This window comes from Pseudomonas sp. PVC-5-1 (assembly GCF_057444345.1).
On record NZ_CM172024.1, the window covers coordinates 1,460,136 to 1,516,318 of the forward strand.

General features: G+C 59.1%; 53 protein-coding genes and 1 pseudogene (2 of these 54 cut by a window edge). 16 read left to right on the plus strand and 38 right to left on the minus strand.

All coding sequences use genetic code 11. The features are described 5' to 3' along the window. On the plus strand, positions 1–25 hold the final stretch of the coding sequence (locus AC2T3R_RS06665; RefSeq protein WP_486744810.1) for a type I polyketide synthase. It extends 7,475 nt beyond the left edge of the window; 25 of the gene's 7,500 nt are visible here — the last part of the coding sequence; its start codon lies beyond the left edge, outside the window; the stop codon is at positions 23–25. Between the two features lie 9 nt (positions 26–34). Then, positions 35–1,387 (plus strand): aminotransferase class I/II-fold pyridoxal phosphate-dependent enzyme, encoded by a 1,353-nt coding sequence (locus tag AC2T3R_RS06670; RefSeq protein ID WP_280044699.1) that lies wholly within the window; start codon positions 35–37, stop codon positions 1,385–1,387. A 10-nt stretch (positions 1,388–1,397) separates the two neighbouring features. Here AC2T3R_RS06670 and AC2T3R_RS06675 read toward each other — a convergent pair whose 3' ends face one another. The 10 genes from AC2T3R_RS06675 to AC2T3R_RS06720 form a co-directional block, all read right to left on the minus strand. Next, a complete protein-coding gene (locus AC2T3R_RS06675) occupies positions 1,398–1,853 on the minus strand; it encodes an REP-associated tyrosine transposase (protein WP_486744811.1) in 456 nt (151 codons plus the stop codon). Positions 1,854–2,310: 457 nt separating this feature from the next. Next, entirely contained in the window at positions 2,311–3,369 is a 1,059-nt protein-coding gene (locus AC2T3R_RS06680; protein ID WP_085665802.1) for an IS110 family RNA-guided transposase, read from the minus strand. Between the two features lie 149 nt (positions 3,370–3,518). After that, entirely contained in the window at positions 3,519–4,562 is a 1,044-nt protein-coding gene (locus tag AC2T3R_RS06685; RefSeq protein WP_486744812.1) for a phytanoyl-CoA dioxygenase family protein, read from the minus strand. A 3-nt stretch (positions 4,563–4,565) separates the two neighbouring features. Then, positions 4,566–6,704: a capsular polysaccharide biosynthesis protein gene (locus AC2T3R_RS06690; RefSeq protein ID WP_486744813.1), complete on the minus strand. Its 2,139-nt coding sequence runs from the start codon at positions 6,702–6,704 to the stop codon at positions 4,566–4,568. Continuing rightward, positions 6,694–7,272: a GNAT family N-acetyltransferase gene (locus AC2T3R_RS06695; RefSeq protein WP_352230951.1), complete on the minus strand. Its 579-nt coding sequence runs from the start codon at positions 7,270–7,272 to the stop codon at positions 6,694–6,696. The genes AC2T3R_RS06690 and AC2T3R_RS06695 overlap by 11 nt, the downstream gene beginning before the upstream one ends. Positions 7,273–7,276: 4 nt before the next feature. Then, positions 7,277–8,830: an LTA synthase family protein gene (locus AC2T3R_RS06700; RefSeq protein WP_341802419.1), complete on the minus strand. Its 1,554-nt coding sequence runs from the start codon at positions 8,828–8,830 to the stop codon at positions 7,277–7,279. 7 nt (positions 8,831–8,837) lie between these two features. After that, a complete protein-coding gene (locus AC2T3R_RS06705; RefSeq protein WP_486744814.1) occupies positions 8,838–9,614 on the minus strand; it encodes an SDR family NAD(P)-dependent oxidoreductase in 777 nt (258 codons plus the stop codon). Then, positions 9,611–10,930: a capsule biosynthesis protein gene (locus tag AC2T3R_RS06710; RefSeq protein ID WP_367245753.1), complete on the minus strand. Its 1,320-nt coding sequence runs from the start codon at positions 10,928–10,930 to the stop codon at positions 9,611–9,613. Before AC2T3R_RS06710 ends, AC2T3R_RS06705 begins: the two co-directional genes overlap by 4 nt. Continuing rightward, on the minus strand, positions 10,870–12,891 hold the full coding sequence (locus AC2T3R_RS06715; protein WP_486744815.1) for a capsular polysaccharide biosynthesis protein: 2,022 nt from the start codon (positions 12,889–12,891) through the stop codon (positions 10,870–10,872). Before AC2T3R_RS06715 ends, AC2T3R_RS06710 begins: the two co-directional genes overlap by 61 nt. Before the next feature lie 265 nt (positions 12,892–13,156). Continuing rightward, on the minus strand, positions 13,157–14,233 hold the full coding sequence (locus AC2T3R_RS06720; protein WP_486744816.1) for a phosphotransferase family protein: 1,077 nt from the start codon (positions 14,231–14,233) through the stop codon (positions 13,157–13,159). 782 nt (positions 14,234–15,015) lie between these two features. Between AC2T3R_RS06720 and AC2T3R_RS06725 the strand changes: the two genes are divergently transcribed. Beyond that, positions 15,016–15,948, plus strand: coding sequence for a KpsF/GutQ family sugar-phosphate isomerase (locus AC2T3R_RS06725; protein ID WP_285691234.1), 933 nt, complete (start codon positions 15,016–15,018; stop codon positions 15,946–15,948). Between the two features lie 199 nt (positions 15,949–16,147). Here the strand turns inward: AC2T3R_RS06725 and AC2T3R_RS06730 are convergent, their stop codons facing one another. The 14 genes from AC2T3R_RS06730 to AC2T3R_RS06795 all read right to left on the minus strand — a co-directional run bounded on the left by AC2T3R_RS06730 (position 16,148) and on the right by AC2T3R_RS06795 (position 33,041). Further along, the gene (locus tag AC2T3R_RS06730) at positions 16,148–18,100 is read right to left on the minus strand and encodes a hypothetical protein (RefSeq protein ID WP_486744817.1); all 1,953 of its coding nucleotides are present in this window, start codon (positions 18,098–18,100) and stop codon (positions 16,148–16,150) included. A 107-nt stretch (positions 18,101–18,207) separates the two neighbouring features. Next, positions 18,208–19,494 (minus strand): 3-deoxy-manno-octulosonate cytidylyltransferase, encoded by a 1,287-nt coding sequence (kdsB, locus tag AC2T3R_RS06735; protein WP_486744818.1) that lies wholly within the window; start codon positions 19,492–19,494, stop codon positions 18,208–18,210. A 28-nt stretch (positions 19,495–19,522) separates the two neighbouring features. After that, positions 19,523–20,365 carry a 3-deoxy-8-phosphooctulonate synthase gene (gene kdsA, locus AC2T3R_RS06740; protein ID WP_486744819.1) on the minus strand — a complete coding sequence of 281 codons (843 nt, stop codon included), beginning with the start codon at positions 20,363–20,365 and terminating at the stop codon, positions 19,523–19,525. A 4-nt stretch (positions 20,366–20,369) separates the two neighbouring features. Next, the gene (locus AC2T3R_RS06745) at positions 20,370–21,995 is read right to left on the minus strand and encodes a hypothetical protein (RefSeq protein ID WP_486744820.1); all 1,626 of its coding nucleotides are present in this window, start codon (positions 21,993–21,995) and stop codon (positions 20,370–20,372) included. After that, a complete protein-coding gene (locus AC2T3R_RS06750) occupies positions 21,989–22,831 on the minus strand; it encodes an FkbM family methyltransferase (RefSeq protein WP_285690104.1) in 843 nt (280 codons plus the stop codon). The genes AC2T3R_RS06745 and AC2T3R_RS06750 overlap by 7 nt, the downstream gene beginning before the upstream one ends. 53 nt (positions 22,832–22,884) lie before the next feature. After that, a complete protein-coding gene (locus tag AC2T3R_RS06755; protein ID WP_486744821.1) occupies positions 22,885–24,270 on the minus strand; it encodes a glycosyltransferase in 1,386 nt (461 codons plus the stop codon). Further along, entirely contained in the window at positions 24,261–25,283 is a 1,023-nt protein-coding gene (locus tag AC2T3R_RS06760; protein WP_285690108.1) for a hypothetical protein, read from the minus strand. The genes AC2T3R_RS06755 and AC2T3R_RS06760 overlap by 10 nt, the downstream gene beginning before the upstream one ends. A gap of 44 nt (positions 25,284–25,327) precedes the next feature. Beyond that, entirely contained in the window at positions 25,328–26,740 is a 1,413-nt protein-coding gene (locus AC2T3R_RS06765; RefSeq protein ID WP_285690110.1) for a mannose-1-phosphate guanylyltransferase/mannose-6-phosphate isomerase, read from the minus strand. A gap of 28 nt (positions 26,741–26,768) precedes the next feature. After that, complete coding sequence (locus AC2T3R_RS06770) at positions 26,769–27,860, minus strand: polysaccharide biosynthesis/export family protein (RefSeq protein ID WP_285690112.1); 1,092 nt, start codon at positions 27,858–27,860, stop codon at positions 26,769–26,771. Continuing rightward, positions 27,853–28,959 (minus strand): KpsE/RkpR family capsule polysaccharide export protein, encoded by a 1,107-nt coding sequence (locus AC2T3R_RS06775; protein ID WP_285690114.1) that lies wholly within the window; start codon positions 28,957–28,959, stop codon positions 27,853–27,855. The genes AC2T3R_RS06770 and AC2T3R_RS06775 overlap by 8 nt, the downstream gene beginning before the upstream one ends. A 55-nt stretch (positions 28,960–29,014) precedes the next feature. Next, complete coding sequence (locus AC2T3R_RS06780; protein ID WP_280044990.1) at positions 29,015–29,668, minus strand: ABC transporter ATP-binding protein; 654 nt, start codon at positions 29,666–29,668, stop codon at positions 29,015–29,017. A 13-nt stretch (positions 29,669–29,681) separates the two neighbouring features. Beyond that, positions 29,682–30,473, minus strand: coding sequence for an ABC transporter permease (locus tag AC2T3R_RS06785; protein WP_280044989.1), 792 nt, complete (start codon positions 30,471–30,473; stop codon positions 29,682–29,684). 512 nt (positions 30,474–30,985) lie between these two features. Further along, positions 30,986–32,347, minus strand: a complete 1,362-nt coding sequence (locus tag AC2T3R_RS06790) for a phosphohexomutase domain-containing protein (RefSeq protein WP_280044988.1) — start codon at positions 32,345–32,347, stop codon at positions 30,986–30,988. A 304-nt stretch (positions 32,348–32,651) separates the two neighbouring features. Beyond that, on the minus strand, positions 32,652–33,041 hold the full coding sequence (locus tag AC2T3R_RS06795) for a hypothetical protein (protein WP_280044987.1): 390 nt from the start codon (positions 33,039–33,041) through the stop codon (positions 32,652–32,654). Positions 33,042–33,477: 436 nt separating this feature from the next. On the opposite strand from AC2T3R_RS06795, the gene AC2T3R_RS06800 reads away from it, so the two are divergent. Next, a complete protein-coding gene (locus tag AC2T3R_RS06800) occupies positions 33,478–34,212 on the plus strand; it encodes a hypothetical protein (protein ID WP_405047292.1) in 735 nt (244 codons plus the stop codon). Between the two features lie 119 nt (positions 34,213–34,331). Here AC2T3R_RS06800 and AC2T3R_RS06805 read toward each other — a convergent pair whose 3' ends face one another. After that, a complete protein-coding gene (locus tag AC2T3R_RS06805; RefSeq protein WP_280044985.1) occupies positions 34,332–34,607 on the minus strand; it encodes a DUF3077 domain-containing protein in 276 nt (91 codons plus the stop codon). A 394-nt stretch (positions 34,608–35,001) separates the two neighbouring features. Next, positions 35,002–36,138, minus strand: coding sequence for a non-hydrolyzing UDP-N-acetylglucosamine 2-epimerase (wecB, locus tag AC2T3R_RS06810; protein ID WP_103443885.1), 1,137 nt, complete (start codon positions 36,136–36,138; stop codon positions 35,002–35,004). Positions 36,139–36,567: 429 nt separating this feature from the next. On the opposite strand from wecB, the gene AC2T3R_RS06815 reads away from it, so the two are divergent. Beyond that, the gene (locus AC2T3R_RS06815) at positions 36,568–36,903 is read left to right on the plus strand and encodes a ComEA family DNA-binding protein (RefSeq protein ID WP_285690124.1); all 336 of its coding nucleotides are present in this window, start codon (positions 36,568–36,570) and stop codon (positions 36,901–36,903) included. Between the two features lie 83 nt (positions 36,904–36,986). Here the strand turns inward: AC2T3R_RS06815 and AC2T3R_RS06820 are convergent, their stop codons facing one another. Continuing rightward, complete coding sequence (locus AC2T3R_RS06820) at positions 36,987–37,154, minus strand: DUF2897 family protein (RefSeq protein WP_280044982.1); 168 nt, start codon at positions 37,152–37,154, stop codon at positions 36,987–36,989. 309 nt (positions 37,155–37,463) lie between these two features. Here AC2T3R_RS06820 and pyrF point away from each other — a divergent pair, with 309 nt between their 5' ends. Beyond that, a complete protein-coding gene (gene pyrF, locus AC2T3R_RS06825) occupies positions 37,464–38,165 on the plus strand; it encodes an orotidine-5'-phosphate decarboxylase (RefSeq protein WP_397462445.1) in 702 nt (233 codons plus the stop codon). A 55-nt stretch (positions 38,166–38,220) separates the two neighbouring features. Here pyrF and AC2T3R_RS06830 read toward each other — a convergent pair whose 3' ends face one another. Next, complete coding sequence (locus AC2T3R_RS06830; protein ID WP_367245366.1) at positions 38,221–39,222, minus strand: NADP-dependent oxidoreductase; 1,002 nt, start codon at positions 39,220–39,222, stop codon at positions 38,221–38,223. Positions 39,223–39,397: 175 nt separating this feature from the next. Here AC2T3R_RS06830 and AC2T3R_RS06835 point away from each other — a divergent pair, with 175 nt between their 5' ends. Next, positions 39,398–40,159, plus strand: a complete 762-nt coding sequence (locus AC2T3R_RS06835; protein WP_103444820.1) for an SDR family oxidoreductase — start codon at positions 39,398–39,400, stop codon at positions 40,157–40,159. Positions 40,160–40,289: 130 nt separating this feature from the next. Here the strand turns inward: AC2T3R_RS06835 and AC2T3R_RS06840 are convergent, their stop codons facing one another. After that, positions 40,290–41,033, minus strand: coding sequence for a hypothetical protein (locus tag AC2T3R_RS06840; protein WP_486744822.1), 744 nt, complete (start codon positions 41,031–41,033; stop codon positions 40,290–40,292). Positions 41,034–41,991: 958 nt separating this feature from the next. Here AC2T3R_RS06840 and AC2T3R_RS06845 point away from each other — a divergent pair. Beyond that, positions 41,992–42,519, plus strand: a pseudogene (locus AC2T3R_RS06845) (HAMP domain-containing protein); the annotation flags it as partial. Next, positions 42,517–43,380, plus strand: a complete 864-nt coding sequence (locus tag AC2T3R_RS06850) for a methyl-accepting chemotaxis protein (protein WP_371858040.1) — start codon at positions 42,517–42,519, stop codon at positions 43,378–43,380. The pseudogene AC2T3R_RS06845 and the gene AC2T3R_RS06850, both read left to right, overlap by 3 nt. A 144-nt stretch (positions 43,381–43,524) precedes the next feature. Here the strand turns inward: AC2T3R_RS06850 and AC2T3R_RS06855 are convergent, their stop codons facing one another. Next, positions 43,525–44,715: a benzoate/H(+) symporter BenE family transporter gene (locus AC2T3R_RS06855; RefSeq protein ID WP_044046915.1), complete on the minus strand. Its 1,191-nt coding sequence runs from the start codon at positions 44,713–44,715 to the stop codon at positions 43,525–43,527. 146 nt (positions 44,716–44,861) lie between these two features. Between AC2T3R_RS06855 and AC2T3R_RS06860 the strand changes: the two genes are divergently transcribed. Then, entirely contained in the window at positions 44,862–45,464 is a 603-nt protein-coding gene (locus AC2T3R_RS06860; RefSeq protein ID WP_013971500.1) for a glutathione S-transferase family protein, read from the plus strand. A 130-nt stretch (positions 45,465–45,594) separates the two neighbouring features. Here AC2T3R_RS06860 and AC2T3R_RS06865 read toward each other — a convergent pair whose 3' ends face one another. The 5 genes from AC2T3R_RS06865 to AC2T3R_RS06885 form a co-directional block, all read right to left on the minus strand. Then, on the minus strand, positions 45,595–45,966 hold the full coding sequence (locus tag AC2T3R_RS06865) for a glutaredoxin family protein (RefSeq protein WP_013971501.1): 372 nt from the start codon (positions 45,964–45,966) through the stop codon (positions 45,595–45,597). A gap of 59 nt (positions 45,967–46,025) precedes the next feature. Then, positions 46,026–46,571, minus strand: a complete 546-nt coding sequence (gene folE / locus AC2T3R_RS06870) for a GTP cyclohydrolase I FolE (protein WP_013971502.1) — start codon at positions 46,569–46,571, stop codon at positions 46,026–46,028. 70 nt (positions 46,572–46,641) lie between these two features. Beyond that, positions 46,642–47,202, minus strand: coding sequence for a Smr/MutS family protein (locus AC2T3R_RS06875; RefSeq protein WP_013971503.1), 561 nt, complete (start codon positions 47,200–47,202; stop codon positions 46,642–46,644). A 174-nt stretch (positions 47,203–47,376) separates the two neighbouring features. After that, on the minus strand, positions 47,377–47,697 hold the full coding sequence (locus AC2T3R_RS06880; RefSeq protein ID WP_024086500.1) for a hypothetical protein: 321 nt from the start codon (positions 47,695–47,697) through the stop codon (positions 47,377–47,379). An 86-nt stretch (positions 47,698–47,783) separates the two neighbouring features. Continuing rightward, positions 47,784–48,374, minus strand: coding sequence for a cysteine hydrolase family protein (locus AC2T3R_RS06885; RefSeq protein ID WP_486744823.1), 591 nt, complete (start codon positions 48,372–48,374; stop codon positions 47,784–47,786). A gap of 180 nt (positions 48,375–48,554) precedes the next feature. On the opposite strand from AC2T3R_RS06885, the gene prmB reads away from it, so the two are divergent. Further along, positions 48,555–49,463, plus strand: a complete 909-nt coding sequence (gene prmB, locus AC2T3R_RS06890; protein ID WP_397462446.1) for a 50S ribosomal protein L3 N(5)-glutamine methyltransferase — start codon at positions 48,555–48,557, stop codon at positions 49,461–49,463. A 109-nt stretch (positions 49,464–49,572) separates the two neighbouring features. Here prmB and AC2T3R_RS06895 read toward each other — a convergent pair whose 3' ends face one another. Further along, on the minus strand, positions 49,573–50,355 hold the full coding sequence (locus AC2T3R_RS06895; protein WP_486744824.1) for a hypothetical protein: 783 nt from the start codon (positions 50,353–50,355) through the stop codon (positions 49,573–49,575). A gap of 200 nt (positions 50,356–50,555) precedes the next feature. Beyond that, on the minus strand, positions 50,556–51,518 hold the full coding sequence (locus AC2T3R_RS06900; protein WP_486744825.1) for an alpha/beta hydrolase: 963 nt from the start codon (positions 51,516–51,518) through the stop codon (positions 50,556–50,558). 236 nt (positions 51,519–51,754) lie between these two features. On the opposite strand from AC2T3R_RS06900, the gene aroC reads away from it, so the two are divergent. The 3 genes from aroC (at position 51,755) to AC2T3R_RS06915 (ending at position 54,669) form a co-directional block, all read left to right on the plus strand. Beyond that, positions 51,755–52,846 (plus strand): chorismate synthase, encoded by a 1,092-nt coding sequence (gene aroC, locus AC2T3R_RS06905; protein WP_486744826.1) that lies wholly within the window; start codon positions 51,755–51,757, stop codon positions 52,844–52,846. A 132-nt stretch (positions 52,847–52,978) separates the two neighbouring features. Beyond that, positions 52,979–54,133, plus strand: coding sequence for an MFS transporter (locus AC2T3R_RS06910; RefSeq protein ID WP_015269353.1), 1,155 nt, complete (start codon positions 52,979–52,981; stop codon positions 54,131–54,133). Continuing rightward, positions 54,133–54,669: an oxidase gene (locus tag AC2T3R_RS06915; protein ID WP_486744827.1), complete on the plus strand. Its 537-nt coding sequence runs from the start codon at positions 54,133–54,135 to the stop codon at positions 54,667–54,669. Before AC2T3R_RS06910 ends, AC2T3R_RS06915 begins: the two co-directional genes overlap by 1 nt. 123 nt (positions 54,670–54,792) lie before the next feature. Here AC2T3R_RS06915 and AC2T3R_RS06920 read toward each other — a convergent pair whose 3' ends face one another. Next, positions 54,793–55,065, minus strand: coding sequence for a DUF3509 domain-containing protein (locus tag AC2T3R_RS06920; protein ID WP_410951960.1), 273 nt, complete (start codon positions 55,063–55,065; stop codon positions 54,793–54,795). A gap of 265 nt (positions 55,066–55,330) precedes the next feature. Between AC2T3R_RS06920 and AC2T3R_RS06925 the strand changes: the two genes are divergently transcribed. Next, complete coding sequence (locus AC2T3R_RS06925; RefSeq protein ID WP_039614927.1) at positions 55,331–55,855, plus strand: ankyrin repeat domain-containing protein; 525 nt, start codon at positions 55,331–55,333, stop codon at positions 55,853–55,855. Between the two features lie 60 nt (positions 55,856–55,915). Continuing rightward, positions 55,916–56,183, plus strand: partial view of a hypothetical protein gene (locus AC2T3R_RS06930; protein ID WP_015269356.1) — the 5' portion only. Its footprint extends 263 nt past the window's final position; 268 of the gene's 531 nt are visible here — the first part of the coding sequence; the start codon lies at positions 55,916–55,918; the stop codon falls past the right edge of the window.

Consider the following 56,183-nt stretch of genomic DNA (forward strand, 5'->3'; position numbering starts at 1 on the left):
GGCACCTAACCGATTGATTGATTAAGAGCGCCAGATGACAGCTAGAACCCCGACCGGCCTTGGTGGCGATGCCAAGCAACGCCTGATCCAGCAAGCCCTCGCCCGGCGCCGCAATGTGGCTGCCGAAGGCGAGCAGGGCGCTACTCTGGAGCAGGTGCAGCAGGCTGCCCTGAAAGTGCCCGAGGCGCACTATCGTTTTGACCTGCACCCGGGGTATCAGCAACTGCGGGTGATCCAGCAGAGCGGCATGCGCCTGGGGTTGAGCAATCCGTTTTTCCGCCTGCACCAGGGCACGGCTGGCGCACAGACGCAGATTGGCGAGCAGCAGTACCTCAATTTTTCCAGTTACAACTACCTGGGCTACTCCGGCCACCCGAGCGTTGCCGAAGCGGCCAAGGCTGCGATCGACCGCTACGGCACCTCGGTATCGGCCAGCCGCCCGGTTTCCGGTGACCGCCCGCTGCACCGCGAGCTCGAGCGTGAGCTGGCCAGGTTATACGACGTGGACGACGCGGTGGTGATGGTCAGCGGCCACGCCACCAACGTCACCACCATCGGCTACCTGTTCGGCCCGCGCGACCTGGTGGTGCATGACGAGCTGATTCACAACAGCGTGCTGCAGGGCATTCAGCTGTCGGGCGCGCGCCGCCTGAGTTTTGCCCACAACGACTGGCAGGCGCTGGACCGTTTGCTGGGCGAGCAGCGCCAACATTTCGAGCGCGTGCTGGTGGTGGTGGAAGGCATCTACAGCATGGATGGCGACTACCCCGAACTGCCCCGGTTCGTTGAGCTCAAGCACAAGCACAAAGTCTTCCTGATGGTGGATGAAGCGCATTCGCTGGGGGTGATGGGGGCGACCGGCAAGGGCATTCGCGAGCATTTTGGCCTGGCGGGTAATGACGTTGATATCTGGATGGGGACGTTGAGCAAGACCCTGGCCAGTTGCGGCGGTTACATTGCGGGCAGTATCGCCTTGATCGAGCACCTGAAGTTCCTGGCGCCGGGTTTTCTGTACAGCGTGGGCATGCCACCGGCGGTTACCGCTGCTGCGTTGGCGGCGTTGAAATTGCTGGCCGATGACTGCGAGCGTGTAGCGCAGGTGCAGGCGCGTGGTGAGCTGTTCCTGCGCCTGGCGCGGGAAGCGGGGCTGGACACCGCGACCAGTACCGGTTTGGCGGTGATCCCGGTGATTACTGGCAGCTCGTTCAAGGCCGGGCGCTTGTCCAGCGCCCTGTTCGAGCGCGGCATCAATGCCCAGCCGATCCTTTACCCGGCGGTGCCGGAGCATTCGGCGCGGGTGCGGTTCTTTGTGTCTTGCGAGCATACGGAAGAGCAGATTCGGCATACCGTGGCGGTGGTGGCGGAGGAGATGGCGCGGTTGGGGTGAGCCGGCGCTGCTACAGCCAGATTGCATCCCAATGCGGGTAGTCGCCCACATTGGGTGCCAGGCCAGCCCTGACCGGGTTGGCGATGATGTACCGCGCCACGGCGAGCAGATCATCGTCCTTGCGCAGGGCGCGATCACAATAGCCTGCTTGCCAGATGGGGGCAGGCGTTACCCCTGCCTTGCGCAACGCATGGCTAGACCTTGATTTGAAGCGGCGCATCAAGGTGGCCAAGGTGACTTCCCTCAGTTCTATCAACCAATGGACATGATCAGGCATGACGACCCATGCCAGTGTCAGGCAGCTGTTTTCCCTGTCGGCTTGGCGCAGGTGTGTGACCACCAGCCTGGCAAAGTTGAAGTTGTGGAACAGAGGACGACGCTGTTGCGTGACTGTTGTCAGCATATAGAGCCTGCCGGGGTGCGAAGCCCGATGGCGGCGTAGGTGGTGGGCATGGGCGTAGTGCATGTGGTTTTCCTTGAGTGCACGTTTACCGAAGCAGCGTAGCCGCCACTACCGCGCCGACCATGATTCAACCATTGCAAATTGTGGCCCCCCCACCGCCCGTTGTAGGAGCGGGCTTGCCCGCGAATGCGGTGGTGCCTGCAACGGTGAACGCCCAGGCGATATTGGCCAACAGGCCCGGACTATTCGCGGGTAAACCCGCTCCTATGTATGGACTCGCCCACACTGTCTAGCTGCTTTTGAACATAGGAACCCGGTTGCATCTATGTATCAGGCCTGTTCGAGGAAGCTTTTTGCTTCTGGCCGACATCGTGGTGAGCTCGCAGCGTGCCGTTTACATTGAGGCCACTGCATCGGGCCTGTAGGAGCGGAGGCATCAGTCTGCGACGGTCTTACCAGGGGTCAATGTTCACTAGCAGGGGTTGGAGCGCTTAGCGCCCCGGTGGCATTACTCGGTTGGTCAGAGGCTCATGGCAGCCTCCGGGTTGCTGTTCGGTTTGTGTTGATAAACCTGGTCGTTCTGTAACAGGGCCCAGATAATGCGCAGATTTCGATTAGCCAGTCTGATCGCCGCTTCCTTGCGCCCAAGGCGGGATAGCCAGCGCAAGAGGCGGCGATCGTCTGGCTGATCGGAATCAGGCCTTAGCTGACTCAAGACAGCATGTGCGCCCTGGATCATCAGGCTACGTATGTAGCCGTCACCTCGCTTGCTCATCCTGCCCAATCTGACTTTGTTTCCACTGCTGTGCTGATCGGGCACGATACCGAAGAAGGCGGAATACATTCGGCCACTGGCGAAGCGGCTGGGCTCGGTCTGTTTCGCCACGATCGCCGTGGCGATGATAGGGCCTACGCCACGAATGGTGACCAGTCGCTGTGCGACTTTATCCTCCCGGGCTGTCGCTTCGAGCCGTCTACTGAGCCCCGCAATGCGTTCACCCAGAGACAGCCAGTCCGTCAACAGCTCATCGAGCAACTCACGCAATAGGTCGGGCAAAGGTAAAGAGGCATCCTCAAGAGACCGCGGCACATGCTTACCAATCGCAGCGTCGCCCTGTGGCATGGATACGCCATGCTCAAGCAGCAAACCACGTATCTGGTTACCCAGCGCGGTATGCCGCTTGATGTTGCCGCGGCGGATACGGTGCAGTGCTTGAATAGCCAGTGCTGTGGTGCTCTTGATCGATATCGAGGCAATACTGGTATCGCGACCGGCGCGCAAAATGGCATGGGTGTCGTTACGGTCGTTCTTCGCGCCGCTGCGGTGTTCGGCGACTCGTTGCGCAGGCAGGATGCGAACCGCATTACCTTTGGCCTGCAGCAGCCTTGCCCAGGCTTGTGCACCTGGGCCGCACTCCATCAAGACGGTCACTGTCGCTGGCAACCTGAGCAGGAAATCATGAAAGGCCTGACGGGATTTGATGCGATCTTCGTAGATCACCCGACCGGTAGCATCCTCGCCTGCTAACTGAAAGACCTGCTTGGCCAGGTCTACACAGATGGTTGTGCAAAGCTCCACATCAGTGGACGACAGGGAACCTTGCTTGGAACTATGCTTTTTCATGGTCTCGCCCTCGCTGCCGTTGGCTTCTTAGAACGCCACCGTGGCACTGTGATGCCTCGGCGGGGGCGAGTCCATCGATTACAATAACGGTTTGCGCCGGCTGTTCAGATATGCGGCGCCTCATACGCATTCAACTGCTCGACAAACTTCCAATGGCTCTTCTTCCCAAACCCCATCAACCGCTTCAGCCGTATATCCCAGCGCATGTGATGATTGGCGATCCACGGCAGCGCAAACAGGTGCGCCCCGCGCCACGGAATGAACGGGTTACGCCGCAGGCTGGCGTAAATTTCCACGCGGTGGCTGGCCTGGTGGCTGGCGCACCGTGCATGGAAACCCGAAGTGTCTGCCACCACCAAGGTGTTGGCCGGTACCGCAAAGCGGCGGGGCGGCGGCAGGCCGAGGGCGGCCAACTCGGGCTCGTCGATGCGGAACGAACCCTCACGGTGCATCTGCTCGCCAGAACGCGACGCCCCCAGGCTTTGGCGATACTCCCACGCCAGCCGTTCCGGAGTCAGGCGATGCGAACCCGGCACGTAACTGAATGGCCCTTGGTCATCCTCCACATCATCCAGGAACAACCAGGCCTTGGCCGTGGGGTGGAAGGTGTCGGCATGCAAACGCGTTTGCGGGTCCTGGTCGGCATTGGCCGCATCGATCACGATCGACTGCAACTGGTAGGTAATGCCACCGGTATTGGACGACGCGTACGCAATCAGGTCGCGCACCCCCGGGTCCGCCACGAACGCCGCACTGGCCGGGTTGCGCGCCAGCACATCCTGGTCAAGGCTGACCCGGCGGGTGACCGCGCGCCCCTGGCGCATTTCCCAACCGGTACTGCGCAACCCACCCAACTCGGCGCGCAAAGCCGAGAACTGCTCGGCAGGCAGGGCGTTTTCACGGATGAAAAACCCATTCTGCTCAAAATGCTCACGCTCAGCGGCATCCAGCCGCGACGCCAGCGCCTGGCGACGGTAACCGGCCATGGCCATGGCCAACTGGCGGCGCTGTACATGCAGACCCAGGGCGTTGAGCCGGGCGCTGCCAAGCACCGGGTTGTTCTCGAACGACTTCGCATGGGTGGCCAGCTGCAAGCAATGCCAGGGAAGTGCCGCGTAACGGCGGATGTCCTTGATCGAAACAGGCATGTTCTAGTCCTTTGATGGGGCCAGTGGCCGGCCGCAGCCGAGCATGGTCCGGGTGTAGTTGAGCAACGGCGCCACCCGCCGGTGCGCCAGCCAGTGCACCGGACGGGGCGCACTGAGGCAGGCGAGGGCGTGCCAGGCATCGCAGGGCAAGTCGTGCTGGGCGTCGGCATAGCTCGCATAGCGCAGCAAGGCGCCGGCTACCAACTGGTCCAGAGTCAGGCGCCGGGTACGGCGCGGTAATGGCTGATGGTCCTGGGTCAGGCCCCAACCGGCATAGAACGGCGTGCCGTAGGTGACCACTGGCATACCGCGCAGCAACGCCTCGAAACCGGCAGTTGAACTGAGCGTGTGCAGGGCGTCGACCTGGCCATACAGCCCGGCAATATCCACCCCCGCCAACACTTGGTCGGCCAGCCCGGCCAGCTGCGCAGGGGCAATGGCGCCGCGCCGTTTGCCGGCTTCTACATCCGGGTGTGGTTTGTACAACACCCAGGCATCCGGCAGCTGCGCCCGTACCTGCTGCAACAGGCGCAGGTTGCACCCCGCACCGCCACCGCTGCACAGCGCCGAGGCGTCGTCCTCGACCTGCCCCACCACCAGCACGCGCGGCTGGCCCGGGCGGCCTAGCAGGGTTGGCCTTGCACCGCTGCGCAAGTTGAACTTGCTGGCGCCGCTGGCCACGATCTGCTGCCGCAGCCGTGCGGCTTCGGTGAGGGTGCCGGCATCGAAAACACCGTGTTGCAGCAACTGCTCCAGGTCACTGGGCGACTGAGCGTCGTAATGAATACCCCCACGGTCCAGCACCAGCGACAGCGCCGGGCTGTTGGTGGCGCCCAGCCCTGTTGAACGCAAGAAGCCGTCCTCGACCCGCCACAGTGGCACACCCGCCTGGCGCGCACGTTCCGCCAGGCCGGCCGGCTCGCGCGCCGCCCATACCAGCAAGCGGCCCTGCTCGGCGGCTACCTTGCTGACCAACTGCGGGTCGTCGACGCTGAAGCGCAACTGCCCCCAGCGGCTGGCAAAAAAGCGCCGGATGTTGTGCTGTTTGTGCCGCTTCACGCCCAGTACCGTCGTCGGCCCGGCAAACGCCGCGTCGCGGGCTTTCTTGCTGGCCAACTGGCGGGCCACGGTCAGGGCATCGGTCAGCTGGCCGGTCAACGGGTCGACATAGCGGCAATAACGCACATAAGCTGCCGCCACCAGTTGCACCAGGTCTGGCCGGGCCTGCCGGCGAGGGATGGCCATGCGGTCATCGGTGAGCCCCCAGCCGGCATAGAACGGTAGCCCGAAGCAGGTGACCGGCACGCCCTGGATCAACGCCTCCAACCCGGCCTGGCTGGTGCCCACGTACACCCGCCGGGCACGCCGGGCCAGTGACGCCCAAGCCACCGGCCGCGCCTCCAGCGTTACCCCACGGGCCCGCGCCGCATCCAGCAGGCAGCTGGGTTTCTGCCCGCCCAGGCAGTCAGGGTGAATGCGCACACGTACGTCGGCGCCCGGGTTTTCTGCCAGGGCCTCATCCAGCATGCGCACATAGTCGGCTTCGCACAGCCCACCACCCGGGATCGAATAATCCCCGGCCGTCTGGTCCACCACCAGCACCAGCGGCCGCTCGCGGCCTAACGGGTCATCGGCGGGTAGGTCCTGGGCATTGTTGTACTTGCCGATGCCACTGCTGCGCATCAAGGCAATCAGCTCGCGGGCACAGCCCAGCTCATAGGCGCTGAGCGTTTCAGGCTGCTGCAGGATGTTTTCCAGCAGCGAAGGCCGGTCGGCCAGGTAGTGGATACCCACCGGGTCGACCACCATGGACATCGGCGTATCACCCTCGATACCCAACGAGGACGAGCGCAAAAAGCCGTCTTCCAGCGCAATGTACGGCAGCCCCCAGCGCTGGCAGAGCACCCGGGCATGGGCCGACGACTGCTTGTAGCCGATACCGGCAATGGCCTTAAGCCCCTTGGGCGCCTTGCGGCCACGGCGCCACAGCCAGAAGGGCGGGCCTTCCGGGCCGAGGAATTGCGGCAGATGCAGCACCTTCCAGGCCACCCACTGCGACATGATGCCGACCCAGCCGGGGCCGTCCACCAGCGCTTGTGGCGGTGTGAAATGGCCGGTGTTGGCTGGCGACTCAGCGCTCATGGCACACCGCCCGCCACATGTTGCGCACCGGCGGGAATGGCACCCAGCGTTTGCGGCGCAGGGCGAAACCATTGTGCAGGTACAGGCGTTGCGCGCGCGGGTTGTTCAGCGGTACTTCCAGCTCGACCTGGGCAAAGCCCAACGCAGCGGCATGCGCGCAGCACGCCTGCACCAGCGCGGCGCCCACGCCCTGCTGGCGCGCGGCCTTGCTGACCCGCAGCCCGTACAGCAGGAATGGGTAGCGCCACTCGCGCAGCTCGCTCAGGCAAAAGCCGACAAACCGCACCCAGCCACTGAGCAGGCCAAACTCCCGAATGAACGGCCGCCAACGCATGGCAAACGGCCCGCGCCGGCCATGCTTGACCGCCGCAAAGCCCAGCGCCTGATCGCCATCGAATGCCAGCAGCACACGGTCCCAATGGATAGCCGCCCCCAGCAGGCGATAGCGGCAGGCAGTATTGCCGATCAGAAACGCCAACGACCCACGCCCCTCGGCCAGCAAGCGGGCCAAGGCGGGGTCTGCGGCGCGCTCCGGCGCCAGGTCCGATCCCAGCACGATACGCACCACGTTGTCAGGCTACCCCGGCGGTGGCCACGGGCGCCTGGCGGCCCGCCACAGTCGCCTGGGCGTGGGCCAGCAAGGTGCTGGACAACTGCTGCACCGCCAGTGCACTGGCGCGGCAGCCCGGCTGGTGGCGGTTGGACCAGACCAGGTAGTCGGTGTCGCCCGCCGGGGCACCGATTGCCTGGTACACCTCAGGCAAGATCGGCACATGGTCACCATAGAAGCACAGCAGCGCCGGCTTCGGCAGGGCCAGCAGCGTTTCACGCAGCATGCCCAGCATGCGGTCGGCGTTGCAGATATGGCGCAGGTAAGGGGCCAGGTCCTGCATGCCCGGTTGCAGCGGGCGGTCGAACCAGGCAGGCAGCTCGTGTGCCGCCACGCTCTCCAGATGCAGCGGGCCGTGGTTCTCCATGGTTACCGCATGGATAAACAGCGGCTGGGTACGGCCAGGTGCCTGCAGCAGCTCGCGGATTTTGTCTGCCACGGCGCAATCACCAATGAACGGCCCGGCTTTTTGCGAAGCATTGAACGCCTTTACATCGATGAACTCATCGAAGCCCAGCGCCGGCAGCACCTTGTTGCGCCCATAGAAGCCACCGTCGTAAGGGTGGATGCAGATGGTGCGATAACCCTGTGCCTTGAGCCTGGAGGCAATGCTGGGCAGGCCCCGGCGGGCGAGCACGCGGTAGGGGTTGAAGCGGTGCACCCCAAGCCGCCCGGTGGGGATGCCGGTAAGGTAGGCGAACTCGGTACGCACCGTATTGGCGCCCCAGGCTGCGACCTGCAGCTTGCCCCGGGCTAGCGCCTGGCTGGCCAGCAGATCGTACTGGCCGAGCACTTGCTGGCGCACGCCAGGCCACAGGTCACGCACATCGAAGAACGACTCGCTCTGCACCGAGACCAGGTCTGGCAACGAGCTTGCCGGGGGCTGGGTGTGCTGAGCCGACGCATTCGCAGGGCAAGCGGCCTCCACCGGCTGCCCCCCAAACGGCGAACCCAGCGCCTCCCGATCCACCGGCGCCCGCGCTGCCCAGAAGTACCGCCACAAACTGGCCGCCAAGCCCCAGCCTCGCACGTCCCGTTCGGCATCAAAGCTCGGTTGCACCGGCCGATGGCCCAGACGCAACAAGCCCAACCCGACCACCAGCGGCAACAGCGCCGCAAGCCGCGCGCCCGGTACCTCAAAGCTCAGGCCCGCCCAAAGGTAGACCAGAAAGCCCACCGCCAGCATTGCCGCCTTGGTAAGCCCGAAAAACGGCAGATACAAGCGCGGAAACTTCACTGCATCGCTGAAATATTCAAAGTCTGCACACACAAACGGCTCGCGCAGCGAGTGATACTTCGCATTGCTTACCAGCACGATCAGCAGCCACAGCAACAGCAGGTTGACGCCGCTGAACAACGGCCGCGCCGTCAGCGCATACAGCAGCCCAAAGCCGACGCACCACAGCCCGGCATGCAGCATCCAGCAATCGGCCGGGCGGCGCAGGGCAGGGCGCGGGTGCAGCAGGCGCTCGACCGCCACGGTCAAGCCAAGGCCGATCACTGCAACCGGCAACAAAGAAACTTCAATCACTGTACTTCAGCCCACGCAGGATCATCGAAGAAAGCCACTGCGGGATAAGCCCCAGCAGCCAGGTGCCCAGGTTGAGCGGGAACGGAAAACTGATACGTGCCTGGTTCGCCGCCAGCCCGCGCTTGATGCGCCGGGCCGCTTTTTCGGCGGTCCACAAAAACGGTTTTGGCCCGGGCATTTCGAAGCACATCTTCGACTCCACATACCCCGGCACAATCACATTCACTTTCACCCCTTCCGGTGCCAGCCAGTCGCGGATGGCCTCGCCATACACGCGGATGGCAGCCTTGCTGGCGCTGTAGGTAGGCGTTACCGGCAAGCCGCGCCAACCCGCCAGCGAGCTGAACAGGGCGATCTGCCCATTGCCACGGCTGCGCATGGCCGGCAAGGCAGCCTCGACGGTGGCCAGGGCGGCCAGCACGTTCACTTCCATCAGGGCGCGGCTATCGTCCCAGACTTCTGCTTCGCCATTGGCGCCCACTGCCGTGTTCAGCCCGGCACCGACCAGTACCAGGTCCGGCTGATGCTGCTCGCTGACCCGCCGCACCATCGCCCGCAGGGCGTCCAGGTCGCGCACATCGATGGCTTCGAGCAGCACCTGGGCACCCAGGGCGCGGCACTGCTCGGCCATTTCGGCCAGGCGCTCGTGGCGCCGGCCTTGCAGGATCAGGGTTACGCCCGGGGCCGCATAGGCCGGCGCCAACGCGCCGCCGATACCGCCCGTGGCGCCGGTGATGAGGATGCAGCGGGGAGAGGCATGCGAACTCATAGGTACTTTTCGATTCTTGAGGTTTTCGCCATCAGCACTTCCAGGCAGTTGGCCACGGCCATGTCCATGCCACAGGCGGTGTAGAAGCCGCCGTTGACCTGGGTGGTGTGGATGACGGTGTTGCGGAAGCGCTGGAACAAGGTGTTGTCGGGCGCCTCGGGCTGCTGCCAGAAGTCGTCCAGCCCGCCCTGATGGGTAAGCCCCGGCATGGCATAGATCGGCTCGGCCAGCGTGCAGGTCGGGCGGTGGTGCAGGATAGCCGAGGCCCCTGCAGTACTGTTGACGGTGATCATACCGGTAATGTGCGAAAGCAGCGTGGGCATGTGCCCGCTTTCCATGAAGTCGACACGCTCGGCCACGTCATACTTGCGCGCCAATTGCTCGGTCACCTTGCGATAGTTGATCAGCCCCGGCGTCAGCGGATGGTTTTTCACCAGCAGGCGAGCATCGAACGGCGCGTTGAGCGAGAACGAGTCGATCACATGCTCGATTACCTGGGTCATGTTTTGAAACGGCGAGTGATCGCGAATTTGCGCATCGCTGTCCAACTGCAAAGGCAGCAGGAACGTGGGGTGCCGCTCCCGGGCCACTTCTGCCACCAGCGCGTCATCGTGCACACGGGCCCGCAGCAAGCGCACGCCCTGGCGAATGAAGCCGGCGTACTCCATGGCAGCGTTGAACGGCGCATGGGTGCGGTAGCGCGGGAAGCACAGCCGGTTTAGCGCACCGCCTGCGTGGTACAGCACATCGTGCGTGGCCCGGGCGGTGAACGACAGCTTGAACGGGTTGCCATTCTGGTAGCGCGGAATGTGCTTGCCCACCTCGCGGTACCATTGTGGGTCACGTGGCAGGCGCGAGTTGTTGTTAACCCCGTCGCGCTCCAGCGTCACCCAGTAGGGCCGGAAATAGCCTTCCTCGAACACATGTACGCGAATCCCCGACAACCGCGCCAGGGCCACGGCCGGGCGGTGCACCGGGCGGCAGTCACCAAACAGCACCAGGTCGGTGATGTCGAGCTGGCGGAATACCTGGGCATACCAGGCCTCCATGTCTTCGGGGCGATGCGGACAGGTCAGTTGCGCGCCACGCGGGCCGTACAGGGCATCACCGACATTGAAGCGCACGCTGTGCACCCGCTGGCCGATATCACGCAGCCCTTTGGCAAGGCGGCTGAAGAAGGGCGAACTGACACCCTGTAGAAACAAAAAGTTGTGAGACGGGATACGCAGCAGCGGACCACGCGTCGCCCTTGCATTCAGTTGGTCAGGCGCTTCATGCCCAACAAACTGCTCAAGCGTCGTTTCAAGTCCTGCCATCGGGAGGGAGCTCCAGGCTGCGGTAAGGCGTGCCAGTTTTGTAGTTCGTATAAGGTTTGTTCGGCGGTGGTGAAGCGGTTGGTCACCAGGCTTACATAAGTGGGGTACAGCAGCAGCGTGCCCGCCACCAACTGGTCCAGCGTCAGTTTCCGGCTGCGCCGCGCCTGTACCGCTGCTTGCAGGTCGAGGTCGCGGGTCAGCCCCCAGCCGGCGTAGAACGGTTGGCCATAGGTGGTCACCGGTACTCCGCGCAGCAGGGCCTCGAAGCCCGACTGCGAGGTCAGCACATGCAATTCGTCGACCACTTCCAGCAACTGCTGCAGGGGTGTATCGCCGATCACTTCATCGCACCAATGCACGGTTTGCGCTTCGTCGTCACCACGGGCGCGGGTACCGGCCAGTACTTCAGGGTGGGGCTTGTACAACAGCCACGCATCAGGGTTTTGTTCACGCACTGCGCGCAACAGTTGCAGGTTGCTGCGGATACGGTTGCCACCAAAGCGGATGGACGCATCGCCCTCCACCTGGCCAGGCACCAGGATTACCCGCTGCGCATGCTGCGGGCGCTGCCAGCGGCTGCCAGGCAAGTTGTACTTGGTCAGCCCTGCAGCGCAGATGGCCAGGCGCAATGCCTGTGCACGGGCCAGCAACTGCGGGTCGAATGGCTCGTCGGCCAGAATGCGCTCCAGGCGCGAAGGCCGGGTGGCGTCGTAGTAGATGCCCAGGTCATCGACCACCCAAGACAAAGGCCGCGCCTTGCCGGCACCAAGGCCGACCGAGCGCAGAAAGCCGTCTTCTACCCGATTGACTGGCAGTGGGTGGGCAGAAAGATCAGTGTCGTGCTTGCAGCCCCAGGACACTACCGGCACATCTTGCGCCAGCGGTTGCTCGGGCTTGACGAAGCGAATGGCCGCGCCATTGAAAAACAGGTTTGCCAGCGGTTCTTTCCAGCGGCTGAACCCCAGCATTTGTACGGCGCTCGGCAACACGCTGCGGTGCCGCCGTTGCAGCCCCAGCCAGTTGATCAGCACCTCTGGCGTGCAGGGCTGACCGCGCTCCGGGCACACATAGCGCGGGTAAGCCACCAGGCTGGCGTGAATCAGCTGTGCCAGGGGCACTGGTTTACGCCGCGCGGGCGCTGGCAAACGGTCATCGGTAAGGCCCCAGCCGGCATAGAAGGGCATACCCCAGGTATGCACCGGCACGCCCCACAACAGGGCGTCGAAGCCCAACTGCGAGGTCATCACGAATACCGCACGCATGCGCGGCAGCAAATCGGCTGGGTGAATATTGTGCGCCAGTACCTGCACGCGCGGGTTGTTGGCCAGTGCCGCCAGGTCGAAGTGCCCGGCCTTGCGACCGGCCACCACGTCAGGGTGCACCTTGAGCACGATGGTGCTGTGCGGGTAGCGTGCCAACGCCGCATCCAGCATGGCCCGGAAGTCGTCGACGCTGGCGCCCTGCAGCGAAGCATCGCCACAGGTCTGGTCTGCCACCAGCACACAGTCTGCTGGCAGCGCGGGCAGCTCGATGCGTGCGTCGTTGTATTTGGACACCCGTTGCTGCTGCCACAAGCTACGCAACGCCAAGGCGCGCTGGGTTTGTTCGGCATCTAGGGGCGTGGCGATCAGTTGTTCGAGGCGCGATGGCTGGCTAGCGTCGTAGTAGACACCTACGTCGTCGACGATCAGGGATAGAGGCGGTTCATCTGGCCCCAAGCCTAATGATCGTACGAACCCATCCTCAAGTGTAACTACTCGCTTACCTGCCTTGCCTGCTTTAACAATTGCTTTGATCGCGCTCGGCTTACGTCCCCAGGCCATCACGCAATCTGCTTGAGCTACATACCGCACACCACCATATTGCAGCGCGTAATCGGGCAGCAGGGCGGGGAGGGTACTTATGCGCTGGGCGCCTTTTGACAGGACCAGTAGGCGAGGGCGAGGCGAAACTTCATCCATAAATGTGGAACGGTATCCATTCAACAAGGGGCGGCAGGGGCCAGTAGCCCTGCGGGTCCGGTGGAAACGAGAAGGGAGGAATCTTAATACAAATTCAGTTTTGTAGGCGTGCCGCTGGTAAAAAAACGCAAAAAGAAATTAGACAATCCGCGCAAATGCTGAGGTATGGCATCAAAATGCTATCCATACTTCGCAAACTCCCTAAAAGCGGCTGCAGCGTGCCCACGTCATAGGTGCGGACTTGCTAGCGAACCTGCCAAGTCTTCTACCCATAATCTCCAATCTGCGTGCCTTCCATCAGCCCTAACAAATACGTGTATTTCTCCTGCAGCAATGCCATACGGTCTCGCTCTCGGTACTCCGCGACCGTCTCTGGACGCAGGCAATGAAACAGTGCTGTGAGCAGAAACATGTAACGCAAGTTCTCCAACGCTTGCTCTGCATCGAAACGCTCTGGCAAGGCTGCACGGTACGCCTCGATAAACTCAGCCTGGGCTGCCAGGAACACCTTCATGTCTTTGCGTCGGAACAGGCTGCCAAGGTAGGCTCCGCCGTCGAATCCTACCCGCCCAACCTTCACCTCGCTCCAGTCGATCAGGTGCAACTGGCCCTTGTCGACGAACAAGTTCTTGCGCAGATAATCCATGTGGCTGATGCAGCGCGAACTGCGTCGGGCTCTGGCTGCCAACTTGCGAGTCAACGGGACAAAGGCTTTGAAGCGCTCAGCTAGGCCGGCGAACCGATCATCTTCGAGCCCGAGTCTTTCCAGTGATGGGAGGCAGCGGGCGAAGTTAAAGCGCGGTCGTAGCAGAAACCAAGGCCTGTAGAAGTCCATGCTCCAGAGCAAAAGCGCCTTGGTCCACGGTTGTGAGTGAAGATAGCTATGGCTCAGACTTTCCAGTTCGGCAATGCCCAGTGCCAACTGCTTGGCAATTGCGTGCATGTGAGGTGGTTTGCCGCGTACGAATTCAGTGAAGACCAAGCTCTCCCATGGTGTCTCGATCACACCCAGGCAAGAGGGGTAAAGGAAGTGCGTGCTGCCCGCTAGCATGCCTTCGGAGCGATGAAAGCGAGCTTCCTGACTCCCTATGAATGCTACCTTGCGAATGGACTTTTCCACAATCTCCACGGGCAGCCCGGTGCAAGGATCCAGGAAACGATGGTGGCGCACATAGTTTACGAACGACGCGTTTGCCCCCAGCGCTTCACTACTGATCTCCAGTGCCTTCCCGTACCATTGGGGCTTGAGCGCCCGCAGGTGATCTTCGAGAGAGGCGGGTTGCCAGCGGTAGAGTGTTTTGCTGGTTATGTGCTGGCTCGTGGGGGGGGTCGTTACATCCATGTTGGCAGTGCCATACGTCCAATTTGAAGCTGCGAAAGGGGGATATGCTGCTGTATGAGAGGCCTGCGCACAACGAAAAGTTACAACAAGGCATTGATTTGGAAGGGGCGAGGGGTGAATCTCCTGTTGCGAGGGCTATCCCGGGTGTGAATTTTTCTGCGAGTTCTGGCGAGCCTCTGGGCGTTTTCTCACCCCATCACGGTGCCTTGAGCCTTGAAGCAAGGCATAAATCAAGGCATCAAAAACGGAAGCGAGTAGTAGCAGTGTTGAATCGCCAGATAGCTGTAGATGCGGCGCGCTTCTGCTTGGGGAGCTGCCAATCGGTTGGTGTGGTAGGGCGCTAGTTGTGCGTAGGATGGAAATCTAGATTGCAAGTAGTCCTGGGGCTTTAGGGCTCTATCGTGCCAGCTGCCATGGCGGCATTCACTTATACATTTCCGGATCTGTGCATCGGACTCGTGCCGAGTCGAGCCCAAGCCTAGGTGGCGGGCTATCAGGTAGGGACGCCCAGACGTGTATTGTTCGAGGAGCGGGGTCTTGCTATGGCTAAAATCAACTAGCTGTTGGATGCCGAAATACTCACGTGCAATGAATGCAGGCGGTAGGAGTGAAGTTGATATCACAATGCCATGAGCGGTGGTGAGGCTGCCTATGCCGTGCTGCTAAGTAAGAACCGCCGTCAGTCAGATTGTTCACAGATGGCCACCCCGCACTTTGCTTCCCGTTACAAAAACCTTAACATCCGCGGTTTCGCACATATTCAGCTGTCGTCAGGGACGAAAATGAATCACCTCAGCATCGCTAAAGAAGCCCTCATTGCCCAGGCTCAAGCCGTTACTCAGCTGGCCGATCGCATTGACGGCGAGTTCCAAAGTGCCGTTGAACTGATCCTCGGCTGCCAAGGCCGCACCGTGGTGTGTGGCATGGGCAAGTCTGGTCTGATCGGCAAGAAGATGGTCGCCACCTTTGCTTCCACAGGCACACCCAGCTTCTTCCTGCACCCAGCCGAAGCCTTCCATGGCGACTTGGGCATGCTCAAGCCGATCGATGTACTGATTCTCATCAGCTACAGTGGCGAAACTGAAGAACTGATCAAGCTGATTCCTAGCTTGAAGTCGTTCGGTAACAAAATTATTGCGATGACCGGCAATGGTAAGTCCACTCTTGCCAAGCACGCAGACATCTGGCTTGACATCTCGGTTGAGCGTGAGGTTTGCCCGAACAACCTGGCTCCGACCACTTCGACTCTGGCGACCATGGCCATGGGCGATGCGTTGGCTGTAGCGCTGATCGAAGCAATCCAGTTCAAACCGATGGACTTTGCTCGTTACCACCCCGGTGGCAGCTTGGGCCGCAAGCTGCTGACTCGTGTGTGCGATGTCATGCATTCGCCCGCTCCTGTTGTTGCTCCGTCTACTAGCTTCCATGATTGCCTGTTGGTCATGACCCGCAGCCGCTTGGGTATGACGGTAGTAATGGATAACGACAAGTTGGTAGGCATTGTTACTGACGGGGACTTGCGTCGGGCGTTGTTGGAAGATGAGAGCATTATTCAGGCCTCGGTTGATCAGTTCATGACTGCTAGCCCACACACTATTTGCGAAGATTCACAGCTTTCAGAGGCTGAGGCCTATATGCTGGACAACAAGATTCGGGCGTTGGCTGTGACTGACGCTGAGGGGGCTGTTGTAGGTGTAGTAGAAATTTTCGATTAAGTCGCTGTAGAAAAGCCGGGTCCTGCCCCCGGCTTTTCTAATGCGCTTAGACTCTAAATCTATTTATGCGTATTTTGGGGGTAAAAGTTGGGCTCACTGGGTGCCAGTGAGCTGGATTTTTGAGGTCTAGAATTATAGATTTACTACCTCTGAGCCTGGCTGTGCTTTGTTGGCTAACCCAATATAGGAGTTGGAGAACTTAATTTAGGTGGGCGGTTATAAGTAGTTCACCCTGTTCTTCGCTTAGAATTGCGCCGGTTAGCGAGATGGTGTTTGTCGAGATTTTTTTAACGCCAACATTGAAGACGGGATAGCCTGCACCTTTCCAGTACGATGAGATTTGAATGTCCTTTATTGTCGGGATGCGCCAAAGCTTATGCTCCAGTGTTGTTTCATCTAATTGTCCGGATTTAGAAACTTTGATGCTCGCTGACGCTCTAGCCTTGTTGTAAAACCTTTTCCTTTCGGACAGAATTTCTATTGCCCATGAGCCGATGTTGTCCAGTGCGATAAAATTCTTATTTGAAATTACTGAGTCCGTTGCGCTGCCTTTTGCTACGCCCTCTAGCGCTATTTGACTTTTTCGTAATTCGATCAAGCCGCTCAAGACGGTGCCGCGCATATTTTTCCCCAGATTGAGAATTCCGCGGTCGCAATTATTCAGATAGACTCTGTCGATTTGCCAGTCTCTTGAGCCGGCTTCAATGGTGATGGCTGTACCGGTGGTACTGTCGTCGCTTCTTACGTTTCTTAGATCAATGCTTTGGTAGTGGCCGCCAATATTATTTTTGCCGATCCTTAATCCGTTGCCGGCAATAAATCTATTGTCTACGCAATCGATTCGGCCAATAAATATTCCCGTATCATCATAAATAAAGTCTCCCCTGCCTTTGGGTGTGTTGCTAGTCCTTCTAGTGGAGACATGAAGTATGGATATTCTTGATTTGCTGCGTCCGGCTTGGGCGTCGAAACGAATTTCAAGATAAGGTAGGGTTTGGTTGTTATGTGAGAAACTGTTTTGCTGAAGAAGCAGGCTGGAAATTGAGCCGTATGCAGAGCCCTCTATTAATGCCCCTCCCCAAGAAGATGATGTGATGATGCAATCAGCATGAAACCTAGTGTTTTTTGCAACGTACAGTGACCTTCCGTAAATAGCTCCATTCAGATTTGCATAAGATATTTTGCATGGAGATTGAATGCGGACAGAATGTATTTCCTCCCCTGGGAACAATAGGGATTTACGATTTGGTGGGGGAGGGGCTGCGCGCGAGGTCCAGCCGCAGTAATTAGTGCTCAGGTTCCAGATGGGGATGTCAGCAGGGCCCTCAAACACAAATGATTCATATAGAGTGTCAGAAATATTTATGTTTTTTATGTCGTAGGGTGCGGCTAGCGATAAAGGACTGCCTTGAAGGGGGGCGCTTGAATCCTGTGTATTTCTGAATGAGTTAACTAGGCTTTTATTGAACGCTAATCTGATGCCAACTCCATTGATATTATGGACTTGTAGCCAGCCAATTTGAAATCTATGTGAGTGGATTTTTAGGCCGTACGTCAGGTCTTTTTCTGACGAGGGAAATATTTTCTGGTTTTGGGCGTTTCCGTCAATGATGATGCCATCAATACCTCCATCTAATGTGTAGTTATTGTCCGCCCCACCTTTCCATTCTTTCCAATTGTCAAAAGAGTCGCTTTCAATAACGCTACAGTTTGCATTGTCCATCAGTGTGATTTTGCACTGGCCCTGCGCGCCCTTTAAGTAGGCCCCTCCTTTCCATACAAGTGGCTCAGATAGAACTATTTGAAGGTCCTGCAGATCTATCACTGTAGGCTGGTTTTTTGCTTTGTCTAATTCGCTTTGCAAAATGGCCCAGTCGATAGACTGCTGCAATGAGTTAATGAAGGGGAAAGCGTTCTGCGCATCTTGCAAGCTTGAGTATTTTTCTGAGAGGGCATGGTATCTACCGTCGCCGATTAAGCCTATCTGACTTCCAGTTTTTATTTGAGCGATGGCAGATGAAGAGAGTTTGCTATCCAGTTTCTTTTCTGTTTCGGGTGCCAAGGTTGACGCTGTTACTAGCCCGCTACTGGTAGCTGCGACGCCAAGAATTGTGGTGCCGAGGAATTTTCTACGTTCGAGAAGTAAAGGCATGCTCACGTATCTCTGATGGGACTAAGTGAGTAGTTTGGATGTGGAAAGTTAGAAATAGTTCAGATTTTATGAGGGTGTGTGGCAGCTTGTGCGCTGCCACGCTCGGTTTATTGCGCCATTTTGTTCATGACGCTTGCATATCCTTCTGCGGTTGTGACTGTTGCCATCTTATCTTGCGCAAACAAAATGGCATCAGCCACTTCGCGGAAAGCTCCAGTGCCACCCGAGCTATTTAATACGCGCGTTGCAGCAGATTTCACGTACAGAGGTGCATCCGCTACAGCAAATGAAATGCTACAAGCTGCAAATGCTGGTAGATCGATGCAGTCATCACCAATACAGGCAGCTTGCTCAGCTGTAACACCTGCCTCGGCGATCAATTGTTTACAGGCTGCTAACTTATCTTTCACGCCGAACTGGCAGAGCGTAACACCTAGATCAGAAACCCGTTTCCGCAAAGTCGCAGAGTCTCGACCAGACAAGACTGCTACTCGTACGCCATTTTCTTCGAGAAGGCGCATTCCCATGCCATCGCGAACATGAAAACGCTTGAGACATTCTCCGGTGGCGTCGTAGTAAATGCCGCCATCTGTCAAAACGCCATCCACATCGGTGATAACCAGTCGGATGTCTGCCAATGAGGGTTTTGCTGAAGGAGATCTACCTTCAATCAGTGCTCGCACCTGCTCCAGGCACTCCGGTGTGTCGACGCCCGGACCAGTCGGTTCGACTACATAAGCACGAATACAGTACCCGGCAGACATCAAACGCAGTTGCTCCAGCTTCTCTGCATGTTCCATCATAGGCTGCTGTAAAGCTGTGTACTCAGCTAGTACTTCCCGACGATATGCGTAAACGCCAACATGCTTCAGATAGGTGGCTGCGCTGCTGTCGCGGGGATACGGGATGGGCGAGCGGCTGAAATACAGTGCGTTGCCATTATTGGCAAGCACAACCTTGACGGTGTTGGGATTCATCGCTTCGGTCGCGTCAATAGTGTGGCACAGTGTACCAACGCTGACGCTGCTATCGAGTAGCATCCCAGCAGCCAGGGCTTCAATATCCGCTGGTCGTACCAGTGGTTCATCTCCCTGTAGATTGATGTAGATATCTGCATCAATCTGGGTCATGACTTCTGCAAGACGATCAGTACCAGATGGGTGATCTGCTGAAGTCATTACGCATTCACCACCAAAACCGCGAACGGCATCGGCGACACGTTGATCATCAGTAGCAATGACTACGACATGCGCATTAGAAACTTGGAGCGCACGTTCGTAGACGTACTGAACCATCGGCTTTCCAGCAATATCGGCTAACGGTTTACCTGGTAACCGTGTAGAGCCGTACCGGGCCGGAATAATAATCGCAACCCGTTGGGAAAAATTTGCCATGTTCACAATCCTTGCTTTCAGCGCTTCCTTACGAAATTTTCAGAGCAGGGAAGGATTTAATTAAATCGTCTAGTGTTTTGATTTGAGCCAAGAATGGCTCAAGCTTCTCTAGTGGAAGTGCGCTTGGTCCATCGCATTTAGCCTCATTCGGATTAGGATGTGCTTCCAGGAAAAGACCAGCGAGACCAACAGCCATACCTGCACGCGCGAGGTCGACAACTTGCTCGCGGCGGCCACCCGAGGCGGCGCCAGACGGGTCACGATTCTGCAATGCGTGAGTTACATCGAAGATAATTGGCAGATCTTCGCAGGTGCGCTTCATAACGCCGAAGCCAAGCATATCCACAACTAAGTTGTCATATCCCATGCATGAGCCGCGATCGCACAGAATAAGTTTGTCGTTTCCAGCTTCCTTGAACTTATGCACGATATTTTGCATTTGTGAAGGGCTAAGAAATTGTGGCTTCTTAATGTTCACTGGCTTATTAGTTTTGGCCAGTGCAACTACCAAGTCAGTCTGCCGAGCCAAGAAGGCTGGAAGTTGTACTACATCAACGACTTCAGCAACTGGTGCGGCTTGATAGATTTCATGAACATCAGTGATGATAGGGACGCCAAATTCAGCTTTCACTTTCTCGAAAATACGCAGGCCTTCTTCCATGCCTGGCCCGCGATAGGAGTGAATGGAGGAGCGGTTAGCTTTGTCAAAGCTGGCTTTAAATACATATGGAATGCCCAGCTTCTCAGTGACACGTACATACTCGGCGCATGCAGTAAGAGCTAAATCTTCGCACTCAAGTACATTGATGCCGCCAAACAAAACAAACGGAGCGTCGTTAGATACAGAGATGGCGTCGGTAATTTTAATCATGTCTTTATTCACTTGTGACAAAAATTTTTTTTGTGTACGAGAGGTGATTTTGGAACGCAGTTGCACTGGGGGAGAGGTCAGCTGCTAATTGTGCATGCTTGATCGCTCTGTTGGCGTCTTTAAGGTCAATCCAGATGCGGCTGGCCTGAACATGCGTCCAAGGTGAGTCTGGGTCTATGTTGAAAGTTTCTTCGAGGTTGGCAATCGCCTCGTCATAGTCCTGAGTATTTCGCAAAATGTTAGTGTAGTTGTTTCTGAAGCTGATATTAGTCGGATCACCAATTACTGAGATCTTGGCATGATCAAGTGCAGCGCCGAAGTTTTTTAGTACGCTATAGGTGGCGCTTATTTGGAAATTCAAGTTTGGGTTGTCGGGCTGAACTTCATGAGCCAGAAGCAAGGTTTCAAGAGCGGCTTCAGTCTTTCCAATCTTGCGTTGGATATCACCCAAATTGATCAAGTAGATTATGTTAGACGGGTTCAAAGAGACTGCTTTACGAGCGAGATCCAGTGCATCGTCCAGCTTGCCTGCACGCGCCAGCTGTTTGCTTGTTATGAAGTTGTCTTTTGCTCTGCCAGGCTCTGGGGTGGCGGCTTCTTTTCTCTCTTTCAATAAATCCTGAAGATGAAAGCTAGTGTGCCAGAGGGTGTTGACTACCTTATAAAGTTCTGATGTTTTATCGGAAATGGCAAAGTTGTTTGTGTTGAAGAAGCTTAGAGCTAAATCAAGTATGAAGTACAGTACGGATTTGTTGTCGGTGCTGTTATGCCCACCAGGCGTAGAGTAAAGCCAAGTGAGGATATTATTGCTTGATGATAAACCATACTGCGCGTTATGGCCGACTTGGCTGCAGAACGGCAGGAAGTGATCAGAGCAATCGTCGTGGGACAAGGCGTTTTGAATCACAAAGTACTTAGATGACTTATTCTTGGCAACGGCTTCGCCGGCAAAATTTCGCAGGCGTTGATCGTGAACTTCCAAGTCAATGTTGGTGTGCTCAGTAAAGCTATTTGCAGACCCCCACTTAAAAAGCTGGGTTTGGGGGTTAATTGAAATAGCGAAACTATCAGGGAGGCGGGCAGCCAACTGGAGAGCGGCATAACCACCGCCCGAGCTACCATAGAATATGATTTTTGCAGCATTGATCTTTTTTTGTACAGCTTTGACGATGTTTAGCGTCGATTCAAGGTAGTCTACGTCGCTAGTGCCGTAATACCAACCAAGGTTTAGTGTCTCATATTTGTAGAGCATCGGATCTTCAATGAAAAGCGTGCTTCCATTGAATAGTTGATGCCAAGACCATCTGCCGAATCGAGGGATTGGCGCGAAGCTGTTCAGATCCTCGCCGCGGGAACCATTGAGGAAAACATACAAATATTCGGTATCGGGCTTTTCGTGGAATAGGCAATCAAATCTAGCCTCGCCTTGCCAGATTCTGAAACGACCGTTGCCGAGCGTCGATTTCTCAAATTCGTTGAGTGTATCGTAAATTAGCTCTTCAGATTTAATGATTTTTTTGTCTGCAAGCTTGAATATTTCATTCTTTTCAAGTTGAGTGAAGATATTTTCAAGTTCGTTCGCGTCACATTTGCCGATTTCTGTGAAGCGCAGCTTGTTATCTTTCAGCATTGATAAGTCTCGCTTTTCATAAGCAGGGATACAGACGCAAGATCATTAGTAAACAAATAAGTTGGGCTGGTTTTTATTGCGTTAGGGCTAATAGGTTCGTCAGGAGATTGTAATTTAAGATCGTATGATTTAGAGTCCAAGTAGACCCTGTAGCGCAACGGAAAGCGATCGCCCAAAACTTTGTTTATTTCTTCAGTGCCAGTGTACGATTCGAGCACAATTGTACGCAGACTTCGACGACTCAGAAGCTTTTTTGCACCAATTAATACCTCTGTCTCAAGGCCCTCGACATCGATCTTTATGAAATTAATATCGCGGTCAGAAAAAAAATAATCAAGTGGTAGTACTTTGCTTCTCTGTTTGCTTGGCTGGTCGCCAAATACTTGAGGGAAAAGCTCGATCATTTCATTTGAATATGTCGACCCTTGATTATGGCTTGAAGAAATAATAATTTCTGCTTGGGCGCGGGTAGACGATAGTCCGAAGTTGTGAGCTACGATTTTATCGGTTTGTATTTGGGAGAGTCTATTAAATAGCTCTTTTACAGGTTCAAAACAGTATACTTTCTTTGCGCCAGCGGCAATCATCTGAAGTGCGGAGAAGCCAATATTTGCTCCGGCATCAATAATGAGGTCGCCAGGCTTTATGAAATTCTGAAAGAGAAATTTGTCAATATCTGCTTGCGGGTATTTAATACCTGCAGCACAGTTTGCAGCATACTGTCGCTCGTGCTTGTTGGTAAGATGAAGGCTTAGTTTTACTTCGCCGATTGTTATTGTAAATTCACCCTCGGTTTTGATCAGAGGTAGTAGTTGTTCTGTTTGATCATTTGGCATCTATCTAGGCCTTGTTTAATTGACATCCTCCTTCGCTAGGAAGGAGGGGTCTATCAAGAAACTTGACCGTTTATATGCTGAGCGAGGCGGTCGAAGTGAGATTTCCACTGCCACGGAGCGTAACGCGTCACATCACTGAGCGCAACCTCATATTGTTGCTTGATGTAGTACGCATCCAAGTGGGAGTGGAATTCATCCACGTTGTTAAACTCAAAGAATCGGGCTGTATTTCGCGTTACTTCCCTATGTGCAGCCACGTCAGTAGCAATCACTGGCGTGCCGTAGCTAAGGCTTTCGGCGAGCGGCATTCCCCAGCCTTCTACCTCCGCTGCGGTTACATAAGCTTTTGCCTGGGACAAAGTAGTTTGAATTAGTTCGTCGCTAGCACCGCTTATGATTTCGATATTGCTTTTTTTAGCTAGCTTTTGGAGTTCGCTTAGTTCTTTGTCCTTCAGCCAGCCAACTTTACCAAAGATGATCAGCTTGTCTTCTTTGACCTTGTTTGGATTCTTTTGGCAGTAAGAATCCCAGGCGCGAACTAGCCAAAGATAATTTTTTCGCGGCTCAATTGTCCCAATTGAAACGAAGTTCTTTCTTTGGTTGGCCGCAATTACCGATTTTTTGGTTAGCTCTTGAGATCCGATTTCGAGCACGCCTGCAACTGAAGAGCTACCATAGAGTTCTTCGAATTTTTCTTTGGTGTAGAACGAATTCGCAAAAATTAAATCTGAAAACGCTGCCATGTTGTCCATTCGGACTTTATGGGTTTTGTCTGTGCCTTCGACAAATAAGTGAGGATGCGTCATCGGCAACAAATCGTGAAGGTAAAGGGCGACTTGAACGCCATTCGCCTTCACATGCTCAAATAGTGCCTTTTTCTCGAGTCCAGTATGGCCCACATTCAGGTAGCATGCTCTCTCGAATACTTTGTTCCAATGAATGCCTGTTGGAGCATTAACGGTATTCGCTGCCTCAAATTTTTTGAGGATTTTATCGTGAAATAAAGCTACGAAGAGCGTGGCAATACTGCTAGGGACCTGCGGAGCTTTCTTTTTGATGTAGTCGGCTTCAGATCTGACTGCTGACAGTCTTTCCTTGAATGTTTTTCCTTTAAGCTCCCTCAGGAACTTAACGGTGCCGGTCGGCTTTGGCATTGGTTTTAGACGCAGCGATTTAGCCCACTCTTTAATTGAATGCTCAACTCTGGGGTCTTCCTCGCGACCTTTTTCCCAGCGCTCGGCCAAATATGCTACTACCATTTCTACAAGGTAGCGGGGGGCGCTGAAAAGTTCATTCCTTTTTTGATAGGCAAAAAAGTGACCCTTCTCGAGCGAGTTTTTTGCGTACTCGAACTCAACACGGTCAATGCCTGTCGGCGAGGATGCATTAACCCTGTTGAAAATTCGGGTGATATCTAAGTAAATCATGGTCAGCCCCATGACAGTCCTGATGCTGTGCGATACGGAGTATTAGGGAGCGGGTAAACCGGTGCAGGACATTCGGCACCCTTCAATACGTATTCCCAGAAGCGCTTATCAATAATGTTGCTCGGTAGAATATTGTACTGGCCAAGTGCAATTTCTTCTCCAAGGATCGGGAACAACTCTGGATTCGGTAGGAACTTTGTTGGCTTGCAACCAAAGTAGGCGGCTTCGTGGCAAATACCGGAAGAAAGTGCGCAGAGGCGCAGGCCAGAGATGCTCAGCAAGTCATAGGTTTCTGTAGGGATGACCTTACCTTTCATTTTTTCCAGGGCGGAAGTAAGTGCGCTGGACATTTTTTCGTGTGGGTGATGTTTCAAGTAAAGGTTCTTAGGCTTCATTTCGTCGAGTGTTCTTTCGAGCGATTGAATGATGTAGGAGTCATCAATAATTTCGCCGTTCTTGATTCGCGACGAGTCGACTGCAATTTGTGCGAAGAATACAAGGCCTTGTTCTGGGTTCATGCGGCGATGGTAGCGACGCGCGGCACGTGCTTTCATCAGGCCAACGTTCTGCTCAATGTAGTCGCGTGTTGGTGCGACCGACTTCAGTCGGCTGTGAATTTGCGGATCGTTTGTCGCAGCTGCGAGGAAGTAGTCAGGAGCGAACCGAAGCGGGTGCGTGCAGAGGTTGATGTAGCGTTTTCCCGCTTTATCAATAGCTTGCAGCTGAGCTCTTGACAGTTCGTAGCCAATTACCAGCTCCGAGGAGCACGACTCTAAGAAGAAGTCGTGAGCGATCGAAATTCGCTCAAGATTATCGTACAGGTAGGCCCAGCTATGTTGGTTCATAGCCATACCAGATGCTTTGTAAACTGACTCCACACGGCGGATGTTATCGGAGGGTTCTACAGACGAGTTGTCTACCAGGCCAGTGGAATACAGGAAGTTTTGCAACCAGCCAGCATTGCGAAGAAGAACGCCGTTGTCGCCATCTTTGTTACGGAACCAGTCGAGCACTAATTTGTTCAAGATCTTTCCCTGCTACGGATCTAAGGCTTAAAGTGTGAGTTGTGTTAAGCGGTGATACGGCCGTACCGATCTTCAAATCGCACGATATCATCTTCGCCGAGATACGTGCCTGATTGAACTTCGATCATCTCAAGTGGGATTTTGCCCGGGTTTTCAAGGGCATGGACCACTCCCACTGGGATATATGTGGATTGGTTTTCTGTCAGAAGAACATCTTCGCCGCCGATGGTGACTTTTGCTGTGCCAGTCACTACGATCCAATGCTCTGCGCGATGATGGTGCATCTGTACAGATAACTTTTGCCCTGGTGCGACAGTGATGCGCTTCACTTGATAGCGTGTGCCATTATCAATCGAGTCGTATGCACCCCACGGCCGGTAAACCTTCCTATGGTTGGTTGCTTCTGAGCGTTTGCTTTTCTTGATCCGGTCAACTAGCAGTTTTACGTCTTGCGCTTTTTCTTTTGAAGTTACCATCACAGCGTCAGCGGTTTCGACAACTACAACGTCATCCAAACCAAGCACGCTTACCATACGATGCTCAGCATGCACGTAGGCGTTGCGAGTTGCTTCCAAGATTACATCGCCTTGGGAGGCGTTGCCCTCTGCATCTTTGTTCGTGATTTCCCAGACGGCTGACCAAGAGCCCACGTCGTTCCAGCCAGCATCTAGAGGCAGCACCGCAACCTTGTCAGAGCGTTCCATGACGGCGTAATCGATGGAAATATTCTCTGCACACCCGAATGCTTCTGCATTGAGTCGAGTGAAATCCAGGTCACTTGTTGCGGTTTCAAGAGCGGCCTCGACAGATTGAAGAACCTGTGGAGCGTGAGCGCGCAACTGCTCCAGCATGACTGACGCTTTGAAAAGGAACATACCGCTGTTCCAGTAGTAGCGTCCGTCTTCCAGATAGCCTTGCGCCGTCTCGAAGTCAGGTTTCTCGACAAATGCTTCTACTGGTTGTGCAGATTCACGCTTTTCTGCGACTCGAATGTAACCATATCCCGTTTCAGGTTTGTTGGGTACGATTCCAAAGGTCACGATATTACCGTCGTTAGCGGCTATGGCACCTGCTTCAAAAGCAAACTGCAGTGCTTCGATATTATCGATGGCATGGTCAGCCGGCAGGACCAAAAGTAGATCGTCTTTGCCTGTGCTGAGCGCCTTGACTACAGCTGCCGCAATAGCCGGAGCAGTATTTCTACCACAGGGCTCAAGCAGAATAGCACTTGGCGCCACGCCCAGAGCCCGACACTGTTCTGCGACAAGAAAACGATGGTCCTCGTTGCTCACGATGATAGGAGTCAGCGAGATGCTATCGATCTTAGCCAAACGCATCAGCGTAGATTGGAATAGTGAGTGCTCACCACCAATGCTGAGGAATTGCTTTGGATGCATGGCACGTGAGAGTGGCCAGAGGCGAGAACCAGAGCCGCCAGAAAGTACGACGGGGATCATCTTAATTTCCCTATTGCCGATGAAAAAATTATTTATAAGCGCCGGTGGCGCGGCCGAGCAGCATAGTCTGTACGATTGGAGAAATTACTTTCTGCCACTCGTATACAGCTGCGTTTGTTACGTAAATAGTGTCATCAGGCTTGATGGCAATCTGTCGTGCATAAAACACTGCAGCCGGATCGCGCATGTTCAGACGAAGCACGGTTGGCTTCGCATTAGTACCGCTCGCCATGCGGAACACGAATACGCCTTCCGGGTTGGCATTCGCTTCACGCAAGCCGCCTACGCTGCCCAGTGCATCCAGCAAGCTGGTGTTTTGGCTTGGAAGGTCTTTCAGGCCTGGCTCTGCTACCGCTCCCATCGCTACAAAGCGCTGACGTGCACGATCAAGTACTACTTCCGAGTTCGGGCGCAGCACCATGTTGTTGCCCGAAAGCACATCTTCATAATTGAACTGTTGTATCTGGGTACCAGTACGCACAGTCACGTTGACCAGGTGTGGCTCCATTACAGGGCCACCTGCCTGGTTGACAGCATCCAGCAGGGTTAGTGGGCCTTGCAGGGTGCTGAAGCGCCCAGGGGTCTTGACTGCGCCGGCAACCAGCACCGAGCCCGACAGGTCGCCGACAAGCTCAACGTGTGTCTGCACGTCAGTTGTGATGCCCTTTAGCTGGCGGCGAATCATGGCCTCGACCTCGTTGAGGGTCATGCCTGCAACGAACTGACGGCCCACATAAGGGAGCGACAGCATGCCCTGAGCGTCAATACGCGACTTCAACTGGGTGCCGCCGGTTGCCAGAGGGGCAAACAGGGCGGACTCTGCCGGAGCGGTGTCGGCAATCAGCACATTCAAGGTGTCGCCTGCCGCCAGGCGCACTTCAGGTGGCTGCGGCTTGGTCACTGTAGCCAGCGAGGCGCGTGGTGCGCCTGCCAGATACGGGCCAATGGTGCTGGCGTTGATATCCACGAGGTTGTAGGCCTCGTTCTTGTCTTCAATCGTGCCCTTGTATGGCCCGGCACCGGACATGGTGCCGCCACAACCCGCCAGGCCCAAGGTCGCCAGCGCCAAAGCAGCCAGTTTCATATTGAATGTCTTGGAGACAGCCAGGGATTTAATCACGATGATCCTCGATCGAAGCCAGAATGAAGCGCGTGATGCCATAAAGCATCAATAGGCCGAGCAAAATGGTTGCTAGGTTGTACCAGCGCTCCGGGTAGAGAGCGAGCTGGGGGGTATTGGGGCTGACTACGGTCACCAGAGTGCGAATCTTCTTGCTCGCTTCAACGCGGGCATTGTCCAGCGCGGCAACAGCGGTTTTGTAGGTTTCCTCGGCGATGCCGGCGTCCAGGGTCAGTTGCTGGAAGCGCGAAGCGATCACGTTTGCCTGCGAGCCTTGCGGGGACGAAACCAGCAAGCGTTTTTCTTTGGCCAACTGATGGGTGATGGCTTCCACCTTCTGCTTCTGCTGACGGACTTGGGGGGCGTCAGCGCGCAGCTTGAACGACATCTCGGTCAGTACGGCCTGTTCCTTGGTGTACTGGCTTTCAAGGTCGGCAATGATGGTTGCACGGCTCTGTGCGGAGTTGCCGCCATCCAGCACCTTATTTTCGTTCTGGAAGTTCAGCAGCTGGGTCTTGCGCTTGGAGTAGTTGGCGCGTGCGGTCTCCAGTTCGCCTTGGGCAAATTTCATCTGCTCACGGGCAATGTTGTGGCTGACTTCGTTGACGAAGTGCTCGCTGGCCTGAAGGATGACGCGCAGCATTTTCTCGGACAGCTCAGGGGTGAATGCCTGAACCTCGACGCGCAGCAGGCCGGTGGTTTCGTCGTAGTGGGCCGAAACCATGCGCTGGTAGTACTTGAGCAGGTCTTCGCGTGGGGCGTCCTTGTCAAGCCAGAAGAACACGTCGCTGCGCTGGGCGGCAAATTGTTCAATCCACTGCACCTTGTCTTCAAGCAGCAGCATCATGTCCATCGAGGTGATGTACTCGCGCAAGTAAAGGGTCTCTTCCCGCGAGGCCGGGTTGGTGCCGGTCAGCAAGGTAGCAAGGCCGGGCATCTGCGCGCCTTGATTGTTGCCATCCTGGCGTACCACCACCTGGGCGGAGCTGACAAAGCGGTCAACGGCGAAGATGCCGTAGTAAACACCTGCCAGGATCATCGGCAAAACCACCATGGCGATCGCCAGGCGCCAGCCCTTCTTTTTACCCGTACTGCTCATAGTTGGATGCATCCTTGAAGTCGAACGGTGCTGCTTAAAATTGGGAATGGATTGATTAGCTGCTGTAAGCCTTGATGCCTTCGGATACGTCGTCGTATACCTGGATTTCGCCATTGCGCACCAACAGGACCACGTCGCAGAGTTTTTCGACTTCGGACATGGTGTGGGTAACCAGCACGACGTTGGACTTCTGCAGTTTTTCCTGGAAAACCTCGTTGCACTTGCGTTTGAACTGCGCATCACCCACCGACATAACTTCGTCGATCAGGTAGTAGTCGAAGTCGAATGCCATGCTCAGGCCGAACGCCACGCGTGAGCGCATGCCCGAAGAGTAGGTTTTGATCGGCTCGTCGATCCAGTCACCGATTTCGGCGAATTCCTGGACGTAGCGAATCTTCTCGCGCATCGCTTCGCCGGTTGCACCATAAATGCGGCAGACAAACTTGATGTTGTCGCGCCCGCTCATGCTGCCCTGGAAGCCGCCCGTCAAACCGACCGGCCAGGAAATGCTGCGGTCAGTAATGATGGTGCCCGAGTCGGGCACGTCTGCGCCGCCAAGCAGGCGCATGAGCGTGGACTTGCCGGCACCGTTGCGGCCGATTAGCCCGATGTTCTTGCCTGGCGGGATCGCCAGCGACAGGTTGCGGAAGACATACCGACGGCCATGGGGCGTGAGGTACGACTTGGTTACGTTTCTGAGCTCGAACACGTTTGGCCTGTACTTAACCGTTCTTGGTGGAAATCAGGTGCATCCTGCGAGCGCGGTAGGCGCCCAAAGATAGGAACAGCAATACCAGGGTGAAGCTGATCACATAGGTTTCGGACACGCCGTCGACCGGGGTGTAATGCGGCAGTACCTCGGCACGAATCAGTTCGAGGATGTGCAGGAACGGGTTGAGCAGCAGCACCGGCATCATGGCCTGGGGCAGGTAGGATGCAGGTATCAGCACCCCGGAAATGAAGTACAGCGGGAAGAAGGCCATGCGGATGACAATCTTCACGCTGGGAAGGGCGTGGGTGACCAGGGCCAGCAGCATGCCGAGGCCAAAGGCGAACAGCAGGCCCAGCAGCAGGGTGGCAACCCATTGCAGCGGGCTGTGGATCGACATGTCGAAGCCGGCCCAGGCAAAGCCGAATACGAGGATGGCGTACACCGTTACTGCAATGCAGGTTTCTACAATGACGCGCGCAATGTAAGTATCCAGTGGTTTGATCTGCTTGTAGCCGAACAGCGAACGGTTTTCGCGAAGGCTGTCCATCAAGCGCAGAGCGGTATTGCGGTAAAGCAGGAAGGGTGCCATGCCGACTAGGATGAACACCGGGTATTCAACGCCGGATACTGTGCGGCCACGGAGCATTGCAAACAGCAGCGAGAAGAGTAGGAGGTGAACCAGCGGCTCCAGCAGCATCCACAAGGCGCCCAGGCGGGTGTCGCCAACACGTGCGCGCGCTTCGCGCAGGACTAAAGCGAAGATGACCGATTTCTGGATCTGTAGAGACGAACGAGCTTTCAAGATGGCGACCGCAAAGCAATGCAGCGCGCCTAGGCACGCCGGAATTCATCTTCAGGAAAGCTCGCCGTAAGGCGATTTCAGACAGTTATTCCGGAAACTTCCCTGTTCTAAGGGGCAGAAGGGTAAGCGTCAGAGGGCATAAGCGTCAAGCGAAGCGCTGTATATGTGTTCGAAAGTACTAATCCATTAGCAGTCTTCGAGACAAATTGCATTGATAAAATGATGGCACAATGATTTCACGCTGGGAAGTAGTGTGCCGTCCGATTTTCTACGGTTTGCAGCTTACGCTGGGCGCGCAAATGCGTAGGTGAACGGGTTCACATTGCGTGGCAAAAAGCGTTGGTACTTGCTGGTCATCCGCTGACTAGACGGTCTCCTGCCGGAAATGCAATTGAGCGTACGGCATGCGGTGACGGGGTAGTCCGTGGGCTGCGTGGCAGCCCCGGAATGTCGAGGTGTGCGTTGAGCGCGTTTGCATACGCCCAGACGCACCAACAATTTGCTGACTCGGGTTATTCCTGAATCAGGCAGGCGATTTCAGCGACGCGTTCAGTGACCAGCGCCTCATTGGCCCGGCTTTCGACGTTCAGGCGCAGCAGTGGCTCGGTATTGGACCCGCGCAGGCTGAAGCGCCAGTCAGCGAATTCGACGCTGATCCCGTCTGTACGGTCGACGCTAGGCCCGTGCGGCAAGTAGAACGCCAGAATCTTCTCGATGGTGCCCTTCACATCAGCTACTTCGTAGTTGATTTCACCACTGCACGGGAACGCCGCGATACGCTCATCCACCAGTTGTGCCAGGCTTTTGCCGGTGTGGCTCATCAATGCAGCGACCAGCAGCCATGGGATGTTGCCACTGTCGCAGTACGCAAAATCGCGGAAGTAGTGGTGCGCGCTCATTTCGCCACCGTACACAGCATCTTCAGCGCGCATGCGCTCTTTGATGAAGGCATGGCCAGTCTTGCTCTGAATGGCCTGACCACCTGCGGCACTGACCTGCTCGATGGTGTTCCAGGTCAAGCGTGGATCGTGGATGATCTTGCTGCCTGGGTGCTTGGCCAGCAGCATTTCGGCCAGCAGGCCGACCACGTAGTAGCCCTCGATGAAGCGGCCCTGGTTGTCGAAGAAGAAGCAGCGGTCGAAATCGCCGTCAAAGGCAATACCCATGTCCGCGCCGGTTTCCAGAACGGCCTGACGGGTGAGGTCGCGGTTTTCCGGCAGCAGTGGGTTGGGGATGCCGTTGGGGAAGTTGCCGTCCGGCTCGCCATTGATGATGGTGATATCCAGCGGCAGGCGTGCCTTGAGCAGCTCCAGTACGGGGCCTACAGCGCCGTTGCCTGGGTCTGCCAGTACTTTCAGCGGCTTGAGTGCGCCCAGGTCGATGTAGGTCAGCAAGTGGTCGATGTAGGCAGACTTGTCGAATGCCTGGCGCACATTGCCTGGCGTAGCCGCCTGAACACCGAGGTCGCCTGCTTCAACGCGCTGGCGAATGTCGTTCAGGCCGGTATCACCGCTGATCGGGCGCGACTGCTCGCGCACCAGTTTCATGCCGTTGTAGCCCTTTGGGTTGTGGCTGGCAGTGACCATGATGCCGCCATCTGCCTGGTAATGGCTGGTGGCAAAGTAGACTTCCTCTGTGCCACACAGGCCGATGTCGATCACGTCGGCGCCGGCTTCGGTCAAGCCCTGCATCAAGGCACGGGACAGGCCCGGGCTTTCAAGACGCATGTCACGGCCGACCACGTAGGTGCGTCCGCCCAGCTGTGCCACCAGGGCGCGGCCAATTCGGTAGGCAATGTCGTCGTTGAGGTCGGTCGGCACTTGGCCACGGATGTCATAGGCTTTGAAGCAACGGGTTTGGATAGGTGCGTACATACATCTCTCATATGCGATGCCGACTGCAGGCGCCGTCTAGAAGGGGATGGTGGGTAAAATGATTAGCCGCGTTAGTTTTGCTGCGCTGCTCGCCGAGACAGACGGAGCCGGCTTGGTTATTGCCACGAATGTTCTGGCCCGTGAAGGGGACAACGGGGTTATCCACGGTGAAAGGGCCGCCGCTCTGCACTTCGATCAGGACCGGGGCATCATAGCTGGACTTTTCAGAGGATGCTCGGGGCGTCATGAAGTAAGAAGCGCTTGTGCTTCTGCAGGTGAGTGGGGCGGCAGCGAACATCACGTTCTAGTGTGCGATGTCCATGGGGCCTGAAGAGGTGGGCCGGATGATCGCGATGTCCACATGGTAATTGGCATACTCGGTGGAGCGAGCGTCCGTACGCAGGGTCGCGCTCAATACCACCTCTTGTTGGCGGTTGATATCTGCCAAGTAATTTTGGAACTGATGCTCTTTTACCATTATCAGTGCCACGCAGTTGGCGCCTTGTGAAAGATGGTCTTTCATCTCTGCCGTGCTGAACGCAATTGCCACGTTACGTTGGTAGCTCTCTACCAAGTCGCGAGTTGAAGTGGTGTCCATGGACAGCGACCCAGTGAAGCCGCGGCGATTTGCCATCCTGGCTTGGGTCAGCACATGACTACACATTTGTAAAAAAAGCGACTCGTACCACTCCACAGCCTTCTCCCTGGGTCGAAAGGGCGACATTGATACAGCAGATTGCATCAGGTTGCCAGCTTGAGGGGATAGTTGGTTTAGACGAGTCTGCGAGCAGCGGTGAGGTTTGGTTAAGCTTGCATTGCAGAGTACGGCCCAGAGGTTTCTTTTTTTGATGCGCAGCTAGTTGTCGATTTGCGCGATGCTGGTTCGAATCGCTTGGCATAGCGCTAATCGCTTGGATGAACAGGGCGGTGCACTTCGCCGGCGTTGCGGTTCGTCATTGACAATGGCGCTCTTGCTCTGAGGATTTTTCTCTTCGACATTGGTCGCGGACTCCGCCACTTTTCAGCAAAATCCTCAAAATTATGGCACTCTGCCAGACCTCGCTAGCCTTCTGGCTTGACTTGTACCCGTGCGGGCCATCTGCCTGGCACATCTGCCTGACCGTGAAACGATGAACATCCCTAACTTCAAGAAGTTGTTTATGCCTGATATTTCAGCAGACACAGCCAGCCTTATCCACGCCATAGCCTCTGCCACCGCCGTCATCGCCGCGCTGATCGCCGCCAGTGCAATGATCTTTGCCCACATGACCTCGGATGTAAAAAACCAGCACTCCGAAGTGAGCCTTTCGCGGGCCACTCAGGAGGTCACCGTGGTCAACGAGTCGGACATGCAGGCGCAGCTGGAAATTCAGCAGTTGCTGGAAGAGAACGACGCGCTGAAGGCCGAACTTGAACGTGAGCGGGCCAAACTGGAGCAGGAGCGGGCCGAGCGGCTCAAGCTGGAGGCCAGCCTTAAGCCCCGCACGCTGACGCCGCAGGCGCACGATGCATTCAAGGCGTTGGCGGGCGAGCTGAAGGCTAAAACCCTGGCACCAGTGGTGCTGCTGAATATCCACAAGGATGACAAAGAGGCGGTTCGCTTTGCCAAGGAAATTGCCGTAGCGCTGACCAAGTCGGGTGTTCAGGTGCAGATCAAGCAGCTGCCCCTGCAGAAGCACAACACCGGTACCCAGGTGGTTGTGTATACCGGGGTGGGCAGCGACGAGTTGGAGCAAGCGTTCAAGGCTGCGGAGTTTGCAACCGATATCAAACGCTCGGGGCAAAGCCCGCGGGTGAAGGTTGATGATGGGGATGCGATTTCCATTTCGGCGTTTATCAGTGTTTACCCTCGCACGGTGATTTGAGGGCCGGCTGATTGAAGCCGGAAATTTTAGTGGGGATGGAGTGGATGGCACCGGCTGCGCCGGTGTTCGCGGGGCAAGCCCGCTCCCACAACGCCCCCCCCGGGTCTTGCGAGAGCGCTTCAGTGGCGCTTGTTCTTCGCTATCTCGATGTCGTTCATCAACGCTTTGGCCATTGCCAGCAGGTAATCGGCTGCGCCCAGCATCTTGTGGTCGTCTTCCATGTCGCCTTCGCGCACCAGGTGCTTGCAGTAGCCCAGCAGGACCGAGACGTGCTCATACGCATCATCGACGGGGACGCCGGGTTGGACGCGAAGCAGGTCCAGGGTGGGGTTGCCGGCTTCAAGGAAGGTTTCGATGCCTGCGGTGAGGATGGGGGATTGGTTGTTGTTTTTCATTGTGTGATTCCAGTGCGTTGACAGAACCCACCATCTCGATCTTTCTCACGGACAGAGGTGGCAGCCATTGCGCGGGGTGAGAAACCGATGCACTGAAAACCGGCCAAGCCGAAGCCTGCCCGCGAATGGCTGCCGTTGAACAGTCGAGCAGCAGTGCTTGTCAGGTTCTCACACCCGGTCACCAACTTGGCGACCCGGTGAAGTTATCCCTGGGGCATTTCCCCGACAATTCAGCTGCTTCTGACTGGTGTGTAGGATAGTTCGCCCGGTTATCTGAGCTGAAGGGGTGGGGCGAGGTTTCAGGAAAGTCTGACGCGCTGTGTGTGCCGTGGGGGCAAAGGGGATTGCTCCGCATGCCCTGGCAAATGTCTTCGCTGCGATAGCTTCGGCGGGGCTATGCCGTTCGCCCCAGATGTGTCGCGAGTGCTTCGCGTATGCGTGCACAAGCGTGTCCGTCACCATAGGGGTTATGTGCAACGCTCATCTCGCGGTACACCGCCTCATTGGTCAGCAATGTATTCAGCTCCCTCACAATCGAGTCCACTTGTGTTCCCACCAGCCGCACCGTACCCGCCGCCACAGCCTCAGGCCGCTCGGTGGTGTCGCGCATCACCAGCACCGGTTTACCCAGCGCCGGTGCTTCCTCCTGGATGCCCCCAGAGTCGGTCAGGATCACGTACGCGCGGGTCATCAGGTACACGAACGGCAGGTAATCCAGTGGCTCGATCAGGTGGATGTTGCGCACATCGCCCAGTAGCCGGTTGACCGGCTCGCGCACGTTGGGGTTGAGGTGCACCGGGTACACCACGTCCAGCTCGGGGAATTGCCGCGCAGTGTGCACCAGCGCCTGGCAAATGCGCTCGAAGCCGCCACCGAAGTTCTCGCGGCGGTGGCCAGTCACCAGCAACAGGCGGCGGTCGGCGGCCAGGTAGCTGAAGTGCCGGGCAAAGCGAGCATTCAGCTCAGGACTTTGCAGCTTCTTTTCCACTTCCAGCAAGGCGTCGATCACGGTGTTGCCCGTGGTGAAAATGTGCATCGGGTCGGTGCCTTCACGCAGCAGGTTCTCGCGCGAGGTGGTGGTTGGGGCAAAGTGCAGCGCGGCCAGGGCGCCGGTGAGACGCCGGTTGCCTTCCTCGGGCCAGGGTGAATACAAGTTGTTGGTGCGCAGCCCGGCTTCTACATGGGCAATGGGGATTTGCTGGTAATAAGCCGCCAGGCTGGTGGCGAAGGTGGTGGCGGTGTCGCCGTGCACCAGCACCACGTCGGGCTTGAAGCCGGCCAGCACGGGCTTGATGCCTTGCAGGATGGCGGTGGTCACGCCAGTCAGGTCCTGGCCGGCCTTCATGATGTTCAGGTCGTAGTCGGGGGTAATGCCGAACAGCTCCAGCACCTGGTCGAGCATTTGCCGATGCTGGCCGGTGACGCACACGCGGGCTTCGAAGCGGCTGTCCTGGGCTAGCTGAAGGGCCAGGGGGGCCATCTTGATGGCTTCTGGGCGGGTACCGAAAACGGTCAGGGTCTTGAGGGGCACGGCGGTGATCCTCTTGCTCGGGTCCTTGAAGCAAAGCGGTTTTCCATTGCTGAAGAAATCTAGCAGGCGGGGGGTGGGACGCCAGTTTGCACCGCAGATGCGTGTCGGCCGGTGGCGGGACGGTTTGCGCGTCAGGTGTTGTTCGGCGGGCACTGTAGGAAAGCGGGAGGGGCGGGTAGGCAGTGGTTATCGGACCAATGGGCATTTGCTTACAGGCGCGGGGCCAAGGCCTTGAGCTGCCGGGGGTGGGCCGCTGGCGATGAAATGGCCGTAGTTTGTGGGTGGGCGAAGCTGGCGGTTTTGCTGACTGATTCGGTAACCATTCGCCGGGGGCGGCGGGTGTTTTGCTGTCGGGTTAATCGCTAGGGTTGTTCGCGCAGCCGAAGGAAAACGGCTGCTGATAAATCGCCAACCTAAGGAGTGTTGACCATGCGCAATAACGTTCTGTCGTACCTGCTGCTGCCGCTGTTCGCCAGTTTGTCCTTCTCGCTCAGTGCAGCCCCGGCCAGTGCCACGGCAGTAGCCGAGCCGGTACCGGTGGTGGCCCAGGCGCAGGCCCAGCAGGCGCCGCAGCTGGACCTGAACACGGCGGATGCACTGACCTTGCAGAAGGAGCTGAACGGGATCGGCAAGGCCAAGGCCGAGGCGATCGTCGCCTACCGTGAAGCCAATGGGCCGTTTGCTTCGGTGGATGAGTTGCTGGAGATCAAGGGGATCGGCAATGCGTTGCTGGAGCGTAACCGGGACAAGGTGATGGTGAAGTAAGGGGGAGGGGCCGGGGTTGATGCCCTGGCCCGGCCTTCAAAAAACAGAGAGGCTCGAGGGAACCAGCCCACCGTGCTGGCCTTCTAGCGGTCTTGCGCGTCCTTGGCATCGGCCTCGGCATTGCGCTCACGCACCTTGCGCAGTTGTTCTTCGGTCAGCGGCACTTTTTTGGCTGTGTCGCGCAGCAGCATCAACCCGCCGACGATGGAGCCGAGGGCTATGATGAGTATCAGCCAGGCATACCAGGGCATTGTCGTTCTCCTTAAATCGGGCGATGGGCAACGCGTGTATGAAATTTGAGCAGTTACCCGTTCCGTTGGTTCAATTATAGAGGCACAGGCTGTGCCGTAATGCCAGTCAGTCAGGATAAGGCGAGGTGTTTGTGGTGCCTTTGGCATCGCCTATGCGATCGACATCTCAAGGCAAGCACCTGCCAGCTTTACTGCTTGATTGACAGGCATTAGCCCGTGCCGGGCCAATTCCGTGACCCGCGGCCCCCAAAGCATGCGCCACTTCGTTTACAATGCGCGCCGTTTTCAACTTGCCAAGAGCTCCTGCCCATGCCCGCCTGCCAGACGCCCCTGATCGTCGCCCTGGATTTCCCTACCCGTGAGGCCGCCCTGAAGCTGGCTGACCAGCTTGACCCTGCGCTTTGCCGGGTAAAGGTGGGTAAAGAGCTGTTCACCAGCAGCGCTTCAGGCATTGTCGAAACCCTGTGCGACAAGGGCTTCGAAGTGTTCCTGGACCTCAAGTTCCACGACATCCCCAACACCACGGCCATGGCGGTAAAGGCCGCTGCCGAGATGGGGGTATGGATGGTCAACGTCCATTGCTCCGGTGGCCTGCGCATGATGGTGGCCTGCCGTGAAGAACTGGCCAAGCGTAGCGGCCCGCAGCCGTTGCTGATTGGCGTGACCGTGCTGACCAGCATGGAGCGTGAAGACCTGGCCGGCATCGGCCTGGATATCGACCCGCAAGAGCAGGTGCTGCGCCTGGCGGCGTTGGCGCAGAAGGCTGGCATGGACGGCCTGGTGTGCTCGGCGCTGGAGGCCCCGGCGCTGAAGGCCGCGCACCCGTCTCTGCAGCTGGTGACCCCGGGTATTCGCCCGGCGGGCAGCGCGCAGGATGACCAACGCCGTATCCTCACCCCGCGCCAGGCGCTGGATGCTGGTTCGGATTACCTGGTGATTGGCCGGCCGATCAGCCAGGCTGCCGACCCGGCGCAGGCGCTGGCGGCGGTGGTGGCGGAGATTCGTGGGTAATCAGCTGCGGTAATGGAAAAAGGGCCGGCACGAGAGTGCCGGCCCTTTTTTCGTTTTAAACCTTCAACACCAACTTGCCAAAGTTCTCCCCGCTGAACAGCTTCAACAAGGTCTCGGGGAAGGTCTCCAGCCCCTCCACCACATCCTCCTTGCTCTTCACTTGCCCGCTGGCCAGCCAGCCGGCAATCTCCAGCGCGGCCTTGCCGTAGTCCTTGCTGTGGTCCATCACCACAAAACCTTCCATGCGCGCACGGTTCACCAGCAGCGACAGGTAGTTGGCCGGACCTTTCACCGCTTCCTTGTTGTTGTACTGGCTGATCGCGCCGCAAATCACGATGCGCGCCTTGAAGTTGATGCGTGTCAGCACCGCATCGAGGATGTCGCCGCCGACGTTGTCGAAATACACGTCCACGCCTTTGGGGCATTCACGCTTCAGGCCGGCCAGCACATCTTCGGCCTTGTAGTCGATAACCCCGTCGAAGCCCAGTTCGTCCTTCAGGTACTGGCACTTCTTGGCGCCGCCGGCAATGCCGATCACGCGGCAGCCTTTGATCTTGGCAATTTGCCCGACAATGCTGCCCACCGCGCCGGCTGCGCCGGAAATGACCACGGTTTCACCAGCCTTGGGCTGGCCGACCTCCAGCAGGGCGAAATAGGCGGTCATGCCGGTCATGCCCAGCGCCGACAGGTAGCGCGGCAGCGGCGCCAGGTTGGGGTCGATCTTGTGCAGGCCCTGGGGTTCGCCAGTGAAATAGTCCTGCACACCCAGCGCACCGCTAACGTGGTCGCCTGGTTTGAACCCTGGGTGGTTGGAGGCCACCACTTCACCCACGCCCAGTGCGCGCATCACCTGGCCCAGTGCCACGGGCGGGATGTACGACTTGCCTTCGTTCATCCAGCCACGCATGGCCGGGTCCAGCGACAGGTACAGGTTGCGCACCAGCACCTGGCCTTCACCGGGTTGTTCGGCGGGTACGGCCTCGAAACTGAAGTCGTCTCGGCGCACGGTGCCGACCGGGCGTTTGGCAAGCAGGAAGCGGCGGTTGGTGTAGGTCATGGCAGGTCCTTGTGGGCAGTGGAAGGGGGAGGCGTCAAATCTACCCTGTTGATGTAGGCAGGTCGTTAACATCACTGACAAGCATGGTAGCCCAACCGGTGGAGTGATGATGCTGCCAGGCCGGGTAGTGGCTGACTATGCTCTGAACCCCACCAAGCACGCTTTGGAGCACGCGATGAGCATGACCTTTTCCGGCCAGGTAGCCCTGGTTACCGGCGCCGCCGCCGGCATCGGCCGGGCAACCGCCCTGGCTTTTGCCCGGGAGGGCCTGAAGGTGGTGGTGGCCGACCTTGACCCGGCCGGTGGCGAGGCCACTGTGGCGCTGATCCACGCTGCGGGCGGGGAGGCGCTGTTCATTGCCTGCGACGTTACTCGTGAGGCCGAGGTGCGCCAACTGCACGAACGCCTGATCGCCGCCTATGGGCGGCTGGACTATGCCTACAACAACGCTGGTATCGAGATAGAGCAGGGCCGCCTGGCCGAGGGCAGCGAGGCGGAGTTCGATGCCATCATGGGCGTCAACGTTAAGGGTGTGTGGCTGTGCATGAAGTACCAGCTGCCGTTGCTGTTGGCCCAGGGCGGTGGGGCCATCGTCAATACCGCTTCGGTGGCGGGCTTGGGCGCGGCGCCGAAGATGAGCATCTACAGCGCTTCCAAGCACGCGGTGATAGGCCTGACCAAGTCGGCGGCCATCGAATACGCCAAGAAGGGCATCCGGGTGAATGCGGTGTGCCCGGCGGTGATCGACACCGACATGTTCCGCCGTGCCTATGAGGCCGACCCGCGCAAGGCCGAGTTTGCCGCTGCCATGCATCCGGTGGGGCGCATTGGCAAGGTCGAGGAAATTGCCAGCGCCGTGCTGTACCTGTGCAGTGATGGCGCAGCGTTTACCACAGGGCATTGCCTGACGGTGGATGGTGGGGCTACGGCGATCTGAACCGGAACCGCGTGGCCTGCGACGCGGGTAACGCCTTTGCTACGGGGGCGTAGGCGCGTGTGGCTATGTCGCATATGGGCAGGATGCGCGCGCCCAAGCCCTTATTGTGCCGGCCTGGGCGTGCGCCCGCCTAGAAGCTGACGCCTACTTTCAGGCCATATTCGTCGCGGGTCTGGTCGTCCGAATCGGTCATCATGAACCGCCCGTCCAGTTCATAATTGTAGCGGCTCATATAAAGCGCGACGAGTATTGGCACATTGCCTTGCTGATTGAACAGTACGCTAAGTTCGGCAAAGGGGTTGCTGGTATCTTTCAAATCTACATCTTCACTGCTGAGGCCATGTATTTCCAATTGCGCATCGCCATTGATCAACTGGCGCACCCCGGCTTCGAAGCGCAAGGTGGCATTATTGAAACGGTAGTTGTAACCCGCGGCAATCTTGGCGAACGGTGTACGGTTGGTCAGGTCGACGTCATACCGGCGGGTATTGGGTGACAGCCGGTTCCATTTGTAACCGGTACCCAGCAACAGGTCGACGGAGTGGCGTTCGGCCAGGGCCAGGCGCCAGCCCAGGTCGAGGTCGGCCTGGCCGTCCTTGAGCTTCTGGTCCTGCTTTTTCGAGTACATGCCGCTGGCTTCGGCCTGGTAGATAAGCCCGTCCTTTGCCGTCATCTTGTTGCCGTAGTTAATAAATAGCCCGCCTTCTGGCATATCTTCCGTTTCATTGCCACGCCCGTTCAACTCCAATTGGGTATAACTTCCTTGCAAACCAATGGTTAATAGCGGTGCAGTGGAAGTTTCAGCATGCCCCACCGTTGGTAGCGCAACAAACAGCAACGGGGTGACCACAGCAGCAAGGAGGGCTGTTTTCATGGAAAACTCCAGACGGGCTCTACGTGGCCGAAGGGGTGGGCCAGTTACCTATTACGATAGCGGTGTTTTCAATTTGAATAGTGGCCATTTAATATTTTTTCTTGCTCAAACATTGGCGCAGAATTAATGACGCCAAATTTATTTTACAAATAGTAATTGGAATAAACTGATAGAAACTTGCTTCCACTTGATTGGCCGTGGTCCGCTCGGGGGGCGCCGTGCTGAACTAAAATTAATGGCTCGCTGCTGGCGCCTGCCGTGGCTGGCAAAAACCGACCTTGATACAGCTAAAAACGACAAGCCATAGCTATTTGACACCATTCTGACGCCAGGCCCTTGTCCATCGGCTGGCAACGTTGCCACCCTTGGCTTTCGGGATAACCTCGCACGCAGAAGGGGAATCGGCATGGGCGCGAGCAAGCACGGTATGCTGGCCAACCTGGGCATGGCCCGCAAACTCGGCCTGGGCTTTGCCCTGGTGCTGGTGCTAACCCTGGCGGTGGCCGGCATTGGCATTGCCGCGCTGCACAGCGTTAGCCAGCGCTTCGACAGCTTGCGTCAGCTGGCCCAGTTCAATACTGACCTGCTGCGCTTGCGCCAGCACGAGCAGGCATTTGCCCTGCGCTCCGACCTGCAGCAGGCCGAGGCCTTGCGCAGCGGCTTGCAAGGCCTGGTCGAACGCGCCCGTGGCCTGCCGGCGCTGGCGGCGGCGGAAACCGACCTTGCAGCCTATGGCCAGGCGTTCGAGGCCTTTGTCGAGGCGGTGCAGGCCAAGGAACTGGCGCTGGACATGGCCAGTTGGTCGGTGTCCAGCGTGGCCAACAACCTCGACGTACTGCAGGCCGGCCTGGCTGACGACGGCGTGTATACCCTCAAGCAGTCACAGGGCCAGCAGGGCGGCGCGTTCCTCGAGCAGGCCACGCAGGTGGCGCAGGTGTCGCGGCTGATGCTGCAGGCCATGGACGAAGCGCGGGTACGCCTGGAAAAAAGCCGCAAGGGCGAAGAGGGCGTCAGCCAGGAGCGCATTGCCCAGACCGTCGAAGCCGCCAGCCTGGTCAGCCAGTTGCAGGGCGCTGTCAGCGATGCTGGCTACCAGAGTGTGTTGGGCGAAGTGGCGGGGCACATTGGCAGCTTCTCGGAAAAGCTCAACGAATACACTGACCAGCTAGCCCGCGAGCAGGGCTTGAAGGCGCAGTTGCAGGCCAGTGCCGAGCAAGTCACCAGTCGGGTCGACCAGGCTTACCTGGGGCAGGAGCAGGCCCTGCAGGGCGAATTGCAACGCAATGCCGTGGCCATCGGCCTGGCTACCGCATTGGCGCTGCTGGTAGGTGTGCTGGCCGCCTGGCTGATCACCCGCGCCGTGGTCGGGCCGCTCAAGCATGTGATTGCCCGTGCCCAACGTATCGCTGCCGGCGAGCTGAGCTTCGACGCCCAGGCACCGCGCCGGGACGAAGTAGGGCAGTTGATGCAGGCCATGCAGCAGATGGCGGCGGGCCTGTCGGGCATTGTCAGCGGTTTGCAGCAGGGCATCGAGCAACTGGCCGGCAATGCGCAGGCGCTGTCGGCGGTGACCGAGCAGACCAACCGCGAGGTGGGCAGCCAGAAGGAAGAGACCGAGCAGGTGGCTACCGCCATGCAGCAGATGACCGCCACCGTGCACGATGTGGCGCGCAATGCCGAGGAGGCGGCGCAGGCGGCCCAGGCTGCGGATGAGAAGGTTGATTCCGGGCAGCAGGTGGTGCGCCAGAGCATGCAGCGCATCGAGCAACTGGCGTCGGCGGCAGAGACGGCCAGCGCCGGTATCGACAGCCTCAGTGCCGAGATCCACACCATTGGCGACGTGCTGGAAGTGATCAAGAGCGTGGCTGAGCAGACCAACCTGTTGGCGCTGAATGCTGCTATCGAAGCCGCCCGCGCGGGTGAGCAGGGGCGTGGCTTTGCCGTGGTCGCTGACGAGGTGCGTGCGCTGGCGCGGCGTACCCGGCAGTCTACCGAGCAGATCGAGACCTTGGTCGCCAGCCTGCGGGGCAATGCCCAGCAGTCGGTGGCGCAGATTCGCGGCAGTACCGAGCTGGTGCGTTTGGCGGTGGCTGATGCGCTGCAGACCGAAAGCGCGCTGGGCAGCATTGCGGCGGCGGTTTCATTGATCCAGCAGATGAACCAGCAGATTGCCGCGGCGGCCGAGCAGCAGAGTTCGGTGGCAGAAGAGATCAGCCGCAGCGTCACGCAGATCCGTGGTAGTGCCGATCAGGCGGCGTTGGCGATGCAGGACAATGCCCGGTCGAGTATCGAGCTGGCGCAGTTGGGTACTGACCTGAAGGGGATGGTGGGGCATTTCAGGTTGTGATCTGGGCCTGGGCTTTGTGTTGCCTGTACCGGCCTCTTCGCGGGCATGCCCGCTCCCACAGGGATATCATTGCCCTCAGGTCCAGTGATATCCCTGTGGGAGCGGGCGTGCCCGCGAAGAGGCCGGTACAGGCAACAAATACCTTCAGGCCCTGCGCGGGTTGAGAATCATCAGGGCCAGTACCCCCGCCACAATCCCCCAGAACGCCGAACCAATCGAGAACAAGGTCAGCCCCGAAGCGGTAACCATGAAGGTGATCACCGCAGCCTCGCGCTCACGCGCTTCGCTCATGGCCACGGTCAGCCCGTTCATGATCGAGCCGAACAGCGCCAGCGCCGCAATCGACAGCACCAGTTCTTTTGGCAGCGCCGCAAACAGCGCCGCCAAGGTCGCGCCGAACACCCCGGCAATGCCATAGAAAATCCCGCACCACACAGCCGCGGTATAACGCTTGGCCGGGTCTTCATGGGCATGCGGCCCGGTGCAGATCGCCGCGCTGATCGCCGCCAGGTTGACCCCATGCGAACCAAACGGCGCCAGCAGCAGCGAGGCAAAACCGGTGGCCGAGATCAGTGGCGAGGCCGGCACCTGGTAGCCGTCGGCGCGCAGCACGGCCACACCCGGCATGTTCTGCGAGGTCATCGCCACCACAAACAGCGGAATGCCAATGCTGATGGTCGCCGCCAGCGAGAAGCTTGGCGTGGTCCACACCGGCGTGGCCACTTCCAGCCGGAAGCCGCTGAAGTCCAGCAGGCCCAGGGCGCCGGACAGCGCCGTACCCACCAATAGCGCGGCCAGCACGCAGTAACGCGGCGACAGGCGTTTGACCAGCAGGTAGCTGAAGAACATGCCCAGTACCAGCAGGGTGCGATGCTGGGCGGCAACGAAGATTTCGCTGCCGATCTTGAACAGGATACCCGCCAGCAGCGCCGAGGCCAGCGAGGCCGGGATGCGCTTGACCAGGCGCTCGAAACTGCCGGTCAGGCCACAGATCAGCACCAGCACGGCACAGGTGATGTAGGCGCCGATCGCTTCGCCATAGCTGACCCCGCCCAGGCTGGTGATCAGCAAGGCGGCGCCGGGGGTGGACCAGGCCACGGTGATCGGTGTGCGGTAACGCAGCGACAGGCCGATGCTGCACACCGCCATGCCGATCGACAACGCCCAGATCCATGAGGAAATCTGCGCGGTGGTCAGCCCGGCTGCCTGGCCGGCCTGGAACATCAGCACCAGCGAGCTGGTATAGCCGGTGAGCATGGCGATGAAGCCGGCGACCACCGCCGACGGGGAGCTGTCTGCCAGGGGCCGCAGGCGTATGGAAGTGGCATCGGTCATGAACAAAATCCTTGTAAAGGTGTAAGCAGTTTTTTCAGACTACAGCGAGCAAGGTTGATCCTTGCCATACAGCGGCCATTGCTTTTAGCCGTACAGTCGCCAACTATTGGGCGCAAATGCAGAACTGCTTGGGAGTGGAGGGGGCGATGTACAAGGTCTACGGCGACTACCAGTCGGGCAACTGTTACAAGGTCAAGCTGATGTTGAGCCTGCTGGGCCGGCCATATGAATGGCACCCGGTGGACATCCTGAAGGGCGAGACCGAAACGCCCGAGTTCCTGGCGATGAACCCCAACGGCAAGGTACCGGTGCTGGAGCTGGAAGACGGCAGCTATCTGTGGGAGTCCAATGCCATTCTCAACTACCTGGCCGACGGCAGCGAGTTCCTGCCTACCGAGCCACGCCTGCGCACCCAGGTGCTGCAGTGGCAGTTCTTCGAGCAGTACAGTCATGAGCCCTACATTGCCGTGGCGCGTTTCATCCAGTTCTACCTGGGGTTGCCGGACGAGCGAGTGGAGGAATACCGCAAGCTGCACAAGGGGGGGTACAAGGCACTGAAGGTGATGGAGCGGCAGTTGCAGATGACGCCGTACCTGGTCGGCGAACAGTATTCGATTGCCGATGTGGCGTTGTATGCCTACACCCATGTGGCGCAGCAGGGTGGGTTCGACCTGGCCGACTACCCGGCAGTGAGGGCCTGGCTGGAGCGGGTCAGCAGCCACCCGCGGCATGTGCCGATGGTGGGCTAGTTTATAGCCTGTGCCGGCCTCTTCGCGGGCATGCCCGCTCCCACAGGTATTCCACAAAATTCAGCCCTGTGGTGAACCTGTGGGAGCGGGCGTGCCCGCGAAGAGGCGGGCACAGGCCGCCGGCAAACGGTCAGGCCGAAGCGAACCGCTCATCCAGGTAGGCAATGATCGCCTTGGACTCATACATCCAGGTCACCTTGCCCGCTTCTTCAATACGCAGGCACGGCACTTTCACCCGGCCGCCACCTTCCTGCAGGGCCTGGCGGTGTACTGGGTCGTTCTTGGCATCGCGCAGCGCCACCGGCACGTTCAAACGGTGCAGGGTGCGGCGTGTCTTGACGCAGAACGGGCAGGCGTGGAACTGGTACAGCGCCAGGCCCTTGGCCGCTTGCTCGACGCGAGCCTGGGCGGTGGCGTCGCGTTTGCGCTTGGCCGGGCGGCTGATCCAGTCGCCGAACACGATGAGCTGGCCGAGGCCAACCCGCAGGGCTTTGACGATCATGGGCAACTCCTGAAATGAAAAAGCCGACCCGGCAGGGTCGGCTCGGGGTCAGCAGCCAATCACTTGATCAGGCTGAGGAACTCGCTGCGGGTGGCGGCGTTTTCGCGGAACTCACCCAGCATCACCGAGGTGATCATGGTCGAGTTCTGCTTCTCGACACCGCGCATCATCATGCACATGTGCTTGGCTTCGATGACCACGGCAACGCCGGCGGCACCGGTTACCTGCTGCACGGCCTCGGCAACCTGGCGGCTGAGGTTTTCCTGGATCTGCAGGCGGCGAGCGTACATGTCGACGATGCGCGCCACCTTCGACAGGCCCAGTACCTTGCCCTTGGGCAGGTAGGCCACGTGCGCCTTGCCGATGAACGGCAGCATGTGGTGTTCGCACATCGAATACAGCTCGATGTCCCGGACCAGCACCATTTCGCTGTTGTCAGAGCTGAACAGCGCGTTGTTGGTGACTTCTTCCAGTGTTTGCTCATAACCGCGGCAAAGGTACTTCATCGCCTTTGCAGCCCGCTTGGGCGTGTCGAGCAGGCCCTCACGGGAGACGTCCTCGCCAATCTGGCTGAGGATCTCGGTGTAGTTCTGTTCCAGGGACATGGATCTACCTGTGGGAAAAAATCGCAAAAACGAAGGGTACGGCGGTGAGGGCGGCGCTGCAAGCGCGGCGTTACTCGTCGCGGCCTTCGAGCATGGTTCGCTTGAGCATCACATACACCGCGCCGGTGCCGCCGTGGCGGGCGCTGCACGAGGCAAAACCGAGCACCTGCGGGTGCTGGCGCAGCCAGGTGTTGACGTGGCTCTTGATCATCGGGCGCTTGCCGTCCAGGCGCGCGGCCTTGCCGTGGGTAACCCGCACGCAGCGCACTTCCAGTCTGGTGGCCTCGGCGATGAAATCCCACAGGGTTTCGCGGGCCTTTTCCACGGTCATGCCATGCAGGTCGAGGCTGCCCTCGAACGGGATCTGCCCCAGCTTCAGCTTGCGCAGCTGGCCTTCCTGCACGCCATCGCGGCGCCACAGCAACTCGTCTTCGGCGCCAACGTCGATGACGAACTGGTCGGACATGCCGTCGATCACCAGCGCCTTGTCACTGCGCACGGTCGCCGCCTGACGCAGGCCGGCCAGCTTCTGGCGGTCGGCCTTGGGCTTGCCGACTTCGGCGCGGTCGTGCCTGATCGGTTTGACACCGCGCACTTCGGCCTTGAACAGGGAAAAATCGTCGTCTTGCATGATGCCTCCACGTGGGCGGCGTAGTTTACGCGACTGTGGGGCCTTGTGCAGCCTGTGCCGGCCCTTTCGCGGGCACGCCCGCTCCCACAGGGATATCACAGGGGCTGAAGGCAGCGGGGTACCTGTGGGAGCGGGCGTGCCCGCGAAAAGGCCGATTCAGGCAATACAACCCCATCAGTCATGCTTCTTCATCAGGTGCGGCGACAGGTTCAGTTCCCGCCCGCGGCGCAGGCGAATGCGGCTGCGCCGCCAGAAGCGCACGCCCAGCCACAGCAGCAGCAAACCGGCCACGGTGAGGATGCCGGCCAGTGGTTTGTTGGCATTGAGCTCCGCCAGGGCAGGGTAGTTGCCCAGCAGGCCGGCAACGCCGGCCATCGCCAACAGCACGCCAAGGGTCGCCAGCATGGCCGACAGGCCGGCCGCCAGGCGGGCACCCCAGTTACGCGGTTCGCGCGGGCGCAGGCGCTTGGCGTCGAAACTGCCTTTGAGCTTCATTCCGCTCTCCTCTGTGGATATCCGGAATTCGACCTGGGGCCGCCCATCGGGTTCCGCCCGGCTGCCGGGCGGTTGTACTCAGCCGCTCAGATCAGGCTGGCGGTGGGGGCCACGCAAGCGAAGTTGTCGGCCATCACGGCCATTTCGCACTGGTGGATCTGCGCGGCCGGGATCACCCTATCCTTGAATGCCAGGTCGCGGGTCGCCGAAGCGTCTTCCACCAGGGTGCAGCGGTAACCATAGTCCTTGGCGCGGCGTACCGTGGTGCTGACGCTGGAGTGGCTCATGAAACCGCAGACGATCAGGTCCAGGTGGCCCAGCGCCTGCAGGGTCTCATGCAGCTGGGTGTTCTTGAATGCGTTGGGCATGCGTTTTTCGATGACGATTTCGCCTTCCTGCGGCTCCAGCCCCGGAATGAACTGGCCGGCCGGCCCTTGCGGGTCGAAGCGGCCACCGACAGTGCCCAGGTGGCGAACGTGGATGATCGGACGGCCGCTCTTGCGCGCGGCGTCGAGCAACCTGGCGATGTTGGCCACGGCCTCGTCCATGCCCGACAGCGCCAGGGGCCCGCTGAGGTACTCCTTTTGCGCATCGATGATGATCAGGCTGGCGTGGCTCAGCTTGGCCGGCGGGTAGTCGCGGCCAGTGAGGCGAAACATCGTGGTTGGAACGGACATCAAGGGCTCCTTGGATAGGGCTTTTGTATACCTATTCTCCCCTGCCTTGGCGCCAATGGGAATGGTTGACAACGCAAGCGGCATGGTTACTGGCTTGTGGCTAGCCATTGGGTAAGGCAAAGGAACAAATGTGCGGGTGGGGCTGTTAGACTTTTGTCCGGTCTGAATTAGGAGTACCCCGTGATCACATCCCGCCTGCGCACGCTGCGCGACTACATCCGCTGGGCGGTCAGCCGCTTCCACGAGCACGACCTGTTCTTCGGCCATGGTGCCGACAATGCCTGGGACGAGGCCCGCCTGCTGGTACTGGGGGCGGTGCACCTGCCGTGGGAGGTGGCCGACAGCTATCTGGACTGCATGCTCGAGGACGACGAGCGGGTACGCCTGCAGCACCTGCTCAAGCGCCGTATCGAAGAACGCGTGCCGGCCGCCTACCTTTTGGGCGAAGCCTGGTTCTGCGGCATGTCGTTCATCGTCGACGAGCGCGTGCTGGTGCCGCGTTCGCCGATTGGCGAGCTGATCGAGAAACGCTTCGAGCCGTGGCTGGCGAGCGCGCCGGCGCGCATTCTTGACCTGTGCACCGGTTCTGGCTGCATCGGCATCGTTGCCGCCGACGTGTTCCCCGAGGCCGAGGTAGTGCTGGCCGACCTGTCGTTCGAAGCGCTCGAAGTGGCCAACCAGAACATCGAACGCCACGGCCTGGACGGGCGCGTGTACACCGTGCAGGGCGACGGTTTTGGCGGTTTGCCAGGGCAGCGTTTCGATCTGATCCTGTCCAACCCGCCGTATGTCGATGCCGAAGACTTCGACGACATGCCGGCCGAGTACCACCACGAGCCCGAGTTGGGCCTGGCCTGCGGCAACGATGGCCTGGACCTGGTGCGGCGCATGCTGGCCGAGGCGGCGGACCACCTGACCGACAAGGGCTTGCTGATTGTCGAGGTGGGCAACAGCCAGGTGCATGTCGAGGCGCTATACCCCGAGGTGGACTTTGCCTGGCTGGAGTTCGAGCGCGGTGGGCACGGGGTGTTCATGCTGACCGCCGAGCAGTGCCGCCAGCATCAGGAACTGTTCAAGGCCCGGGTCTGACTTCAGGGCCCATTCGCGGGCTTGCCCGCTCCCACAGGTACAGCGCTGTCCTCAGGCTTTGCGCAATTCCTGTGGGAGTGGGCAAGCCCGCGAAGCAGGCGACGCGGTGTCAGCGCGTGGCAATCCAGATCAGCAACCCCGCCTGGAACACCGCAAACGCCACCAGGCAGGTAATGGTAAAGCGCAACCCGCTGTCTTCACGCTGGTACTTGGCAACCCGTTCATCCCGCTCACGCAGTTGCCCTTCCTTCTCCTGCAACTGCTGGTCAGCCTGCTGCAGCAGGCCGGCAGCATCCAGTATCCCCACTCGCTGCAAGCGCTCGCTGTTCCACGCCCCCTTGAGCTCGCCCACCGTCATTTCCACGGAACGGCCCTTCAGATGCTGGCTGTCCTCGTACTCCACCTCGATACCCATCCCGCGCAGGCAGTGGTCACGACGCAGGCGTGAGTCTTCGTTCAGCGCATCCTTGCTCGGCAGCGCCATGCCCTCGATCCGGTAGTGCGACCACTTGCGCTGCAGCCACTGCGCGGCCTGGGCCAGCAGGAAGCGGCCGATGCCACGGTTCAGCGGCTCCAGTTGCAGGCCATGTTCATTGCCAATGCGCACCAGGCGCGCGGAGTGGTCGACGCGAATGTCCAGGCGGTTCTGTTCCTTGTGCACCTTTTGCCCGGGCAGCTGGATTTCCATGCGCAGCAGGCTGTGGGCCTTGTCGTGGCGTTCGGCATAGCCGAACTGCACGAAGCGCAGGGGCCGCGCGCCGGTGTTGCGGTCGGTGGGCAGGGCGGCCAGGCGCAACAGCTGGAAGTGTTCGGCGGCCAGCTCGGCCCAGGGCAGGGCAGGGCTTTCCTCGGGCTCTTCGGCTGGCTCTACGGCGGCGGGGGCGGTTGTCATCAGGGCTTGTCCTTGGGTACGGGCATGCGGCAGGGGCTGCTGCGCAGCCCATCGCCGGCAAGCCAGCTCCCACAGGGACCGCAGGGCATTCAGGCCTATTGTGTTCCTGTGGGAGCTGGCTTGCCGGCGATGGGGCGCGCCAGCGGCCCCAAAGTTCCGCTAATACTGAAATATCGGCCGTACCGGCCAAGACCTGAGGGTCAGGCAGAAGGCAAATGCTGGATAAACGTCACAATCTGCTCGCCAAGCTCCCTTGCCAGCGGCAGTTCTGGGTTGAGGTAGCTGTCGCGCTGTTGGCTCATTGCCTTGGGGCTGATGCGCAGCATGTGGTTCATGCCATCGATCAGCACCAGTTGGGCATCCGGCTTGGCCGCCTTCAGTCGTTCGGCGTCGATCACGCCCACCTGCACGTCGTTGCGCCCCTGCACGATCAGCGCGGGCATGGGCAGGCGGGCGAAGGCCGCCGCCGGGTTTTGCTGGAACAGCGAAATCAGGTAGGGCTGCACGCTAGGGCGGAACACCTGACGCAGCGGCGCTGGTACCTCCAGGCTGGTCTGCCCGGCCTGCAGGCGGTCGAGCAGGGCGCTACCGCCGGCCAGTTGTGCCGGTGGCAGGCGCTGTGCCAGCTGTTCGCGCAGCACGTCGGCCAGCGGTCGGCCGCTGCCAGCCAGGGTAATCACTGCGCTGGCGCCGGCCTTCTCGGCGGCCAGGCTGGCGATCAGCGCGCCTTCGCTGTGGCCGATCAGGATCAACGGGCCGAAGCGCGGGTCGGCCTTGAGCTTGCGGCTCCAGGCGACCACGTCTGCTACATAGCGCTCCACGCTCAGGTCACGTTCGTCGGGCGTGGCCGGTTGGCTGGCGGCCACCCCGCGCTTGTCGTAGCGCACGCTGGCGATGTGTTCGTTGGCCAGCAGCAGAGCCAGGCGCTTGAGGTTGTCGACCCGGCCTGACGCCGGGTTGTTGCCGTCACGGTCGGTGGGGCCGGAGCCGGCGATGATCAGCACCACCGGTGGCGGGGTTGGCTGCTGCGGCAGCAGCAGGCTGCCGTGCAGCACGCCCTGGCCGGTGTCGAGGTCGATCGGGCGTTGCAGCACGGTGGGGGTGGCGGCCTGGGCCAGGCCGGTGCACAGCAGGAAGAAGAGGGCGACGAGGCGCGACATCATTCGGTACTACATGGGGAGATGAGGGTTTGACCCAGTGTTTGCGGGAAGGTTCTTGGGCCTTGCCTGGCAGGTTCGGCCTCTTCGCGGGCTCGCCCGCTCCCACAGGTTTACCACAGGCCTGAGTCGTGTGGGGTACCTGTGGGAGCGGGCGAGCCCGCGAAGAGGCCAGCACAGGCGATCAATCCATCTGTATACTGCCGCTTTCGTTCACTTCAGGCAGATCTCGCGGAGCGTCCATGTCCGGCAATACCTACGGCAAGCTGTTCACTGTCACCACCGCTGGCGAGAGCCATGGCCCGGCGTTGGTCGCCATTGTCGATGGATGCCCACCGGGCCTGGAGATTTCTCTCGACGACCTGCAGCGCGACCTTGACCGGCGCAAGCCCGGCACCAGCCGGCACACCACCCAGCGCCAGGAGGCCGACGAGGTGGAAATCCTCTCCGGCGTATTCGAAGGCCGCACCACCGGTTGCTCGATCGGCCTGCTGATCCGCAACACCGACCAGAAGTCCAAGGACTACTCGGCGATCAAGGACCTGTTCCGCCCGGCCCACGCCGACTACACCTACCACCACAAGTACGGCGTTCGCGACTACCGCGGCGGTGGCCGCAGCTCGGCGCGCGAAACCGCCATGCGTGTGGCCGCCGGTGCCATCGCCAAGAAATACCTGGCCACCCAAGGCATCACCGTGCGCGGCTACATGAGCCAGCTGGGCCCGATCGAAATCCCGTTCAAGACCTGGGAGTCGGTGGAGCAGAACGCTTTCTTCAGCCCTGACCCGAGCAAAGTGCCGGAGCTGGAGGCCTACATGGACCAGCTGCGCCGTGACCAGGACTCGGTGGGTGCCAAGATTACCGTGGTCGCCGAAGGCGTGATGCCGGGCCTGGGCGAGCCTATCTTCGACCGCCTCGATGCCGAACTGGCCCACGCGCTGATGAGCATCAACGCGGTAAAGGGCGTGGAAATCGGCGCCGGCTTCGCCAGCGTGGCCCAGCGCGGCACCGAGCACCGTGACGAACTGACCCCGGAAGGCTTCCTCAGCAACAACGCTGGCGGCATCCTCGGCGGTATTTCCTCGGGCCAGCCGATCGTTGCCCACCTGGCGCTGAAGCCGACCTCCAGCATCACCACCCCAGGCCGCTCCATCGACATCGACGGCAACCCGGTGGACGTCATCACCAAAGGCCGCCACGACCCGTGCGTGGGCATCCGCGCCACGCCGATCGCCGAGGCGATGATGGCCATCGTGCTGATGGACCACCTGCTGCGCCACCGCGCGCAGAATGCCGATGTGAAGGTGAATACCCCGGTGCTGGGCCAGCTCTGATTCGCTTGCACTGGCCCTATCGCCGGCAAGCCAGCTCCCACAGGATTACCACAAGCCTGAACATTGTGGGGTACCTGTGGGAGCTGGCTTGCCGGCGATAGGGCCAGTACCGGCAACCCCATAGGCCACCCCATGCAACCAATCCCCTACTGGCGCCTGTCCAGCTTCTACCTGTTCTACTTCGCCCTGCTCGGCTCCACCGCCCCGTTCCTGGCGCTGTACTTCGACCACCTGGGCTTCTCTCCGGCACGCATCGGCGAGCTGGTGGCCATCCCCATGCTCATGCGCTGCATCGCCCCCAACCTGTGGGGCTGGCTGGGTGACCGCACTGGCCAGCGCTTGCTGATCGTGCGCCTGGGCGCGCTATCTACCCTGGCCACCTTCGCCCTGATCTTCCTTGGCAAAAGCTACGCCTGGCTGGCGCTGGTCATGGCCCTGCACGCATTCTTCTGGCATGCGGTGCTGCCGCAGTTCGAGGTCATCACCCTGGCCCACCTGCACGGGCAAACCGCGCGCTACAGCCAGGTGCGCCTGTGGGGCTCGATCGGCTTCATACTCACCGTGGTCGGCCTGGGCCGGCTGTTCGAGTGGCTGAGCCTGGACATCTACCCGGTGGCGCTGGTCACGATCATGGCCGGCATCGTCGCCGCCAGCCTGTGGGTGCCCAATGCCCAGCCGGTGGAGCAGGGCGAGCGCAGTGGCGCGGGCGGCTTCCTGCAGCAACTGCGGGCGCCGGGGGTGGTCGCGTTCTACGCCTGCGTGGCACTGATGCAACTCAGCCACGGGCCGTACTACACCTTCCTCACCCTGCACCTGGAGCACTTGGGCTATGCCCGGGGTGCCATCGGTCTGCTGTGGGCACTGGGGGTGGTGGCCGAAGTACTGGTGTTCATGGCCATGAGCCGTATCTTCGCGCGCTTTTCGGTGCAGCGGGTGCTGCTGGCCAGCTTCGTGCTGGCGGCGCTGCGCTGGCTGTTGCTGGGCAACCTGGCCGGCGAGCCGGCGGTGCTGGTGTTTGCCCAGGTGTTGCACGCGGCCACCTTCGGCTGCTTCCATGCCGCCAGCATCGCTTTCGTCCAGGCCAGCTTCGGCGCCCGCCAGCAGGGCCAGGGTCAGGCGCTGTATGCGGCGCTGTCGGGCACTGGCGGTGCGCTGGGGGCGTTGTACTCGGGTTACAGCTGGAAACTGCTGGGGCCCACCTTCACCTTTGGTATGGCCAGTGCCGCAGCCTTGGCTGCAGCCGTTATCATTGCCCTTTGTTCGCAACCGACCAGGACCCGCCCCTGATGAGCATTCTCAGCGTTTTCCACCCCTCCAGCCCGGAACTGCCGAACAAGGTGTTGACCCACCACGACGATATCGTTGCCACCCTGGCCGAGCAGGGCGTGCGCTTTGCCCATGCCGAGCATGGCCTGCGTGTGCGCCCTGGCACCGCCCAGGAGGAGGTACTGGAGGCCTGTCGCGAGCACCTTGACCAGTTGATGACGGCGCATGGCAGCAAGGCTTTCGTGGTACTCAACCGTGAGGGTGAGGCCCCTGCGCAGGTGGACGTTCGCGATGAGCATGTGCATGACGCCGATGAGGTGTTTGCCGTGGTCAGCGGGCGGGCTCAGGTTGGCCTGCGTGCGGGGGATTGGGTGTATTCGGTGCTGTGCGAGAAGGGCGACCAGCTGGTGCTGCCGGCGGGGACTCGGCGCTGGGTCGAGCTGGGCGATACACCGTTTTGCTTGGTGTTGCGGTTGTACAGCAGCGAGGAAGGGATGCAGCCGAGATTTACCGGGGATGTGACTGCGCGGGCGTTTCTGGGCATCGACGAACTGTAATGGCTTTACCGGCCTCTTCGCGGGCTAGCCCGCTCCCACGGGGATATCGCCGAGCCTGAGGACAGCGCTATGCCTGTGGGAGCGGGCGAGCCCGCGAAGAGGCCAGATCAACCAATACAAAACTCAGCGATAAGTCGGCAAGGCAAACCGCTGCTGGCTCTGCAGCATCGAAATCACCGGCAGTTCACTGGCCTGCTCGGCCAAATCGCGGCGAATCGCACTGATCGCCCAGGACAGCTGCTCGGCACTGTGCAATTGCGCGTAGGTCAGCACGCGGCGGGTGACCTTGCCATCAGATGCGCGCAGGGTCAGCAGCACACCGCCGTCTGGGCGGGCCTGGGTATTCACCTGGTAGGCAGAAAATACCGAAACGAACTTTTCCTGGATGAGGTCCATATCAACTCCTGGCTGTTGCGTGGCAGACGTGAGTTGATGGTTGCAGTGACCGTGCCAGGAAGCTTTTTCTGAAAAAATCCTTAAATTTCAGTCAGTTATTTGTTTTTTGCCGAAGCGCTATCGTGCAGCCTGCATGGTCGTGCATTTTGCACAGTGCATATTGCACGACCCGTGGCCAGCTATCGCCCCGATAGAATCTGAACCTTTGACCCGGCAGCCTTGCCTGACAAAGACTTGGGCAACGATTTCTGCCAGGAGGTTCCAAATGTCCAGCCAACCCACGCCCACCACCATGACCGACGACGAGACTGCCGCCTTTGCCGAGCAGGTGTTCGAACGTGCCCGCCAGGGCGATGCCGAGATGCTCGGGCGCCTGCTGGCCAGCGGCCTGCCGGCCAACCTGCGCAACCACAAGGGCGACACCCTGCTGATGCTGGCCAGCTACCACGGCCACCACGACGCAGTGCGTGTGCTGCTGGCGCATGGCGCCGACCCGCTGATTGCCAACGATAACGGCCAACTGCCCATCGCCGGCGCTGCGTTCAAGGGGGACCTGGCCATGATTCGCCTGTTGCTGGAGCACGGCGTACCGGTGGACGCCGCCGCGCAGGATGGCCGCACCGCACTGATGCTGGCAGCCATGTTCAACCGCAGCGAAATCCTCGAGTACCTGCTGGCCCAGGGTGCCGACCCGGCCCGTCAGGATGCCCGTGGTACCACCGCACTGATGGCAGCGCAAACCATGGGGGCCGTTGACGCCGCAGCGCGCCTGCAAGTGCTGGCCGGCTAACCGCAAGGGGGCATTTGCGGCTATCCTTGGCGACTTTTCACCCGTCGCAGGCCCCCTTTCATGAAAACTCAGTTGCTCGAATTCATCAGCCTCATTGGCGCTGGCTGCATGCGCGAGGAAGACATCGAGCGCATCGCCGACGAGGCCGCCCAGGCCTACGCCGACCCCGCCGCCTTCCTGGCCGCCAACCCCGACATCAACTACGACGACAGCTTCCCCATTCCGCTGGGCGAATGGGTGGTGCTGGGCAGCCTGCCGGACACCGTGGTGTTCCAGGCCGACAGCTACCAGGACCTGTTCCAGCAGATCAGCGATTCGTTCGACCAGA

Excerpts from the sequence above, each read along its gene's own strand:
- AC2T3R_RS06670 (WP_280044699.1), top strand. The coding sequence starts at position 35 with ATGACAGCTAGAACCCCGACCGGCCTTGGTGGCGATGCCAAGCAACGC.
- AC2T3R_RS06675 (WP_486744811.1), bottom strand. The coding sequence starts at position 1,853 with ATGCACTACGCCCATGCCCACCACCTACGCCGCCATCGGGCTTCGCAC.
- AC2T3R_RS06685 (WP_486744812.1), bottom strand. The coding sequence starts at position 4,562 with ATGCCTGTTTCGATCAAGGACATCCGCCGTTACGCGGCACTTCCCTGG.
- AC2T3R_RS06690 (WP_486744813.1), bottom strand. The coding sequence starts at position 6,704 with ATGAGCGCTGAGTCGCCAGCCAACACCGGCCATTTCACACCGCCACAA.
- AC2T3R_RS06705 (WP_486744814.1), bottom strand. The coding sequence starts at position 9,614 with ATGAGTTCGCATGCCTCTCCCCGCTGCATCCTCATCACCGGCGCCACG.
- AC2T3R_RS06710 (WP_367245753.1), bottom strand. The coding sequence starts at position 10,930 with ATGGCAGGACTTGAAACGACGCTTGAGCAGTTTGTTGGGCATGAAGCG.
- AC2T3R_RS06715 (WP_486744815.1), bottom strand. The coding sequence starts at position 12,891 with ATGGATGAAGTTTCGCCTCGCCCTCGCCTACTGGTCCTGTCAAAAGGC.
- AC2T3R_RS06720 (WP_486744816.1), bottom strand. The coding sequence starts at position 14,233 with ATGGATGTAACGACCCCCCCCACGAGCCAGCACATAACCAGCAAAACA.
- AC2T3R_RS06725 (WP_285691234.1), top strand. The coding sequence starts at position 15,016 with ATGAATCACCTCAGCATCGCTAAAGAAGCCCTCATTGCCCAGGCTCAA.
- AC2T3R_RS06730 (WP_486744817.1), bottom strand. The coding sequence starts at position 18,100 with ATGCCTTTACTTCTCGAACGTAGAAAATTCCTCGGCACCACAATTCTT.
- kdsB (WP_486744818.1), bottom strand. The coding sequence starts at position 19,494 with ATGGCAAATTTTTCCCAACGGGTTGCGATTATTATTCCGGCCCGGTAC.
- kdsA (WP_486744819.1), bottom strand. The coding sequence starts at position 20,365 with ATGATTAAAATTACCGACGCCATCTCTGTATCTAACGACGCTCCGTTT.
- AC2T3R_RS06745 (WP_486744820.1), bottom strand. The coding sequence starts at position 21,995 with ATGCTGAAAGATAACAAGCTGCGCTTCACAGAAATCGGCAAATGTGAC.
- AC2T3R_RS06750 (WP_285690104.1), bottom strand. The coding sequence starts at position 22,831 with ATGCCAAATGATCAAACAGAACAACTACTACCTCTGATCAAAACCGAG.
- AC2T3R_RS06755 (WP_486744821.1), bottom strand. The coding sequence starts at position 24,270 with ATGGGGCTGACCATGATTTACTTAGATATCACCCGAATTTTCAACAGG.
- AC2T3R_RS06765 (WP_285690110.1), bottom strand. The coding sequence starts at position 26,740 with ATGATCCCCGTCGTACTTTCTGGCGGCTCTGGTTCTCGCCTCTGGCCA.
- AC2T3R_RS06775 (WP_285690114.1), bottom strand. The coding sequence starts at position 28,959 with ATGAGCAGTACGGGTAAAAAGAAGGGCTGGCGCCTGGCGATCGCCATG.
- AC2T3R_RS06790 (WP_280044988.1), bottom strand. The coding sequence starts at position 32,347 with ATGTACGCACCTATCCAAACCCGTTGCTTCAAAGCCTATGACATCCGT.
- AC2T3R_RS06800 (WP_405047292.1), top strand. The coding sequence starts at position 33,478 with ATGAACATCCCTAACTTCAAGAAGTTGTTTATGCCTGATATTTCAGCA.
- AC2T3R_RS06805 (WP_280044985.1), bottom strand. The coding sequence starts at position 34,607 with ATGAAAAACAACAACCAATCCCCCATCCTCACCGCAGGCATCGAAACC.
- AC2T3R_RS06815 (WP_285690124.1), top strand. The coding sequence starts at position 36,568 with ATGCGCAATAACGTTCTGTCGTACCTGCTGCTGCCGCTGTTCGCCAGT.
- AC2T3R_RS06820 (WP_280044982.1), bottom strand. The coding sequence starts at position 37,154 with ATGCCCTGGTATGCCTGGCTGATACTCATCATAGCCCTCGGCTCCATC.
- pyrF (WP_397462445.1), top strand. The coding sequence starts at position 37,464 with ATGCCCGCCTGCCAGACGCCCCTGATCGTCGCCCTGGATTTCCCTACC.
- AC2T3R_RS06830 (WP_367245366.1), bottom strand. The coding sequence starts at position 39,222 with ATGACCTACACCAACCGCCGCTTCCTGCTTGCCAAACGCCCGGTCGGC.
- AC2T3R_RS06835 (WP_103444820.1), top strand. The coding sequence starts at position 39,398 with ATGAGCATGACCTTTTCCGGCCAGGTAGCCCTGGTTACCGGCGCCGCC.
- AC2T3R_RS06840 (WP_486744822.1), bottom strand. The coding sequence starts at position 41,033 with ATGAAAACAGCCCTCCTTGCTGCTGTGGTCACCCCGTTGCTGTTTGTT.
- AC2T3R_RS06850 (WP_371858040.1), top strand. The coding sequence starts at position 42,517 with ATGGCGGCGGGCCTGTCGGGCATTGTCAGCGGTTTGCAGCAGGGCATC.
- AC2T3R_RS06855 (WP_044046915.1), bottom strand. The coding sequence starts at position 44,715 with ATGACCGATGCCACTTCCATACGCCTGCGGCCCCTGGCAGACAGCTCC.
- AC2T3R_RS06860 (WP_013971500.1), top strand. The coding sequence starts at position 44,862 with ATGTACAAGGTCTACGGCGACTACCAGTCGGGCAACTGTTACAAGGTC.
- AC2T3R_RS06865 (WP_013971501.1), bottom strand. The coding sequence starts at position 45,966 with ATGATCGTCAAAGCCCTGCGGGTTGGCCTCGGCCAGCTCATCGTGTTC.
- folE (WP_013971502.1), bottom strand. The coding sequence starts at position 46,571 with ATGTCCCTGGAACAGAACTACACCGAGATCCTCAGCCAGATTGGCGAG.
- AC2T3R_RS06875 (WP_013971503.1), bottom strand. The coding sequence starts at position 47,202 with ATGCAAGACGACGATTTTTCCCTGTTCAAGGCCGAAGTGCGCGGTGTC.
- AC2T3R_RS06880 (WP_024086500.1), bottom strand. The coding sequence starts at position 47,697 with ATGAAGCTCAAAGGCAGTTTCGACGCCAAGCGCCTGCGCCCGCGCGAA.
- AC2T3R_RS06885 (WP_486744823.1), bottom strand. The coding sequence starts at position 48,374 with ATGTCCGTTCCAACCACGATGTTTCGCCTCACTGGCCGCGACTACCCG.
- AC2T3R_RS06895 (WP_486744824.1), bottom strand. The coding sequence starts at position 50,355 with ATGACAACCGCCCCCGCCGCCGTAGAGCCAGCCGAAGAGCCCGAGGAA.
- AC2T3R_RS06900 (WP_486744825.1), bottom strand. The coding sequence starts at position 51,518 with ATGATGTCGCGCCTCGTCGCCCTCTTCTTCCTGCTGTGCACCGGCCTG.
- aroC (WP_486744826.1), top strand. The coding sequence starts at position 51,755 with ATGTCCGGCAATACCTACGGCAAGCTGTTCACTGTCACCACCGCTGGC.
- AC2T3R_RS06910 (WP_015269353.1), top strand. The coding sequence starts at position 52,979 with ATGCAACCAATCCCCTACTGGCGCCTGTCCAGCTTCTACCTGTTCTAC.
- AC2T3R_RS06915 (WP_486744827.1), top strand. The coding sequence starts at position 54,133 with ATGAGCATTCTCAGCGTTTTCCACCCCTCCAGCCCGGAACTGCCGAAC.
- AC2T3R_RS06920 (WP_410951960.1), bottom strand. The coding sequence starts at position 55,065 with ATGGACCTCATCCAGGAAAAGTTCGTTTCGGTATTTTCTGCCTACCAG.
- AC2T3R_RS06925 (WP_039614927.1), top strand. The coding sequence starts at position 55,331 with ATGTCCAGCCAACCCACGCCCACCACCATGACCGACGACGAGACTGCC.